This is a genomic window from Nakamurella sp. UYEF19 (assembly GCF_040546275.1).
Lineage (GTDB): Bacteria > Actinomycetota > Actinomycetes > Mycobacteriales > Nakamurellaceae > Nakamurella.
This window is the reverse complement of record NZ_JBEPNO010000027.1, coordinates 1-56,324: the sequence shown is the minus strand read 5'-3', so window position 1 is coordinate 56,324 and position 56,324 is coordinate 1. Positions and strand designations below refer to the sequence as shown.

Genomic DNA, 56,324 nt, shown 5'->3' with positions numbered 1-56,324 from the left:
CGCAGACCGAGGCTCCGCAGGGGTCGCGCAAGGTCCGTCATGGGCGGGAGCGACTGTTCCAGTGGCTCTTCCTGGCTCCGGCCGTGCTCTACATGTTGTTGTTCTTCGGATACCCCGTCGTCAAGAACGTGACGATGAGCTTCCAGAACTACACGTCGAGCACGTTCTTCTCCGGGCTCGCGCCGTGGGTCGGCTTCAGCAACTACTCGGCGGTGGTGGGCATGCCCATCTTCACCAGGGCCCTGGTGAACACCGCACTGTTCACCATCGGCTCGATCGTCGGCCAGTTCGTCATCGGACTGGCGCTGGCAGTGTTCTTCCGCAACAGGTTCCGATTGTCGGGCATCCTGCGGTCGTTGCTCCTGCTGCCTTGGCTGCTGCCGCTAATCGTGTCCAGCGCCATCTGGAAGTGGATCCTGGACACCGACAGCGGTGCGCTGAACCAGTTCCTCAAGAGCGTCGGCCTGATCAGCACCGGTGTGCCGTGGCTGACGAGCACCTCCGTGGCGTTGATCGCCGTCATCGTGGTCAACGTCTGGATCGGGATTCCGTTCAACGTGACGATCCTCTACGGCGGTCTGCAGGACATCCCGGAGGATCTCTACGAGGCCGGCTCCCTGGACGGGGCCACCGGCTGGAAGGCGTTCCGCAACATCACCTGGCCACTGCTCCGGCCGGTGGTCAGCGTGGTGCTGGTGCTCGGGGTTGTCTATACCATCAAGGTTCTCGACATCATCCTCGGTCTCACCAACGGCGGGCCGGCCAACGCCACCCAGACGATCGCGACGCAGTCGTACCTGTTGTCGTTCGGGCAGTTCGAGTTCGGCCAGGGCGCCGCGCTCGGCAACATCCTGATCGTCATCTCGCTGGTGTTCGCCGTGCTGTACCTGCGTGCCACCCGGCGCGCGGTGGACGAGTAGGAGGAGGCCTGCGCATGACGACAACCCTGATCCCGCCGGTGACCTCGGTCCCCCACGTGCACTCCACCAAGGCCCGCCGGTCCTGGATCAACACCGTGCTGGGCATCGTCTTCCTGGCCATCATGCTGTTTCCGGTCTACTGGATGGTGAACGCCTCGCTCCAGCCGGGCGGTGGCGCGCTCGGGACGAGCTGGTTCCCGACGCACCCGGACTTCTCCGGCTACCGCACCGCCATCGAGGAGCAGGGCACCAACCTGCTGACCAGCCTGATCATCGCCGTCGGCAGCGTGATCTTCTCCCTGATCATCGCAACTCCGGCAGCGTATGCGTTGGCGCAGTTCAAGATCCGCGGCACCAACCTGGTGCTGTTCGGCATCCTGATCAGCCAGATGATCCCCGGCATCGTGGTCGCCAACGCGCTCTACAGCGCCTACAACGACCTCGGCATTCTGAACACCTACGGCGGCCTGATCCTGGCCGACTCCAGCGCCGGCATCCCGTTCGCGATCCTGATCATGCGCGCCTACATGACGACCATCCCGAAACCAATCATCGAGGCGGCCAGGGTGGACGGCGCCGGGCACTTCCGGGCGTTCTTCTACGTGGTGATCCCGATCAGCCGGAACGCATTGATCACCGGGGCGCTGTTCACCTTCCTGTTCACCTGGAGCGACTTCCTCTTCGCGCTGACGCTGACCACCGGCAACGACGTGCAGCCGGTGACGCTCGGCATCTTCCAGTACATCGGAGCGCACGTGCAGGACTGGAGTTCGGTGATGGCCACGGCAGTGCTGGCCTCGTTGCCCGCTCTCGTCCTGCTGGTGCTGGCCCAGAAGTTCATCGCTGCCGGCGCGACCGGTGGCGCAGTCAAATAAGTTGCAGTCCAATCGATTTCATCCAAGGAGATCATCACCATGTCAGCACTTCGAGTTCTCGTCTGGGGAGAGAACCGCCACGAGCAGGTCGAACCCCCTGTGGCCCAGCGTTATCCGACCGGCATGCACGGCGCCATCGCCGACGGGATCCGGGAGAACCTCGTCGACGGGGCCCGGGTCCGGACGGCCGTCTTCGACGATCCGCAGCACGGCCTGACGGAGGAGGTACTGGCCGACACCGATGTGCTGACCTGGTGGGGCCACGCGGCGCACAGCGAGGTCGACGACGAGGTGGTGGACCGGGTGCACCGACATGTGTTGGCGGGCATGGGTCTGGTCGTCCTGCACTCCGGCCACTGGTCGAAGATCTTCGGCAGGCTGATGGGCACCAGTTGCACGCTGCGCTGGCGCAGTGAGCACGACCGCGAGCTCGTCTGGACCGTCGACCCGACCCACCCGATCGCGCAGGGTGTCCCGAACCCGATCATCATCGAGGAGCAGGAGATGTACGGGGAGTTCTTCGATATCCCCGTACCCGACGAGCTCGTATTCATCAGCGGTTTCACCGGCGGCGAGGTCTTCCGCAGCGGCTGCACGTGGAAGCGCGGCTTCGGGAAGATCTTCTACTTCTCGCCCGGTGACCAGGACTTCCCGGTCTACTTCCACCCGGATGTCCGCCGGGTGATCAGCAACGGCGTGCAGTGGGCCCACACCGTGCGGCCCGAACGATCCGACCCGACGCTGCTGCGCTACGACATCAACGACTTCTACAGCGGCCACGACTACCGGGGCGCGATCCAGGTCGACGCCTGACCCGCCCCCCTCCGGCGGGCTGCCGCCCAGGGCTTGCGTCCTGCACAGTGCTCGCTATAGCGAGCACTGTGCAGGACGCAACGCGGAACTACCCCCCCGCAGACACCCATCCCGACACCAGAAAGATGCTGACACCATGAGCTTTCGGACCATCCCCGATGACGGCCACCCGCTGCGGGTGGTGCTGGTCGGCGTCGGCGGCATGGGGCAGGCCTGGCTCCGGGCCATCGGCGACTGCCCGGAGGTGCAGCTGGTGGGTCTCGTCGACCTGAACACCGACGCGGCGGCGGCCGTCGCGACCGGGCTGTCCACACCGGTCGCCGTCGGCAGCGATGCCCTCGAGGTGGCGGCGCGCACCGGCGGGCAGGCCGTCATCGACGTCACGGTGCCAGCAGCGCACCACCCCGTCACCACCGCGGCGCTCTTCGCCGGGCTACCCGTGCTCGGCGAGAAGCCGGTGGCTTCGACGGTGGCGCAGGGACTGTCGCTCGCAGCGGCGGCCGAGGTGACGGGAGAATTGTTCATGGTGAGCCAATCCCGGCGTTACAACGAGCAGCTCTGGACGTTCAAGGAGCAGATCAATGCGCTCGGCGGTGCCGGCGTGCTGACCACCGAATTCTTCAAGGCCCCGCACTTCGGCGGGTTCCGGGACGAGATGGACCACCCGTTGCTGCTCGACATGGCCGTCCACCAACTGGATTCCGCGCGCTTCCTGCTGGACGGACACCCGGTGTCGGTCTACTGCGAGGAGTACAACCCGCCGTGGAGCTGGTACCGGGGTGACGCCGGCTGCACCGCGATCTTCCAGATGTCCACCGGGGCCAGGTATGTGTTCACCGGAACCTGGTGCAGCCCGGGTCTGGAAACCTCGTGGAACGGTTCGTGGCGGGCGAGCGCCGAGCACGGCAGCGCCCGGTGGAACGGGGACGACGCACCAGAGGTCGAGAACACCGGGGGGGAGGCACTGCACCCCGAGACCGAGACTTCCACCGAGCTTCTCGGCGATGGCATCGCCGGCTCGCTGCGGGAGTTCGTCTCCTGCCTGCGTACCGGTGCGACGCCGATGGGCGAAGTTCACGACAACGTCCTGAGCCTGGCCATGGTGGAGGCGGCGATCGATTCCCACGAGTCGTCTCGGCGGGTCCTGCTGGAGCACAGTCTGGACGCAGCGCTGGAGGCGGCTGTCCGCAGCGAGCAAAGCGAGGAGGTCGCCATGGTGCTCAAGTCGTGGCAGGCAGCCGGCGGGTACCCGGTCCGATGAGGTTCAGCGACGGGTACTGGCTGACTCGCCAGGGTTTCACCGTCCGGCGGCCGGTGGACATCGCCGAGATCCACGCCGATCGCGGCTCGCTCACCGTCCTGGCCGGCACCACGCCCAGGACCGGGCGGGGGTGGGATCTGAATCTGACCACCGCGACCGTGACCCTGTCCAGCCCGATGGACAGCATCATCCGGGTCCGCATCGACCACCATCGTGGACAGGTCGACCGTGGTCCGCATTTCGACCTGCCCGGTGCGTCACCGACGCAGCCGATCATCGAGATCACCGATACCGCAGCCAGTCTGCGCTCGGGCGACCTGACCGCCACGGTGTCCCGTACCTCGGGCATGCAGATCGACTTCGCCTCGGGGGACCGGGTACTCACCAGCAGTCTGGCGCGCGGCATCGGGCTGGCCGTCGACGACGAGGGTGCTGCCCATGTCTTCCAACAACTTTCGCTGGGTGTCGGTGATCTGGTCTACGGTCTCGGCGAACGGTTCGGCCCCGTCGTCAAGAACGGTCAGAGCGTCGACATCTGGAACGACGACGGCGGGACGGCGAGCCAGCAGGCCTACAAGAATGTTCCTTTCTTCCTGACCAACGCCGGATACGGTGTGCTGGTCAACCACCCGGAGCGGGTCTCGTTCGAGGTCGGCTCGGAAGCCGTGACCAGGACGCAGTTCTCGGTGAAGGGTGAATGCCTCGAATACTTCGTCATCCTCGGGCCGAGCCCCAAGGAGATCCTTGCGCGCTACACGGCGCTGACCGGCCGGCCACCCGCGGTACCGACGTGGTCGCTCGGGCTGTGGCTGTCCACCTCCTTCACCACCAGCTACGACGAGCAGACGGTGACCGGATTCATCGACGAGATGGCGGAGCGCGAGATCCCCCTGTCGGTCTTCCATTTCGACTGCTACTGGATGCGGGGTTTCCGGCTCTGCGATCTCGAATGGGACCCGAAGACCTTTCCCGAGCCGGAGGCGATGCTGGCGCGGCTCAAGTCGCGGGGACTGCGGATCTGCGTCTGGATCAACCCGTACATCGCGCAGCAGTCGGCTCTGTTCGAGGAGGGCCGGCAGGCCGGCTATCTGGTGAAGCGGGCGGACGGCAGCGTCTGGCAGTGGGACATGTGGCAGGCCGGCATGGCGCTGGTGGACTTCACCAATCCGGCTGCGGCCGCCTGGTACACCGGACATCTCGGACGCCTGCTCGACCAGGGGGTCGACGCGTTCAAGACCGACTTCGGCGAGCGGATCCCGACGGACGTCGTCTGGTATGACGGGTCGGATCCGTTGCGGATGCACAACTATTACACGCAAATCTACAACCGGGCCGTCTTCGACCTGCTGCGGGAGCGGCGCGGCGAGGGCGAGGCCGTCGTGTTCGCGCGGTCCGCCACGGTCGGCGGACAGCAATTCCCGGTGCACTGGGGGGGCGACTCCGAATCCACCTACGCCTCGATGGCCGAGACCCTCCGCGGTGGACTCTCGCTGGCCTACAGCGGGTTCGGCTACTGGTCGCACGACATCGGCGGCTTCGAGGGCACTCCGGACCCGGCGGTCTTCACCCGCTGGCTGGCCTTCGGACTGCTGTCGAGCCACAGTCGGCTGCACGGCAGCGGATCGGTCCGGGTGCCGTGGGCCTTCGGTGACGAGGCGGTCGAGGTGGCCCGGAAGTTCACCCGGCTCAAGCTTTCATTGCTGCCGTACCTGAGCCGCGTCGCGGGTGAGACGACCGCGAACGGCTACCCGATGATGCGGCCGATGCTGCTGGAGTTTCCGGACGACCGGGCGGTGGCCCACCTTGACACGCAGTACATGCTCGGCGACTCGCTCCTGGTCGCCCCGGTGTTCTCCGGTGCCGGGGATGTCGAGTACTACCTGCCCGAGGGAACCTGGACGCGGCTGCTGACCGGCGAGAAGGTGGTCGGCGGTCGATGGCTCTGCGAGAGGCACGCCCTTGATTCACTTCCGCTGCTCGTCCGGCCCGGCACGGTCCTACCGATCGGGTCGCGCAGCGATACCACGGAGTACGACCCGGCCCACGGTGTCTCCCTGCACCTGTTCGAGTTGCCGGACGGGTTCGCCTCCGAGGCCGTCGTCGGATCGGCCCGGTTCTCCCTGCAGCGCTCCGGTAGCCGCGTGACTGCGCGGCGGCTGGCGGGCCATCAGCCGTGGTCCGTCGTCATCGACGGGGCGGTGCACCCGGTGACCGGAGATCTCTGGTCATCGGAGTAGTCACTGGGAACGGAATCGACGTAGTTCGCTTCTAGATGGCCGCGTCATCCCCGACAGCGAGCACCCTGTGCACCGGTGGTCTGATCAAGCACGTGCAGGGGATCGCCGGCACCGTGGCGTGGTTCCGGGAGCGAGTCGTCGGCCGAGTGGCGTGTGGACAACCCCGTCGCTGAACGAGGTTCGTCAGGCATCCTGCTGGTGTGCTCAGCAGGAAGGGGGGACCATGGAAGCCATGGTGGCACCAGTGGTTCCAGGTCGCTGGCCCGATCATGTCGACGGCGAGTGGACCGTCGACGACCTGGAGACGTTGCCCGACAACGGGTTGCGGTACGAGATCATCGACGGGATCCTGCAGGTGAGCCCGTCCCCCGTGACGGTGCACCAGCGCGTCGTGCTCCGGTTGGCGATCGCCTTCAATACAGTCTGCCCGCCGGCCATGGAGGTGTTCATCGCGCCGCTGGACTGGCAGCCGGACCGCCGGACCTCGCTCGAGCCGGACGTGCTGGTGGTGCCCAAGGATGCGATCGGGCCGAAGAACATCACCGGCACGCCGGCGCTGGTGGTCGAGGTGCTGTCGCCGAGCACGGCGCGCATCGACCGGATGTTGAAGTTCTCCCGTTATGCAGAGGGTGGCATCGGTCAGTACTGGATCGTCGACCCGTCGGTGCCGTCGATCCAGGTCTATTCGCTGGTCGGTGACACCTACGAGTTGATCGCCGAAGGTGTTGGTGAGGAACAGGTTTCGGTGTCAACGCCACTGCTGGTGACCCTGACGGCGAACTCGCTGACGTCCGACTGACAGCAGGGTCAGTCGGTGCCGAGGTCCATGCTGGAACGCTCGTTCGCGTCATCGACGGCGCCGTCGGGTGGGGTCAGCAGATTCGCGATCGCCGCCGACTCGCCGGCTTCGAGCTTGCCGACGAGCGTCTGCTCGGCATCCAGCTGACCGAGCGAGGCGTACAGCTCGAGTTTCGCGCGGGAGTCGGCGATGTCCAGGTTGCGCATCGTCAGCTGGCCGATGCGGTCGGTCGGGCCGAACGCGGCGTCCTCGGTGCGCTCCATCGAGAGCTTTTCCGGGTGGTAGCTGAAGTTCGGGCCGGAGGTGCTCAGTATCGAGTAGTCGTTCCCACGGCGGAGTCTCAGCGTCACCTCGCCGGTGACCGCATTACCGACCCAGCGCTGCAACGACTCTCGAAGCATCAGCGACTGCGGATCCAGCCAGCGGCCTTCGTAGAGCAACCGGCCGAGACGGCGGCCGTCGTTGTGATAGCTCGCCAGGGTGTCCTCGTTGTGAATGCCGTTGATCAGCCGTTCGTAGGCGATGAACAGCAGCGCCATCCCGGGGGCCTCGTAGATACCCCGCGACTTCGCCTCGATGATGCGGTTCTCGATCTGGTCGGACATGCCGAGCCCGTGACGACCGCCGATGGTGTTGGACTCGTGCACCAGCGCCACCGCGTCGGGGAAGGCGACACCGTTGATCGCGACGGGCCGGCCCTGCCGGAAGGCAATGGTGACGTCCTCCGCGTCGATCCGGACGGACTGGTCCCAGTGCGCGACACCCATGATGGGCTCGACGATCTCGATCGAGGTGTCCAGGAATTCGAGCTTCTTGGCCTCGTGGGTTGCGCCCCAGATGTTGGCGTCGGTGGAGTACGCCTTCTCGACGCTGTCGCGGTAGGGCAGGCCCTGGGCGAGCAACCACTCGCTCATCTCCTTGCGGCCGCCGAGCTCGTTGACGAACGCCTCGTCCAGCCACGGCTTGTAGATCCGCAGGCGGGGATTGGCCAGCAGGCCGTAGCGGTAGAACCGCTCGATGTCGTTTCCCTTGTAGGTCGAGCCGTCGCCCCAGATGTCGACGCCGTCCTCGTGCATCGCGCGGACCAGCAGCGTCCCGGTGACCGCGCGCCCCAGCGGGGTGGTGTTGAAGTAGGTCGACCCGCCGGTCCGGATGTGGAAGGCGCCGCAGGCGAGCGCGACCAGCCCCTCCTCGACCAGCGCTGCCCGGCAGTCCACCACGCGGGAGATCTCCGCGCCGTACTCCTGCGCGCGGACCGGCACGCTCGTCAGGTCGGGTTCGTCGTACTGACCGATGTCCGCCGTGTACGTGCACGGGATGGCGCCCTTCGAGCGCATCCAGGCCACGGCGACAGAGGTATCGAGGCCACCGGAGAAGGCGATGCCGACGCGCTCGCCGACCGGCAGTGAAGTGAGGACTTTGGACACGCGTTGACCCTATCGTCCCGGCGAGCTGGCCCCGGCGGGGCGACGTGCGGGAAGCCGGGTCGTGATCACCGATAGGCTCGTCCTCCCGGCGCTCGACACCCCCACCGCCCACCCATGACAGGACCCGCCAGATGACCAGCACGCGCGACTTCCCCGACGGCTTCCTGTGGGGCTCGGCCACCGCGTCCTACCAGATCGAGGGCGCAGCCCGGGAAGGCGGCCGCGGTCCGTCGATCTGGGACACGTACAGCCATACCCCGGGGCGGGTGATGAATGGCGACACCGGCGATGTCGCCGACGATCACTACCACCGCTGGGCGGAGGACGTCGGGCACATCAAGAACCTCGGTCTGCACGCCTACCGGTTCTCCATCTCCTGGCCACGGGTGCAGCCCGGCGGCTCGGGGGAGTTCAACGCCGAGGGTATCGCGTTCTACTCGAATCTGGTCGACGCGCTGATCGAGGCCGGCGTCCAGCCGGTGGCGACGCTCTACCACTGGGACCTGCCGCAGGAGCTCGAGGACGAGGGCGGCTGGGCGAACCGCCGGACCGCGATCAAATTCGCTGCCTACGCCGAGCAGATGGCCCGCGAACTGGGCAACCGCATCTCGGTGTGGACCACGCTGAACGAGCCATGGTGTGCGGCCTATCTGGGTTACGCGTCAGGCGTGCACGCCCCGGGCCGGACCGACGGGGCCGCTGCTCTGGCCGCCGTCCACCACCTCAACCTGGCCCACGGGCTCGCCGGACGCGCGATCCGCTCCGTGCTCGGCGAGGACGCGAAGCTGTCGGTCACCCTGAACCTGCACGTCACACGGCCGGACGACCCGACATCTGCGGACGACCTCGATGCCGTCCGGCGCATCGACAACCTGGGGAACGAGGCCTTCCTGCAGCCGATGCTGGAGGGCAAGTACCCGGCGTCGCTGCTGGCCGACACGGCCGGCATCACCGACTGGGCATTCGTGCAGGACGGCGATCTCCAGCTGATCAACGTGCCGCTCAGCGTGCTCGGCGTCAACTACTACTCCTCCAGTCGCGCGCGGAAGTACAGCGGTGTCGGCGAACGTCAGCAGGCCGACGGGCACGGGAACGCGGCCGCCAGTCCGTGGGTCGGGGCCGATGACGTCGAGTTCCTACCGCAGCCCGGTCCGTACACGGCGATGGGGTGGAACATCGATCCCGACGCGTTCACCGAACTACTGGTGAAGGTCGGCGGCCGCTATCCCGACATGCCCCTGATGATCACCGAGAACGGTGCCGCCTTCTACGACGAGGTCGCCTCCGACGGGCACATCCACGACGCCGACCGGGTCGACTACCTCTACCGGCACCTGGACGCCGTCGGTGCTGCGATCGACAAGGGCGTCGACGTGCGGGGCTACTTCGTGTGGTCGCTGCTGGACAACTTCGAGTGGTCGTTCGGCTACGACCGACGCTTCGGCATCGTCCGCGTCGACTTCGACACGCTCGAGCGGACCTGGAAGGACTCCGCCCACTGGTACGCGGCGCTGATCAGCGCCAACGCCCTCCCCGACCGCGCCGTCACCTACCGCTAGGGCCCGTCGCGCTTATCAACTTCGACGGCGCTCACGAACCTGGCCGATTTGGGACCGGAGGGACGCGAATCGACCCGATCATGAGCGCGGTGGAAGTTGATAAGCGCGGTGCCCGACCTTGTCCGGGCGGAACAGCGACGCGGGGGTCAGGCGGCGGAGGCGTTGTTGGTGAACGAGCTGGCGGCGCTGGAGAGGATCTGCGGCCAGACGCCGAGAACGGCGGTCGGGCCGGTCACGCCGGTGACCTCCCAGCCGGGACGGGCACCGACCAGGGAGCGGATCTCGGAGACGCTGGTCGTGCCCTCGTTCTGACCGTGCCAGAGGTGGACGGGAACGCCGTCGGTCGTCAGGTCGCGGCTCCAGCCGCCAGGCTCGGCCGGCCGGGTGACGGTGCCCCACGCCTTCTGCGTCTGTTCGGCGTCGGTGGCCAACGCGGCACGGAAGTCGGTCTCCTGCCACCGGTCGCCCAGAGCGGCAGCGGCGGCGGCCGTCATCCTGGGAAGTGCCTTGGCCCAGGTGGATTCGCGCGTCAGGTCGGCGGCGGGGGCGGTGGCCGCCAGCCAGGACCCGAGCAATCCACCGACCGGGCGTTGGGCCCGATCGGCGAACGGGCGCAGGATGCTGCGGCGGGCCGGGGCCGGCTCGGACAGGCGGGCGGAGACACCGCTGACCGAGGCCACCAGACGCGGGTACCTGGTGGCGAACGCGAAGACGTCGTCGACGCCCTGCCCGATCCCGATGACGGCGACCCGGCCGACGGCGAGAGTGTCGACCAGGCGGCGGAGATCTTCGGCCGGATCCTCCCGACCGCCGAGTCCGATCGGGTCGGATGCGCCGGTGCCGGGCCGGTCAAGGGCCAGCAGACGGACGGCCGACGGCAGGGCCGAATCGTGCAGCAGCCAGGCCGGAGCCAGCCGCGACGAGCCGGCGTCGGGAATGAGGATGCAGGGCACACCACGGGCGCTGCCGTACTCCGACCAGGCCAGCGCGCGTCCGTCGGGGACCCGGATGGCGCCGTGGGCTGGGTGCTCCACGTCCGCGAGGAGGGTCTCTTCGTCGTCGAACATGTCGAGGTAACTTCTGGCCGCGGGAAGCACGCTGTGGCCCCATCTGTGGTTTTGCCGGATACGCACATACATGTGAGTCCAGGAGTGGCTCCGCATCACGCTGATCCGCGCACAGAATCTGTTGTCGCACGTCAGAGGATCAACGCTGAACAACAGGTACTGCGCCCCGACGGCTCTCTTGCCTCACCTCTGTTATACGGAGCCGGCGACCACGATGTTGTGTCCGACACCGAAGTGTGATGTGACGCTTTGGTGACGGAACGGCAGCAGCTTGGTGAACGACGCCCGAGCAGCTGCGGATGGCCCGGCCGCAGAGCGTTATCGCTCTTCGGTGGGAAGATCCTCTGGCCGACCGAGCGGTCGAATCACCCGTTCCGCTGATCCCGCCAGGTCAACCAGGCGTCCAACTGGGTCAGGTCGTAGTCAGGACCCGAGATGCCGACGGTGAACAGGGTGAACCCCAGATCGGCCAACGCCTCGGCGTCGCCGTCCTCCGGGCTACCGGGCAGGGCCGTCGAACGCTCGATCAGGCCGGCGTCACGACCGACGGTCTCGCAGTGGCCGTCCAGGATGGCCGACTTCCGGGTCAGGGCCTCGAGGTCGCCGAAGACGTGCCAGATGTTCGCGTACTCCGCCACGTAGCGGAGCGTCTTCTTCTCGCCGCCGCCACCGATCAGCACCGGGATGTCCCTGGTCGGCGCCGGGTTCAGCTCGCCGAACCGCGACTTGATCCGCGGCAGGTACTCGCCGAGCAGGTCGAGACGCTTGCCGGCCGTCGTGAAGTCGTAGCCGTAGTTGTCGTAGTCCTTCTCGAACCAGCCGCTGCCGATTCCCAGGATCAGCCGCCCGCCGGAGATGTGATCGACGGTCCGCGACATGTCGGCCAGCAGATCCGGGTTGCGGTAGCCGCCGCAGGTGACCAGCGCACCGATCTCCACGCGCTCGGTCTGCTCGGCCCAGGCGGCCAGCATCGTCCAGCACTCGAAGTGCTTGCCGTCGGGGTCGCCGGATAGGGGATAGAAGTGGTCCCAGTTGAAGATGACGTCGACGCCCTTGTCCTCGGCGCGGAGGACGGCATCGCGGATCTGGGCGTAGTCGGCGTGCTGGGGCTGCAGTTGGACGCCGATCCTGATGGGGTGTGAGCTCATGGAAACCATCCTGCCCCCGCCGGGTGACCACCGGGTCGACGGGGGGCGCTCTTCCAGGCGTCGGGCCGGGTCCGGTCAGCGGGCGAAGGTGTACCAGAGCAGGTAGATGTTCAGACAGACGATCAGTCCGACGATGACGGTGGCCACCACCGTCGTGGCCCGGCGGTTGACGAAGTTGCCCATCACATCGCGGCGCCTCGTGAGCAGGACCAGCGGGATCAGCGCGAACGGGATGCCGAACGACAGGAAGACCTGGGAGATCACCAGGCTGTCGGTGGTCGGCAGACCGAGGGCCAGTACGACAAGGGCCGGCAGCATGGTCAGCCCGCGCCGCAGGAACAGCGGAATCCGCTTGCGGATGAACCCCTGCATCACTACCTGTCCGGCGTAGGTGCCGACGCTCGAGGAGGACAGTCCGGACGCCAGCAGGGCGACGGCGAACGCCAGGGCGGCCGCGCCGCCGACGTACTGACCGAGCCCGGCGTGGGCCGCCTCGATGGAGTCGACGTCCGTCCGGCCGGTGGAGTGGAACAGCTTGGCCGCGATCAGCAGCATGCTCAGGTTGATCACGCCGGCCAGGCCGAGCCCGACGTAGACGTCGAGGCGGGCGAACTTCAGCAGCGTCCGGCGCTCGCCGTCATCGGTGGTCGGCACCCGGTTCTTGGTCAGTGCGGAGTGCAGGTAGACCACGTGCGGCATGACGGTCGCGCCGATGATCCCGGCCGCCAGCACCACGCTGTCCGGGCCTTCGAACTTCGGGACGAGGCCCGAGATCGCCTCGGGAACCGCCCCGCGGACCACGATGAGGTCGTAGATGAATCCGATGAAGACCAGCGCCAGCAGGGCCAGGATGGCCAGTTCGAACCGCCGGAAACCGCGTTGTTCCAGGGCGAGGATGGCGAACGCCACCACTGCCGTGATCAGACCGGCGGGCAGCAGCGGGATGCCGAAGAGCAGATTGAGCCCGACCGCCGCACCGACGAATTCGGCGAGGTCGGTGGCCATCGCGACCAGTTCAGCCTGCACCCAGAGGCCGCGGGTGACCGGACGCCGGAAGTGCTCACGGCAGAGTTCCGGCAGGTCCTTGCCGGTGACGACGCCAACCTTCGCGGAGAGGTACTGCACGAGCATGGCCATCGCGTTGGCCAGCACGATCACCCACACCAGGAGGTAGCCGTACTTCGCGCCGGCACTGAAGTTGGTGGCGAAGTTGCCGGGGTCGATGTACGCGACGGCGGCCACGAACGCCGGACCGAACAGCGCGATCCGGCCGCGGAAGCGGCCTTTGGACTGCAACTGGCCGAGTGCGCTGAGGCCGGCCCCGTCGACCGGTGTGAACGAGGATTTCGTCGTGCTCAACAGGCGCTCCCATGAGGTGGCTCGACCACAAAGTTCGGACGTACGAAACACAGTGTTGCAGAAGTGAAACATAGTTCTACGTCTCGTTCGAAGCCGGGGCCGTCTCAAATTGGTACGTCAGCGATCAAGTTGACTAATCTTCAGAACATGGAGGAGGCCGCGACGCGATCGCAGATCGTGGAGGACTACCTCAAGGCGATCTTCTCGTTGGGCGAGCGAAGCGAACCCGATTTCGAGGCCGTCACCACCTCGGCCGTCGCGGAGCGGCTGGGACTTTCGGCGTCATCGGTGTCGGGGATGCTGCGCCGGCTGGCCACCCAGGGCCTCGTCGATCACCGCCCGTACGCCGGCGTGAGCCTCACCGCGGTGGGGCTCGCCGCCGCCCTGGCGGTGGTCCGGCGGCACCGGCTGGTCGAGATGTTTCTGGTGGCGCAGCTCGGCTACAGCTGGGACGAGGTGCACGAGGAGGCGGAACTGCTCGAGCACACCATGACCGAACGTCTGGTGGAGCGCATCGACGTCGCGCTCGGTCGACCCCGGTTCGACCCGCACGGCGATCCGATCCCGGGGCCGGACGGAACGCTGCCGACCGTCGATGCCCATCGCCTGTCGACGCTGGAGTCCGGTGGCGGCGGGCAGCTGGCGCGCGTCGACGACCAGGACCCGGCGGTGCTGCGCCATCTCACCGACGTGGGCATCAGCCTCGGTCAGCACATCGAGGTGCTCGACCGGCTCCCGTTCGAGGGCCCGTACGTCATCCGGACCGACGACGGGCGCACCCACCAACTCGGGCCGGCCCTGGCCAGTGCCCTCTGGATTGCCTGACGGAAGCGCGTGGCCGTCAGATCGATTTCGCCGCCGCGCGGCCCGCCGTCCGGCCGCTGAACAGGCACCCGCCCAGGAACGTGCCCTCCAGGGCGCGGTAGCCGTGGACGCCGCCCCCACCGAACCCGGCCGCCTCGCCGGACGCGTACAGACCGGGGATCGGACCGGCGCCGTCGTTGCCGAGAACTGCGGACGACAGATCGGTCTCGAGGCCACCGAGCGACTTGCGGGTCAGGATGTGCAGCCGCACCGCGACCAGCGGACCCGCTGCCGGATCGAGGATCTCGTGCGGTTCGACGGTGCGCATGCGGCGGTCGCCGAAGTAGCGACGCGCCCCTGCGGTCGCCACCACCTGCGGGTCCTTGCCGAGGCCGGTGCGAACCTGGCCGTCCCGCAGTGCAATGGTGCGGTGCAGCTCGTCGGCGTCGATCAGCTCGTTCCCGGTGAGGGCGTTCATCTTTCCGACGAGGTCGGGCACGGTGTCTGCGGTCAGGAAGTCGACGCCGCGGTCCAGGAAGGCCTGGACGGACGGCCCGATCTTGCCGCCGGCGCGTTCGCGCAGCAGCTTCTTCACCGACCGGCCCGTCAGATCGCCGTTCTGCTCGGAGCCGGACAGGCCGATCTCGGGACCGATGGTGCGCATGCTCGTCAGGAACCAGGAGTACGGGTGGCCGGTCGAGGTGATGTGCCGGACGGTGCCGAGGGCGTCGAAGCCGGGGAACAGCGGAGTGGGCAGCCGGTGCCCGTTGGCGTCCAGCCACAGCGGGCTCGGACCGGAGAGGATGCGGATGCCGTGCAGCGGCCAGACGGGCGAGTGGTTGATGATGCCCTCGGGGTAGTGCCACATCCGGTCGCCGTTGATCAACCGGCCGCCGGCCTTCTCGGCTACCCCGAGCATCAGGCCGTCGGTGGAGGCCGGCACGCCGGCGATCATGTCGGTCGGCGGGGCGCCGAAACCGGTGGGCCAGTTCTCCCGGACCAGATCGTGGTTGCCGCCGATGCCGCCGGACGTCACGATCACGGCCCCGGCCGACAGCATGAATTCGCCGGCCACCCGACGCGAGGACTCCTCGCCGCGGCCCACCGGCGAAGGAACCAGGATCTCGCCGGCCACGCCGGTGACCCGGCGGCCGAAGGTGGTCAACTGGGTGACCCGGTGGCGGAACAACAGCGTGATGCGCCCGGTGCGGACGTGCTCCACCACCCGCCGGACGAACGGGACGAGCACGCCGGGCCCCGTCCCCCAGGTGATGTGGAATCGCGGCACGGAATTGCCGTGACCGCCCACCTGGTAGCCGCCGCGCTCGGCCCACTGGACGATCGGGAACAGGGTGATGCCCTGCGCCTTGAGCCAGGACCGCTTCTCCCCGGCGGCGAAGTCCACGTAGGCCTTCGCCCACTCGCGGGGCCAGTGGTCCTCGGGACGGTCGAAACCGGCCGAGCCCATCCAGTCCGACAGGGCGAGTTCGGCGGAGTCCCTGATGCCGAGGTGGCGTTGTTCGGGGCTGTCCACCAGGAACAGTCCGCCGAACGACCACCAGGCCTGCCCGCCGATCGAGGCGGCCGGCTCCTGGTCCAGGATGGTCACCCGCCGGCCGGCATCGGCGGCCTCGGCGGCTGCGACCAGCCCGGACAACCCCGCCCCGATGACGAGTACGTCGGTATCAGCCATGGCACAACCTCCACGTCACGGTGTCAGGGCCGGTGTTCTGGTTCGCAAAGCTAAACACGACCGGGCCCCTTCGTTACTCCTTCTGCACTGCTATCCAGCACTGTGCCACCGCCCATCCGGCCGGCGCCACACCTGGTCGGACCTACGGTCGGGTGGACGGCGGGGTGATCGGGTGAAAATCAGGACGAACGGGCCTCTCCTCGCTACTCTTGGACGAAATAGGCTGATGGGAAGGGGTGGGGGCAGAGGTGCAACGGCAGAACAACGTTTTCTCGCTCCCGCTGCGCAGCGCTCCCGGAAGCTTCCGGATGACCTTCTGGTCGATGTGGTCGGTGCAGATCGCCGGCATCGTCGCGCTGGCCTTCCTCGACCGTGCCCCTGGTATCGGGCAACTGCTGACGACGCCGGGATTCCTCGCTCTGGCCGGCCTCGTCGTCTTCGCGGACCTCTACCCGATGGTGCCCTGGCTGGCCGATGTCCGGGAGCACCGGACCTTCATCTGGTCGGCCGGTCTCTCGCTGGCGGCGATCCTGGCCTACGGTCCGTGGGCCGCGCTCCTGTTCCCGGTCAGCGGGGCGTTGTCGAACATGCGCAAGCCGGGCAGCCGATGGTGGCGGACCGGTCTGAACTCGTCGATGTTCGGTCTGCAGGGCCTGTTGGCGGCGGCGGTCTTCGTCCTCCTGCGGGGGGAACTGCAGGGCACCGGACCGTCCGTCGGGTCCGAAGCTGCTCTGCTTCCGTGGCAGACGCTGGTGCTGGGCGTCGTCATCGCCGTGGTGATGCTGGTGGCCAACGGCGTCATGCTGGTGAACGCCTCGGTCCGGCTCGGGTTGGCCTCGGCCCGATCCGAGACCGGTCGGTACTCCAGACGCGTGATGGTCTTCGCCACCAGCCTGCTGTTCTCCCCGCTGTATGCCGAGATCGCCCTCGTCGCGCCGGCGATGCTGCCGATGCTGGCCGCCGGGATCCTCGGGGTGCACCAGGTCGAGGGCTCGATGAACCGCACCATCCGCAAGGCGCGGACCGACCCGCTGACCGGCCTGGCCAACCGCTCCGCCCTCCTGTCCAGCCTGACGAGCATGCTCGCCTCGCCCCAGCGCGCCGACGTCACCGTCCTGGTGCTGGACCTGGACGGTTTCAAGGCGGTGAACGACACCTACGGTCATCCGGTCGGCGACGAGGTGCTGATCACGGTCGCCCGGCGACTGGGCGCGGCGCTGCGGCCGCCGGCCTTGGTGGCCCGCTACGGCGGCGACGAGTTCGTGGTGGTGCTGGGGCCGGGATACGTGGGCCGGAGTGTCCGTCAGTTGGTCGAGGATCTGGTGGCGGCGGTCAGCGGCCCGGTGACGGTCGGTCTGGAGGAGGTGTCGATCTCGGCGTCGATCGGCGTGGCCACCTCGACCGCGACGACCACCAGCCCGATGGAACTCATCGGGCGTGCCGATCGTGCGATGTACCGGACGAAGTCCGCCGGCCCCCGTCAGATGTCGGGGATCCAGCCGATGTGGTCGATCAGCGGGTTCGAGATCCTGGCGGGCACAGCCGCTTCCAACCTGGCCGCCCCGCGGCCGGACGACGTGCTCGACGTGGCCGGCGAGCGCTGAGCTCGTGCCGGCTGAGTTCGTGCCGGCTGAGCGGCTGCCGGCTGAGCGGCTGCCAGCCGGGACAGGTTGCAGGACAGGCGGTTACAGCCGTCCCGCATCGATGATCCGTCGCAGGAACCGTTGCGTCCGCGGGTCGACGGGGTCGGCCAGCACCTGCTCCGGCGGTCCGGCCTCGGCCACGCCGCCATCGGCCAGGAAGACCACCTGGTCGGCGACCTGACGGGCGAACCCCATCTCGTGCGTCGCCACCAGCATCGTCATGCCCTCGGCCTTGAGCTCGGTGAGCAGCCCGAGCACCTCGCCGACCAGCTCCGGATCAAGAGCGCTCGTGACCTCGTCGAACAGCATCAGCACCGGCCTGTTCACCAGGGCCCGGGCGATCGCCGCCCGCTGCTGCTGGCCGCCGGACAGGTTGTCCGGCCGGGCCCTGGCCTTGTCGGCCAGACCGACCCGCTCGAGCATCTCCATCGCGCTCGCCTCCGCCTGCGGGCGCGGGATCTGATGCACCACGCGGGACGCCAGCGTGACGTTGTCCAGCACGTTCATGTGGGGGAAGAGGTTGAACGACTGGAAGACGATGCCCACCTGCGTCCGGATCCGGTCCGCCCTGACCCGAGGATCGGTGATGTCCACGCCGTCCAACCGGATGACGCCGTCGTCGACCGTCTCGAGCAGGTTGAGGCAGCGGAGCAAGGTGGACTTGCCGGAACCCGAGGCGCCGATCAGCACCACGCAGCGGTGCTGCGGCACCGTCAGCGAGAGATCGCTCAGGATGACTTGCTCGCCGTAGCACTTGCGCAGATGTTCGATCTCCAGCAGATCGGTGGCCGGCGGCCCAAGGTCCGGCCGGCGCCAGCCAGGCTCACCCGCGACAGGTTTGCGCAGGTCCGTCATACCGTGGCCCCTGCCGTCGTCCAGCCCTGCTTCCGGGCGATCCAGTCGGTGAACCTCGTCATCGGGATGGTCAGTGCGAGGAACAGCAGACCGGCGATGACGTACGGCGTGTAGTTGTAGGTCGTCTGCGCTTCGATCTGGGCCTGCAGCACTGCGTCGTAGTACGGGGTGCCCAGGGCCGCGATCAGGGCAGTGTCCTTCTGCAGCGAGACGAGGTCGTTCAGTAGCGGCGGCATCACCCGGCGGAACGCCTGGGGCACCACCACGTGCCGCATGGTCTTGCCGTGCGACAGGCCGAGCGACCGGGCCGCCGCCCGCTGCGACGGGTGCACCGATTCGATCCCGGCCCGCATCACCTCGGCGTTGTAGGCGGTGTACGTGAGGATCAGGCCGACAGCGCCCCAGACCAGGGAGTTGCTGGGCAGCCAGCTGATCCGCAGTGCCGGAACGCCGAACCCGAGCAGGTAGAGCACCAGCAGCAGCGGTAGGCCGCGGAAGACGTCCGTGTAGATGGTGGCCGCCGCGCGGATCGGGAAGAAGACAGGTCCGCGCAGTGAGCGGGCGAGCGCGAGAAGCATGGCGAGGATCAGGATGATGACCTCGCAGACCACCATCAGGCGGACGTTGAGCCACAGCCCCTTCAGGATGCCGACGAAGACCTCGCGGCCATATTTCACGTCCAGGAACGAGGCCCGGAACCGCGGCCAGCCCTGGGTGTGCACGATCGCCCACCCGACCACGAGCACCAGGACGACGGTCGAACTGCCGGCGATCAGCGTCGACCGGCGGTTGCGCGACCGGCGGTAGGCCAGGCGTTGCAGCTGGATCTCGGACGGGGTCCAGCGGTCGCCGGAGGCAGTCGTCGTGGAGGTCGGTGTGTTCACCTTTGCCTGCGGTCTTCGGTGATGGTCGGTTCGGCAGTTCGCCGAATGGTGGGGGGCCGGCTACTTGAGGACGGGGGCGCCGGCGTTCGCGAGCCAGGTGGTCTGCAACTTCGCCAGAGTGCTATCGGCGCGGAGCGCATCGACGGCCTTGCTCGCGCAGGAGGTCAACGACGAGCCCTTGTCCAGCAGCAGCCCGAACTGGTCCGGGGTGCCGCTGCCGGCGGGCAGTTGCCCGACGATCACGCCGTTGTCCAGCTGGGCGGATGCCATGTAGAACGCCGTCGGGGTGTCCACCACGATGCCGTCCACCTGGCCATTCTTCAGCTGGGCCACGGCGGTGTCGTTGGTCTGGAAGATCGTCGCCTTGGTGCTCGGGGCGATCAGGGTGTTCAGCGCCGTCAGGCTGGTGGTGCCGATCTGCGCTCCGAGCTTGGCGCCCTTGAGGTCGGCGATGCTCTTGGCCGATGCGATGGCGGAACCCTTGGTCGTCACGACGGCCTGGGTGACGTCGTAGTAGCCGGTCGAGAAGTCGACGGCCTTGGCGCGGTCCGCGGTGATGGTGAACTCGTTGATGTCGAAGTCGAAGTCCTTCGGGGCCGGCGAGACGGCCGCGTTGAACGACTCCTTCGTCCAGATGACGTCGGCCTTGGCGTAGCCCAGCTTGGTCGCCACCGCGTAGGCGACGGCGGACTCGAAGCCCTTGCCGTTGGCCGGGGTGTTGCCGGAGAACCATGGCTCGTACGCGGGGTTGTCCGTCGCGACGGTGAGCTTGCCGCCGGTCTTGGTCTTCAACGCATCAGGCGTGCACCCGGTCAGGTCGGTCGATGCGGGGGCGGAGCCTGATGCCGAGGAGGTAGCCGACGTCGCTGCGCCGGAGGCGGGGGCGCTGGATGACACGGCGGCCGACGAGCCGGTGCTCGCCACCGGAGCGGCCGACGACGGGCTGGTCGAGCTCGCGGCCGCCGTGGTACTGGACGAGCCACAGGCCGACGCCGTCAGGGCGATCACCGCGGCAAGAGCGAAGACGATGGCCAGGGGGCGACGCTTGAACATGAATACTCCGGGCAGCTCGAGGGGACTGATCGGGGGAAGTCTACGGACCCGCACCGACATGCTTGAAAATTGAAGGACGGGGTAACCACGCGGATCACGTCCGAACCCCTCTCCGGCTGTGCCACCATCGCTGCATGGCCGAAATCGGTGACGTCCCTGGTACTCCAGCTGTGACGACTGCCAACCCAGCTGTCACGATCGAGCACCTGGCCGCCGGCTGCAGATTCCGGTTGTGCGTCGAAGGAGAAGAGGCTGTGGTGCTCGACTACGTCGACCGACCGGGCATCTGGGACATCGTGCACACCTATTCCGACCCGAGGTTTCGCGGCACCGGGGTGGCATCGACGCTGGTCCAGCGTGTTTTCGACGATGCGCGGGCGGCTGGGCGCAAGATCGTCCCCAGCTGCCCCTACATCCCGGTGTGGCTCTCCCGGCACCCGCAGGAGTCCGATCTGGTCGGTGCCGGCGGATGACGGGGCTGACACCTGCGCCGGGAGATCGACCCGACCAGTCCTTCCCGGATGATTCACCGGCGGAGGCGTCCCGCGACGCGCTCCTCGCAACGAACGCCGCACTCAGCCAGGCCCTGGACGCCGCCCTGCGGGAACTCGAGGAGGCCGAGCACGGGCTCAGCGCGCAGGAGGCCGCCGAGGACGCCGCTGCCGCTGCGGGGGACCCGATTGCCAAGCAGGCCGTCATCCAGCGACGTCGACGGGCCGGCCTCGGTGCGACGCTGTCGACGCTGACCAACCGGGTGATGGCCGAACGGACGACCCGCGCCGTCCAGGCGGCCGAGGCTGCGGCCGAGGCCAGCCGCCGGGCGGCCGACGAGATGGTCGCGAACGAGCGCCGCAAGCCGGATGCCGCGCCGCTGCACCCGTTCCGCGTCGGCTTCTTCGCCGGGCTCGGGTTGCTGCTGGCCTACGTCACCTATCTGTCCCTGGACACGTTGCGCGGGACGCTGATCGTCATCGCGGTGGCGCTGCTGCTGGCCATCGGGCTCGACCCGGCGGTCGGCGCGCTGGTCCGCCGTGGGATGCGACGCGGATGGGCGGTGGCCATCGTGTTCCTCGGGCTGGTCGCCGCGCTCGGGGGTGCCATCTATGCGATCGTCCCGCCGATCGTGACGGAGTTGTCCACCTTCGTGCAGTCGGTTCCCACCCTGATCAACAACCTCCAGCACAACGACACGATCAACAGCCTGAACGAGAAGTTCGGGTTTCTGAATGCGATCAAGAACTCCAACTTCATCCAGACCATCGGGACCGGTGCGGCGGGCAGTATCCTCACGGCGAGCGTGACGGTGGCCTCGGTTGCTGCCGACCTGTTCGTCGTCCTGGTGCTCACGCTCTTCTTCCTGGCCGGCTTCCCCAAGATCAAGTCGGCGGCCTATCGATTGGCCCCGGCCACCAAGCGGGTCCGCGTCTCGGATCTGGGCGACAAGATCCTCAAGCAGATGGGCGGCTACCTGGGCGGCGCCACCATCGTCGCGCTGCAGGCCGGGCTGGTGGCCGGAGTCTTCGCGGCGATCGTCGGCCTGCCCTACCCCTGGGCGATCGCGCTCGGGGCTGCGGTGCTCGACTTCGTCCCGGTGATCGGACCGATCACCGTCGGCATCTCGATGACGTTGCTCGGGTTCACCCAGTCCCTGACGATCGGCATCGTCGCGGCCGCCTTCTACCTCACCCAGCACCTGTTCGAGGCGTACTGGCTCTACCCGCGGGTGATGCGCCGGCAGGTCGACATCTCCACCGGCGCTGTCGTGGTGGCGCTGCTGGTGGGTGGTGGGCTCCTCGGGGTGACCGGCGCCGTCCTCGCCGTCCCCGTCGCCGCCGCGGTGCAGCTCATCGTCCGCGAGGTCGTCATGCCGATGCAGGAACGCCACTAGCTCTCTGCTCGCGACCCCCGGCCGCCGAGTTGCGCCCTGCCCGCCCGAGTTGCGCCCTGCCCGCCCGAGTTGCGCCCTGCCCGCCCGAGTTGCGCCCTGCCCGCCCGAGTTGCGCCCTGCCCGCCCGAGTTGCGGGGAGCATAAGTCCGACAAATCGGACACGAAGCGGACTTTTGATCCCCGCTCGATCGGAAATGGGGCCCCGCGGGCGCTGAATTGATCAGCGGCCGGGACCTCAGCCGTCCGCAGAACGTGCGAGGCGGCGCTGCACGCGGGCCTCGATGCCGTCCAGCACGCTCTGCAGGCCGAAGGCGAACTCGTCGTTCGCGAAGTCGTCCTCGTCGTCGCTCAGGGCTCCGGACTGCAAGGCCTCGTGGAGGTGCGGCAGGTCGTTCTCCGGGATGAGCGCGAGCAGTCGCTCGGCCCAGAGTGCGCCGCCGTCGCCCGAGCCGGCTCCGGACCCTGCCTCGCCGGAGCCAACCTTGCCGGTGCCCGGCTCGGCGGCGCCGGCGCTGAGCTGCAGGGACAGCTGCATCTGGCCTCGGACGTAGACGTCAACGAGCAGGAGTGCGGAGAGCTTCTCCTGCACGGACAGTGGAGTGTCGACCATGGCCGCCAGGCCGATCTCCATCCAACCGATCTGATTGGGTCCGAGGGGTGGTTCGGTGAAACGGATGTCCAGGATCCAGGGGTGAGCGGTGATGATCGCCCGGTTGGCGGCCGCCCAGGCGGCAAGTTGCGCTCGCCAGTCAGGGGCGGCGTCGAGTGTTCCCGGCGGGCCGTAGGCGCGGTCCATGATCAGTGCCGTCACCTCGGACTTCGCCTGCACGTAGCGGTACAGCGCCATCGTGGTGAACCCGACCTCGGCGGCCAGTCGGCGCATCGAGACGGCTGAAAGTCCTTCGTTATCAGCGATTCTCACGCCGGCATCGGCAATCGTCGTGAGGTCGGCACCGCGTTTCGGCCCGGGTCGCCCGGCCTCCTCGCCGTGCCAGAGCAGCCTGAGGTAGAGCGGGATCCCGGCGTCGCCGGCCGCCTCCGTCATGCCCTCACCTGCCCTCTCCCGTCCGGCAATGCTGTGCAGTCGGGCGACCGGTTGCTGCCCGGCATCGCGACCGGGTCACGGTAACCCGGAGGGACCGCGAAGTTAACTGTTTACAACGTACTCGGATCGCCCTAGAGTCTGCGTACAGCGTCCACAGTGTGTGGCGTACACAGATCGGAGGCAACATGGTCACGCAGGCATCAGGACCGGTGTCCGGGCCGGTTGAACAACGAGCGGGCCGGAAGGAATGGATCGGGTTCGCGGTACTGGCGCTACCGCTGCTACTGGTCTCGATGGACGTCTCGGTGCTGTACTTCGCCGTCCCGTTCCTCAGTCGGGATCTGGCCCCGACGGCCACCCAGCAACTCTGGATCTTCGACGTCTACGGCTTCGTCCTGGCCGGACTGCTGTTGACGATGGGTTCGCTCGGCGACCGGATCGGTCGGCGCAGACTTCTCCTGATCGGCGCGATCGGCTTCAGCCTGGCGTCACTGGGCGCCGCCTATTCCCAGAGCGCGCCGATGTTGATCGCGGCCAGGGCCGTGCTGGGGATCGCCGGCGCGACCCTGATGCCCAGCACGCTCGGCCTGATCCGCAACATGTTCCACGACGCCGGGCAACGCTCGAAGGCGATCGCCCTCTGGACCGGGGTGATGACGGGCGGTATCGCGCTCGGTCCGGTGCTGTCCGGCCTTCTGCTGGAACACTTCTGGTGGGGCTCGGTCTTCCTGATCAACCTACCGGCGATGCTTCTCCTGCTGATTCTGGGACCGATGCTGTTGCCGGAGCACCGATCCGCCCATCCCGGACGGTTCGACCTCCCCAGCGCTGCGCTCTCGTTGCTGACCGTCCTGCCGGCGATCTACGGGATCAAGGAATGGGCCGCGCAGGGTTTCTCCTGGAAGTGGTTGGGGTGCATCGTCTTCGGCCTGGCGGTCGGCGCCCTGTTTCTGGTGCGTCAGCGACGTACCCCGGATCCGATGCTCGATCTCGGCCTGTTCCGGGGCCGGCAGTTCGGCGGCTCCATCCTGGTGAACACCGTCGCGATGTTCGCGCTGGTTGGCAACGCCGTCTTCATGACGCAGTTCCTGCAGTCCGTTCTCGGCTTGACGCCGCTCGTCGCCGCGCTGTGGAGCCTCGCGCCGTCGGTGCTGGTGGGTGCCGCCGCTCCCGTGGGAGCGGTGCTGGGGCAGCGGTTCGACCGCGCCTCCGTCATGGCAGGCGGATTCCTGGTGGCGGCCGGCGGGTTCGGACTGATCACCGCGGTGACACCGCATTCGCCGCTGATGCTGCTCCTGCTCGGGGCCGGGTTGCTGGCCGGCGGTCTGGTGGTGGTGATGACACTGGTCACCGAGATAGCCATGGGCGCAATGGATCCGGCGAGAGCTGGGTCGGCCTCGGCTGTCCTGGAGACGGGCAGCGAATTCGGTGGAGCCCTGGGGATCGCCGTGCTGGGCAGCATCGGGGCGGCGATCTACCGTGCCCACCTGGCGCTACCGGGCGGACTGTCTGCCAGGGCCATCGGCCAGGCGCACGAAACCCTTGCCGACGCCGGTGTTGTCGCATCGAGCCTGGACCGGAGTGCAGGCGAAGCAGTCCTTCTCGGCGCACGAGAGGCCTTCACCGCAGGCATGCACGGCGTGTCGGTGGTGGGTGCAGCAGTACTCGTCGGAGCAGCCGTGTGTTGTGTCGCGCTGTTGCGACACGCGGCGGTGGATACCCGTGCTCCATCGGAGGTCTGAAGCGCTGGATCGGGAGTCTGATACGCGACCGTCTGATACGCGACCGTTTGACGCGCGCGTGTCAGACGGGCGGTCGGCCGGCGGCGAGTCGGTCGGCCCGATCGCCGATCTCGCGGAGGGCGCGTTCGACGAGCTCGACCCGGCCGTGCTTCCGGCCGAAGCGCGCCGCATGCAGCGGGCCGATCGACTGCCAGCGGACGATCCGCTCCGCCAGCGTGCCGATCGGCCCGCCCGCCCGTCGGTAGGCGGCAAGCAGATCGTCGCCGAACTCCGGTCCCAGCACGGCCCGCGTACCGATGAAATCTACTGCCGGATCACCGATCTCGGAGTCGGTCCAGTCGATGATGCCGGTCAGCGCACCGTTCTCGTCGATCATCGTGTGTTCCGGGTGCAGGTCGCCGTGGCAGAGCGTGGTGGTGAAGTCCCACAGCCGGTCGTCCTGGATCCAGGCCCGCCAGTACTCGCGCAGGATCGCCGGGACATCGCCCGGATCCGTGCCTACGGACTCGAGCAGGTCCGCCGTGCGCGCCCGCAGGTCGGCGGCGAAGGGTCCACCGTGGACCTTCGCGAACTCGCGCCCGTCCATGGCGTGCAGCGCGGCCAGGGCAGCGCCGAGACCGTCGGTGTAGCCGCTCGGCGGCGGGAGGGTCAGTGCGAAGGTGACCTCGCCGCTGTCATCCGGTTCCTGCGCCGCCGGCCGGCCAGGCAACTCCGGATAGCCGACCACGAACTGCCGACCAGATGCGGTCGGCACGAACCGGTGGATCTGCCAGTCCGGGATGTCCACCGGCAGTCGGCCCACGAGCAGAGCCAGCAGATCCTGCTCACGCTCGATATCGGGCAGCAGTTCGGGACGCCGCGGAAACCGGAAGATCCATCGGCGGCCGTCCTGGGCGCAGGCGCGTAGTACCAAGGAGTCCCAACCGGTGCCGACCAACTCGATCGGCTCGAGCAGCAGGTGGGGAACCGCGCTCCGGGCGAGGGTCAGCCACCCGTCGACGTGCTCGTCCATCACGTCCTCCGACCGGGAGTAGAAAAGAGTGGAACCCGCCGGGAGCAGGTCCTCGCATCAGCGGCAGACAGTGCAGACCAGGAGCCACACGTGTCCAGTTGGAAGACCGACGGTATCGGCAATCTCGCCGGACGGCGGATGGTGGTCACCGGGGCCAACACCGGGCTCGGGTACCAGAGCGCGCTGACCTTCGCCCGCTCCGGCGCCGAGGTGGTGCTGGCTGTGCGGAATGTCGACAAGGGCGAGCAGGCGGCTGCCCGGATCGTCGCGGAGACGCCGGAGGCACAACTCCGGGTCGAGAAGGTCGATCTCGCCGACCTGGCCTCCGTCGAGGAGTTCGGGAGCGCCGAGGCCAAGCGGGGCCCGATCGACGTGCTCGTCAACAATGCCGGCGTGATGCTGGTCCCGGAGCGCGGGCGGACCGCTGACGGGTTCGAGATGCACATGGGGATCAACCATCTCGGTCATGTCGCACTGACCGCGCAGCTGCTGCCCGCACTGGCTGCCGCGCCGGCCGGACGGGTCGTGTCCCTGTCCTCGATGGCGCACCGATCGGCGTCGCGGCTGGACCGCAGCCTGAACCAGCAGGGGAACTACTCGCCGATGGGCGCGTACGGCCAGTCCAAGCTGGCCATTCTGCTGTTCGGCCTCGAACTGGACCGCCGACTGCGGGCCGCGGGGTCGACGGTGTCGTCCGTGATGGCGCACCCAGGGTGGTCCGCCACCGAGCTCGTCGAACGAGACGACAAGCCCGGCCCGATCGTCTGGTTCTCCCGCAAGGCAACGCAGGTGCTGGGCTCGAGCCCGCAGGCGGGTGCGAGATCGCAGATCAGCGCGGCGCTCGACCCGGCGATCGCCGGCGGCTCGTACATCGGTCCGGCGTTCTCGCTGCGTGGCCGACCGCATCTGGCGTCTATGACGTCCGTCGCGGCCGACCCGATTGCCGCCAGTTGGCTGTGGGACATCTCGAATGGCCTGACCGGGGCCGAGTTCGATCTGCTCGAAGAGGTCTGACCGGGCCGCACTAGGCTGGGTTGCCATGAGCGATCCAGAGGTCTCCGCCGCGACCGCCCAGCCCGACCCCGCCCACTTCGGCGGATCTCGATCCAAGACCGTGACCTGGTACGACCCGATGATCCTGGCCGCAGCGGCTCCGGGGATGACCGGTCTTGAATTTCTCACCTCGCTGCTCGAGGGGCGCTATCCACCGCCGCCGATCGCGAGCCTGGTCGGGATGCGGCCAGTGTCCGTACGGCCCGGGGATGTGGTCTTCCAGTGCCTGCCGGACGAGTCGGTCTACAACCCGATCGGCGTCGTGCACGGCGGGCTGGTCTGCACCCTGCTGGACACCGTCGCAGCCTGCGCGGTGCATTCGACGCTGCCGGCCGGCGTGGGCTACACCTCGATCGAGATCAAGGTCAGCTACCTGCGCCCGGTACGGGCCGGGATCGAGCTGACCGCCCACGGCTGGGTCACCAAGCCCGGCCGGCGGGTGGCGTTCGCCGAGGGTGACGTGCGGGATCCGTCAGGCGCGGTACTGGCCACCGCCTCGACCACCTGCCTGGTGATGGGCTGAGGGGCATTGCTCACCGAACTCCGAGGGCTGGGTGTGCCGGCTTTCGATTGCTGACAGGCCGATGACCCACCCGGCGGACCGAGCTCGTCCGCCGGGTAGGCCGTTGTCGACGGGTAGGCCGTTGTCGACGGGTAGGCCGTTGTCGATCGTGGTCCCGGGACGTCCGGTAGCGGCTAGTAGTCCTTGTTGGCAGAGCGTGTCCGCGGACGACGCAGCAGGACGATGACGGCCGCCGCCACGACCAGGGCCGCAACGACCAGCGCGATCCACAGGCCGGTCGAGAGCCCGCCCGAGCTCGCGACCGGCGCGGCCGCCGATGCCTCGGTGGCCGGAGCGGGCGCTACGCCTGACGACTCCCCCGTCGAAGGGGAATCGGCAGCCGGAGACGGTGCTCCCACCGAAGGGGACCCGACCGCGGATCCGGACGGAACCCCTTCGTCGCCGGCGAGGGTGAACCTGACCTCGCCGGTCACCGGATGACCGTCGGCCGAGACGATCCGGTAGGCGGCCGTATAGGCGCCGGCCGGCCCCGCTCCCACCGTGCCGGTGACCACGTTTCCGCTGATGGCGGGCGTGCCGGTGGCGTACTGCTTCCCGTCGGGCCCGATCAGGGACACCACCGGATCGAAGTTCTGCACCGGCTGGTCGAAGGTGAAGGTGATCACCGTCGGAGCGACTGCAACGGTCGAACCGTCAGCGGGATCGCTGGACACCAGGACGTCGTGGGCCGAGGCGGATCCGGCCAGTCCGAGCCACAGGCCCACCGCGATCAGGGTCGTGGCAGCCACCCGGGCCAGCAGGGACGCGACTGTTCTCACGGTGTGACCCTATTCCTGCTGCGGAGGGCCACCGCCCCGACGAGCAGGCCGAGCGCGCCGACGACGATGCCCGCGACACCCAGGGTTCGGGCCGCGGAGTCGTCCGTGCTGATCGCAGCGGCGCTGACCGTTGCGACCCGTGTCGGGGCCGACCCGGAGCTCGGTGCGCCGGCAGCGGCGGACGTGGCCGCATGGTGGTCGTCGGCGGCTTCGCCCGAGACGGTCAACGTCGGAGCCGGACGTTCTGGCTCCTGTCCGGACGCGGGGGTCGGCTCGTCCCACTTGACGACGCTGCCGTCGCTGTAGGTCTGGACGGCGACGAAGGACAACGAGGCGACCTTCGGGATGGGGCCGACGGAGACATCGAACTCGGCGAACTGACCGAGCGCGATCCGCCCGGATGCGTCGGCGGTCCAGGTGATGCTGCTGACCGCCTGGGTGATGCTGGCGTTGTCGTCGTCGGAGATCGGAGTGCTGAGCTTGGTCGTGGTCGCGACCGCCGTCCAGCCCTGTTCCTTCTTGACCGAGACGGAGGCGAGCGGGTGGTCGAGCGGGAAGTTGACCGTCACCTTGACGGTGTCGGCCTTGGCCGACTCGTTCGGGACCCGGAAGGTCAGCTTGGGGTAGCTGCCGGCGGTCGCGGTGTTCGGGTTGACCGAGACGTGGGCGGAGGCCACACCGGCCCCGATCGTCAGGCCGAGGGCGGCCAGTGCGGTGACGGCCAGGATGCGGCCGCGCAGTTTCGAAGACATGGGTGGATTGGTCCTTCTGATGGCAGGGTGCGGCGCCCGGCGTACCTGTCGTGGTCGGACCGGTGGTCGACGGACGGGCGCGGCAGGGGAGCCGAAAGGGGGTGAGCACCCGGCGTGGATCTTCGCCGGGATGGAGTGTTCACCAGCCGGGTGGGCCCCGTCGCGGACTGGTCGAGAGCAGGGGTCCTGCCGGAGGGCCTAGAAGGTGGGTGGGCCCCGTCGCGGACTGGTCGAGAGCATGGGTCCTGCCGGAGGGCCTAGAAGGCGGGTGGGCCCCGTCGCGGACTGGTCGAGAGCAGGGGTCCTGCCGGAGGGCCTAGAAGGCGGGTGGGCCCCGTCGCGGACTGGTCGAGAGCAGGGGTCCTGCCGGGAAAGAACGAGCGGCCGGGAAGGACGCCGTCCAGCGCGGCGGACGGTCGACCGTCAGGATCGGTCGCAGGAGGAGAACGGCCCTGGTCAGGGCATGGAAGAGCGCGAAGATGGCGGAGTCGCCCCGGGCGAGCACGGTGGCGGACAGTGCAGCAGCGACCGCGTGGAAGGCCAGCATGCGCAGAGGATCGATGGTGGGCATCGGGCTGCCGGACATGGCGTGCACGTCGATGCTGAACAACAGGTGGAAGGCCAGCTGGCAGAGCGCCAGCACGCCGAAGATGGCCGGCCACGTCCGCTGCCGGAAGGTGAGACCAGTGCCGACCGATCCGATGACGAGGGCTCCGACGATCAGGATCGCCGGGTCCGGCGCGGTGCCGCCGCCGACGAGGTGCCCGAGCGCGGCGATCCAGGTCGCGACCAGCGCAAAGAACGACGACCGCAGCAGTCGCCAGCGCAAAGATTTCGGGCCGGACACGGGCTCAGGTTACAGGGGCGGCAGTGGCCCGAACCCTGCCGAAAGGGGCGCCAGGGTCGAGCCGATCGTCACACCGGGGTGCCGACCAGGTAGGTCATCAGGTCGGACTCGATCTGGTTCAGCTCCTTGCCGACGGCCGACAGCGTGCCGCGACGGCGGGCGGCCGGCATGGACGCGGCGGTCTGGACGGCCGTGTTGAGGTCCGCGAGCCGGGCCTTGGCCACATCGGAGAACCGGACGACCTGCAGATCGGCGGTCCGTCGACGCCGAAGATCGTCGATGGCGGTGCGCAGACTGGCGATCCGAGCCCCGGCAGGCCCGGTGGGGCCGCGGTAGGCGGCGACCTCGTCGGCGGTGACGCCCAGCTTCAGCGCGCGGCGATCGTCCAGGAAGCCCCGTGTCGAGGTGGCGGCCTTCAGGGCCAGCGGGCTGATCGACGGACCGGCGATCTTCGCGACGGCGAGGGCCCGCTTGGCGGTCTTGGGGTTGGTGAGGGTGCCGATGAAGCCGGCGGGCTCCTTCTTCGCGAGCTTGTCGGCCTTCTTGCCGGCCCGATCCGCTTTCGCGGAGACCTTGCCCGCCTTGCTAGAGACCTTCTTGGAGGCCTTTTGGGCCTTCTTCGCGGCTTTCTTCTCAGCACGGGCGGCCCTCTTGTAGCTGCTGCTCTTCCTACCGAACATCACGCGTCTCCCGTCGTCGCACCGGCCGCGGCCGCCGTGTGAGCCGACGGTGTGGTTGTGCCCAGCGTAGAGCCGGTGGTGCACGGAACCCAGCCGGGCCTCCTACGCTGGAGTCGATGACTGTCACCGGATCGGACGCCGCCGGGTCTCCCGCCACCCCGGCGCGGCATCTCTCGCCGGTCAGACTGGGCCCGGCCGCCGCTGGGCGCTGCCGGCGTCGGGTGCACCTGGACGCCGACCCGTCGGCCGTCCGGTCGGAGCAGGCGGCGGTCGACGACGGACTGCGCCTGCGCCTGGCCGACGGAGCAACCCACCGTTCGCAGGTTCTCGCGGTGCTGGGCGAGGTACTGCAGGCGGTCGACGGCGCGTCGTGGGACCGGACATCACCGGTGCGCCCCCCAGCGGTTCTCGAGCCTTTCCTGCGGAGCGAGATGCGTTTCGGTGCACCGGATCTGTTGGTCCGGGTGGGTGACGGCTACCGCCCGGTGATCATCCGCTCGCACCGCACCACCGACCCCGGCAGCGGCGCCATGACCTCCGACCTGGACCGGCCACTGGACGCTGCTGTCGACGGCCGCCGCAAGGCCCGTTCCCAGGCGGCCGACACGCTGGCGCTGGCCCATCACCACAGACTGCTCGCCGATCTGGGGCTGGCCGGTGCATCGGCCGTCGGGGGAGTGATCGGCCGCGGCGGTGGCGACGGCACCACCATCCTGTGGCACACGCTGGACGCGGCGCCTGCCTCGGCGACGGGCCGGTCCGTCCTTGACGACTACGACCGCCGGTTCGCCGATCGGCTCGCGGTGGCCACCGCCGCCGCCACCGGTGAACCGGCGCTCGCGCAGCCGTCGCGCATCGGTGAGTGCCGGCGCTGTTCGTGGTGGCCGGTGTGCTCGGCCGAACTGCTGGCCACCAGGGACATCTCGCTGATCGTCGCGGGTGGGGACGTCGATGCGATGCATGCGGCCGGCGTCCGGACGGTCGACGAACTGGCCGTCCTCGACCGGGAGGTGGCTGCCGCACTCCCGCTGACGGGCCTCGCCCCGTCGACCGCGCGGGTACGCGCCAGGGCCTGGTTGTCCGGTCGTCAGCTGGTGCGGCGGACCGGACGGGTCGGCGTCACCCGCGCCGATCTGGAACTGGACGTCGACATGGAGTCGTTCCTGGAGGACGGCGCCTACCTCTGGGGGACGTATCTCACCGGGCCGGGGGTGGAATCGCTCGGACTGACAGCGGGGTACCGGGCGTTCGTCACCTGGCGTGCCCTCCCGGATGCAGACGAGGGCCGGGCGTTCGCCGAGTTCTGGCGCTACCTGACCGATCTGCGCACCGCCGCAGCCTCCAACGGGCTGACCTTCGCGGCCTACTGCTATTCGCGGTCGGCCGAGGAACGCTGGCTCCGGTCCACCCCTGTTCGTTATCCGGATGTCTCGGGAATGCCCGAGGTGAAGGAGATCTCGGAGTTCTGTGCGTCCTCGCAATGGGTGGACATCTACCAGGAGATCCGCGATCAATTCATCGTTCCGGGCTCGATGAAGCTCAAATCCCTCGCCCCGATCGCTGGCTTCTCCTGGCGCGATCCGGAACCCGGTGGCGAGAACTCGATGGCCTGGTACCGAGAAGCTGTCGGGTCCGTTTCCGCGACCGTCGTGCCGGAAGGACTCCAGATCGAGCACGGCGGTCCGATCGACCCGGTGGACCGCGCGATGGCCGACCGGATCCTGCGCTACAACGAGGACGACGTGCTGGCCACGCTGGCCCTGCGTCGCTGGATGACAGACCGATCCGGTGAGGTACCCACCGCCGCCGAGCTCGATGCGGACGAGGGGGATGAGGTTGATAGCCCGGCCGCGGTCACGTCCGACGCCGGCCAGGAGCAGGATTGAGCCATGGAATACACCAAACTCGGATCGACCGGCCTCGACGTCTCGCGGATCTGCCTCGGCTGCATGAGCTACGGCGAATCGGGCCGCGGCAACCACGAATGGACCATGGGCGAAGAAGAGAGCCGCCCCTTCATCAGGGCCGCGGTCGAGGCCGGCATCAACTTCTTCGACACCGCGAACGTGTACTCGGCCGGGTCCAGCGAGGAGATCGTCGGGCGCGCACTGCACGACTACGGCGACCGGGACGCGCTCGTCATCGCGACCAAGGTGCACGGCGTCATGGCCCCCGGACCCAACGGCGGCGGGCTGTCCCGCAAGGCGATCATGTCGTCGATCGACGCGAGCCTGCGCCGGCTGGGCACCGACTACGTCGACCTCTACCAGATCCACCGCTGGGACCCGCTGACGCCGATCGAGGAGACCATCGAGGCCCTGCACGACGTGGTCAAGGCCGGGAAGGCGCTCTACCTCGGGGCGTCGTCGATGTTCGCGTGGCAGTTCAGCAAGGCGCTCTACACGGCCGATGCCAACGGCTGGGTGCGGTTCTCGACCATGCAGGACCACTACAACCTGCTCAACCGCGAGGAGGAGCGGGAGATGTACCCGCTCTGCGTCGACCAGGGCATCGGGGTCATCCCGTGGAGCCCGCTGGCGCGCGGCAAGCTGACCAGGGACTGGGACACCACGACCTCCCGCTCGGAGACCGACAACTTCGGCAAGACCCTCTACGACACCGCCGCCTCGGACCGGATCGTCGTCGACCGGGTGGCCGAGATCGCCGCGGAGCGCGGGCTGTCCCGGGCACAGATCGCGCTGGCCTGGGTGCTGGCCAACCCCGTCATCTCGGCGCCGATCGTCGGTGCGACCAAGATGCAGCACCTCGAGGACGCCATCGCCGCTGTCGACGTCACCCTGTCCGACGACGAGATCCGCCGCCTCGAGGAGCCGTACACCCCGCACCCCGTCATGGGCTTCTGACCCCGCTCGCCGCCGCACCCCCGCCGCGCTTATCAACTTCGCCGCCGCACCCCCGCCGCGCTTATCAACTTCGTCGGCGCTCATGATCGGGTCGATTTCCACCCCACCCGCCCCAGAACCTGCACGTTCATGAGCGCGGTCGAGGGCGGTCGGGACCAACGCATGGTTTGCCGGCGGCGCCTGGGCGCGGAACTTCACTGGCTGCGCCTCGCCGCGTTGGCCTGGCGCCGCGAGATGGACACCCGGTTGCGCCCGCTCGGTCCGACCCACACCCAGTTCGACGTGCTCGCGTCGACCAGTTGGCTCGGCCGCACCGACGGTGCCCCCACCCAGCAGGAGGTGGCCGACTTCGCCGTTGTCGATCGGATGATGACGAGCAAGATCGTCCGGACGCTGTTGGCCCGTGGCCTGATCGCCCGCACGCCGCACGCCGCACGCCGCACGCCGCACGCCGGACGCCGGTGACGGCCGCGCCTACCGCCTCTCGGTCACCGTGCCGGGCCGCGATGCGGTCAAGGCTTCGATCGCGATCGCAAGAGCTGTCGACGCGGAGATGTTCGCCGGCCTGCCCGACCCGGCCGCCCTCCGCGCCAGTCTGACCCAGGTCGTGCGCCGCCCCTGAACCTGTCCACCCGTTCGGCCGGTTCTGCGGTCCTGTCGGGCAGCCGAGCGGAGATCATAATTCCGACATTTCGGGCGGCAGTTGGACTTTTGCTCCCCGCAACTGCGGCTGGGCAACTTCGGCTGGGCAACTTCGGCTGGGCAACTTCGGCTGGGCAACTCCTGGTGGGCAACTCCGGCGGGGCGGCCGCGGCTGGGCGGCTCCGGCGGACCAGCGCTCAGCGCGCAACCATCGTGGCCTGGACGTAGTGGTGGAGCATGGCGCGGGCGCGGCGCGGACTCAGGCGTGACTCGGGTAGATAGGCCTGCACGACCAGGCCGTCGAGCAGGGCGATGAGTTCGACCGCTTCGTCGGCCGGGTTGGTGACCAGCAGCGACCCGTCCCGCCGGCCGCGGTCCAGTAGTTCCTCGGTGAGTTCGTGCAGGTCGCGGTAGACCTGCGACTGCCAGGTCGAGTACTGCGGGAAGTGCGCGGCCAGCGCCCAGAAGTCCAGCCACAACTTCCAGTGCTCGTGCGCCCGCTGGTCGGAGGCCATCAGCCCGTCAATCAGCACGGTCAACCCGGCGAGGCCGTTGGGGCCGGCCGCGGCCCTGGCCCAGATCTGCGCGGAGTACGTCTCCATCTCGTTCTCGAGCACCCCGGCCAGCACCTCTTCCATGCTGGCGAAGTGATAGGTCACCGTCCCGACGGCCACCCCCCCCGCTGCGGCCACATCGCGAACCGTGGTGGCGTGCAATCCGCGTTCGGCGATGACTCCCCGTGCGGCGTCCAGCAGCATCTTGCGACGGACTGCGGGCGGCTGCCGTCTTGTCGCGGCGGTGGGGTTCTTCCGAAGGGCGTGTTCCCCGTCGGACGGACCGGATTGGGGCTTCACGATTCCTCCTGTCCGGTGACCGAGCGCACGCTGGCCCCGGACGCATCTTTGTCGTAGTCTAATCGTACAGTCGCCCGATTAGCGCACTAGTGGGGACCGTCAGCCGGTACTTTCCTCGAGAGGCAATCCCGATGTTCCTGCTCCGCAAGCCGATCCTGGCCCTCTCGGCCAGCACCGGCGTCCGTGACCTCACCACCCGACTGCCGATCACCCGCTCGGTGGTCAAGAGGTTCGTCGCCGGCGAGGCCACCCGGGACGCCGTCGCGGCAGTCAAGGACCTCCGCGCCGCGGGCCTCCAGGTGACGATGGACCACCTGGGCGAGAACACCACCGACACCGCCCAGGCCGATGCCACCGTGTCCGCCTACCTCGAGCTGATCGACGCGCTCGCCAAGGCCGGCGTCGCCGAGGGTGCGGAGATGTCGGTCAAGCTGTCCGCCGTCGGGCAGGCCCTGACCAGCACCGATGGCGAGGAGTACGCGCTCCGCAGCGCCCGGAAGATCGCGGACGCCGCCTACGGCGCGGGGGCAAGGGTCAACCTGGACATGGAGGATCACACCACCGTCGACTCCACGCTGCGGGTACTGAAGGCGCTGCGCGAGGACCACCTCGACGTCGGCGTCGCGATCCAGGCGATGCTCAAACGGACCCCGAATGACCTGCTCGCCCTGACCGGCCCCGGATCCCGCGTCCGGCTGGTCAAGGGCGCCTACGACGAGCCGTCGACGGTCGCCTTCCAGGGGCCGGAGGACGTCGACCGTGCCTACGTCCGCGCATTGAAGATCCTGATGCAGGGCGAGGGCTACCCGATGGTCGGCTCGCACGACCCGCGCATGATCGAGATCGCCACCAAGCTCGCCGCAGACAACGGCCGGACGGCCGACAGCTACGAGCACCAGATGCTGTTCGGCATCCGTCCGGACGAACAGCGCAAGCTGCGGGCCGCCGGCCGCACCGTCCGGATCTACGTTCCTTATGGATCCGACTGGTACGGCTACTTCACCCGCCGGCTCGCCGAGCGCCCGGCCAACCTGCTGTTCTTCGTCCGCGCCCTGCTGACCCGCTCCTGACCCGCTTGCGTCGTGCTTGCGTCGCGCTTGCGTCCTGCAAAGTGATCGCTATAGCAAGCACTTTGCAGGACGCAAGCCCTGCCCCGCCCGTTAACCCCGCAGTTCTGCACCGCCACTCGTCTGAGGAGACAGATAGAACATGGACGCCGTCACCCACCCGCCGCTGCCGATCAACGAGACCGTGCTCGACTACGCCCCCGGCAGCGCAGAGCGGGAGCGGCTGACGGCGGCACTGAAGTCGTTCAGCGGCCCGCTCGAGCTGGGTGTCGTCATCGGCGGCAAGACCCGCAAGCCCGCTGGCGAGGACTTCGAGGTCGTCGCGCCGTTCGACCACCAGCGGGTGCTGGCCACCTCGGCCAACTCCACCCAGGTCGACGCGGCCGATGCCATCAAGGCCGCAGCCGACGCGGCGCCAGGTTGGCGGGCGCTGTCGTTCGACGACCGCGCGGCAATCATCCTGCGCGCAGCAGATCTGCTGACCGGCCCGTGGCGTGCCCGCATCAACGCCGCCACCATGCTGGGCCAGGCCAAGACCGCCTACCAGGCGGAGATCGACTCGGCCTGCGAGCTCGCCGACTTCTGGCGCTTCAACGTCCATTTCGCCCGCCAGATCCTGGCCGAGCAGCCGATGGCCAACTCCAAGGGCATCTGGAACCGCACCGACCACCGCCCGCTCGAGGGCTTCGTCTACGCGATTACGCCGTTCAACTTCACTGCGATCGCCGGCAACCTACCGACCGCTGTCGCATTGATGGGTAACGTCGTCATCTGGAAACCCTCTACCACGCAACAACTTGCGGCCTCTCTGACGATGGATCTCCTGACGGAGGCGGGTCTTCCGGCCGGCGTCATCAACATGCTGCCGGGCTACGGTCCGGAGATCTCCGATGTGCTACTGGCAGATCGCAATCTGGCCGGCGTCCACTTCACCGGCTCCACCAGGGTTTTCCAGGATCTGTGGAAGGGCATCGGCAGGAACATAGCGAACTACCGCAGCTACCCGCGCCTGGTCGGCGAGACGGGCGGCAAGGACTTCATCGTCGCCCACTCCTCGGCCGACGTCGACGTGTTGCGCACCGCCATGGTCCGTGGGGCATTCGAGTACAGCGGCCAGAAGTGTTCGGCTGCCTCACGTTCGTACGTGCCGGCCTCGCTCTGGCCCAAGCTCAAGGACCAGCTGATCGCCGAGACCGATGCGCTCACCATCGGTTCCGTCGAGGACTACTCGAACTTCACCTCGGCTGTCATCGACGACCGCTCGTTCGGGCGGCTCAAGGCGGCCCTGGACCGTGCGCACGCTATCGACTCGATCGACGTGATCGCGGGCGGTACCTATGACGACAGCGTCGGCTACTTCGTCCGGCCGACGCTCTTGCTCGGCAGCGACCCGGCCGACGAGATCTTCTGCAACGAATACTTCGGACCGATCCTGTCGGTCCATGTCTACGAGGATGCCGATTTTGCGAACGTGCTGAAGCGGGTCGATTCGGCCTCGCCGTACGCACTGACCGGATCGATCATTGCCCGCGACCGGGTCGCGGTCGCTCAGGCCACTGACGCCCTGCGCTTTACGGCAGGCAATTTCTACATCAATGACAAGCCCACCGGAGCCGTCGTCGGGCAGCAGCCGTTCGGCGGAGCCCGCGCGTCCGGCACCAACGACAAGGCCGGCTCCGCGGCCAACCTGATGCGCTGGACGTCGCCGAGATCAATCAAAGAAACCTTCCAGGCCGCCACCGCGGTCCCGTACCCGCACCAGGCCTGACGGTCGCAGAAACAGTGACCTTCCAGGCCGCCACCGCGGTCCCGTACCCGGCCTGACAGTCGCAGGGGCGGCTGCGACAGGGGTGATGATCGTCTCTAAGATCCGGCTCCTGCACTCATCCGCCCACCCGCGCGGGTGAGTCGCCGATAGGATGAGCGGAACATCCTGACCTGCGGTGACGGGTCGGCCGTGCAGACGGCCGCCGTCACCGGTTCGTTGCCCGGCCGCTTTCCTCAGCTGTTGCACAGGCTGGGAAGGCATTTTGGCCAGGAGACGATGCCGACGAAAGAGTTGACCAGATGGCGACCGCTGTGGTGACCACCGGGCCGAAAGCACCCCCGAAGAAGCGCTGGTCACCCACCGGCAAGCAGTTGGCAGGGGCGCTCGTCTCCCTGCCCGACCGGTTGATGACCTGGTTCCTCATGGTCTCCGTCGTCGTCTCGGTCACCCTGCTCGTCGACCAGTTCCGGCCCCTCCTCGTCTTCCCGGCGGCCGTCGTCGCCTTGATCGTGACCTGGCGGATGGTGCCGCAGTCGCCGCAGGTCAACCGGGCCGCCGTGGCCGGGGCCGGCACCGCACTCCTGATGACGATGGTCTGGTACGTCGTCCAGCGCGGCTACACGGCCGAGATGATCGGGCTGGACCGCGATCCGGCGCAGTACACGCTGTCGGCGCTGTACCTGGTCAACCACACGAATCCCGACGTCATCCTCGATCCGGCGCTGCCCGGATTCGCCGCCCAGGTGCCCGGCGTCCTGACGGACTTCCTGATGGGCAACTCCGGGGCCGTCAACCACATCCAGGGCAACGACCTGCTACCGGGTCTGCTGGCCGTGTTCGGTTGGGTGCACGGCACCGCCGGCGTCATGACGGGCAACGTCGCGATCGGCGCGCTCGCGCTGCTGTCGGTCTACGCGCTGTCGCGTCGCATCCTCGGCCCGCTCTGGGGGCTGGCCCCGATGCTGCTGCTGGCCGTGACGATGCCGCTCGCCGCCTTCTCCCGCATGCCGTACACCGAGCCCACAGCGCTGATCTTTGTCTGCGGGATGATGGTCGCCCTGTGGGTCGCGATCGACCGCCGCAGCACCCGTCTGTTCGCCCTGGCCGGTGCCTTCGCCGGCGCCACCATGATCGCCCGCATCGACGGCGGCCTGACGATGGTCGCCGGGCTCGCCGCCCTCGGTCTGCTGGCCATCGCTCCGGTGTCGGCTCTCCGCCGCCGCGAGGGCCGGATGGCGATGCTCGTCTTCGCCTGGGGCGCGCTGCCGACCGCGGCCCTCGGGTGGCTCGACCTCTACGTGCACAGCCCGAAGTACCTGAAGGGGCTGGCCGGCGAGCTGTACCCGGTGCTCGCCGCGATGCCCGTCATCCTGATCATCGGCATCGGCCTGAGCCTGCTGCGGAAGTTCACGCTGCCGGCGGCGGTCTGGGTGTCGGGTCATCGCAAACTGGTGACCATCATCTCCGGGGTGGTGGTCGCCCTGGCCTGCCTCGCGATGGTGACCCGTCCGCTGTGGCTGATGCAGCACTTCGTCAAGAACCGCGACGGGGGCGACTACGTCGGCGCGGTCGCGGCCCGGCAGAAGTCCGAGGGACTTGCCATCGACGGCACCCGCAGCTACGACGAGATGACGGTCTCCTGGCTGGCCTGGTATCTCAGCTGGACGATGGTGGTCGCTGCGCTGATCGGCGCGGTGGTGATCGCCGTGCAGTTCTGTCGCAAACGGGACCCGAAGCTGCTCGTCGTGTGGACGATCCCGGTGCTCGTCGGCCTCGTCTACCTGAACAAGATCGCGATCACGCCAGACCAGATCTGGGCACTCCGGCGGTTGCTGCCGGTCGTCATCCCGGCGACTGCGATCGGCGCGGTCTTCGCGTTCCGGGCGGTGATCATGAAGCTCCCACGGTTCCGCTGGCTCGGGGTGGTCGTCATGGTCGCGCTGCTGATCCAGCCGGCGACCACCTGGGGGAAGATGTTCGACTCCCGGGAGGGCATCGGCGAGTACGACCTCGTCAACCAGATCTGCAACCTGGCCGGTGACGGGCTGATCGTGCAGGCGGGCCCGTACCCGATCATGGGCTCGGCATTGCCTGCGCTGCAGGAACTCTGCTCCGACAAGGTGGTGTCGATCCAGCAGCCGAGCCTGTCCTCGATGGCCCAGATCAAAGCCGCCTGGACCGGCAGCGGGCCGATCACCGTGGTGGCGTTCTTCCCCGACGCGGTGACCTGGAGCAAGCCCATCGATTCCACCAAACCGCTGGCGAAGGTGATCTTCTCGCGGTGGGAGAGCGTCATCTCCCGGCGGCCCAGCAACCTGAATCTGCAGCAGGTATCGGTCTGGATGGGCACGTTGCAGCCTGACGGCGAGGTTGCCCCCTTGAACACCGCGCCGTTCCCCGCCCTGCTGCCCAACTCCTGATGCGCGCTCTCGCCGACCGGCGCGAGACCGGCCCAGCACTCGGACCCGGCGCGTCAGGCGGAGAACTGCACGTGCTGGTGGTTGCAGGCGTCGGCGAAGAACTGGATCCCGGGGCGGGGCCGCGCGGATGACTGACCGGCGCAGTTGCGCTGGCCGATCCCCGAACCGGTGGGCAGGATCGTCGAGATGTAGTTGACGAAGAGCCGGTCCATCTCGAGGTTGTTCGGCCCGGAGATGCCGCCGAAGCTGGTGCTGGCTCCGGTGGTCAGACTGGTGGCGGTGGCCAGATCGGTGGCTCGGCCCTTCGGGTGCTGGGCGCCGTCGCAGCCGTGACCGGTGATGATGTTGTTGATCTTGATCTTGTAGTTCGCGGTCAGCTGGACCAGGAACCGGACCAGCCGGATGTCGACGCGGACTGTCCGCCCGCACGAGTCGCCGTTGGTGATGGTCTGGTTCCGGCTGGTGGCGAGCAGGTCGCTGTAGGCACCCGGCAGACCGGTCACCTTCCCGCCCCACATCCCGATCAGCTGCGCGGCGAGCTGCGCCGCGGTCTGCACCTTGGGCGTGTTGGTCTGCCAGACCAGCGCCCCCTTCGCGGTCCGCAGCTCGAGGTTGCCGGTCGACTGGACGGCCAGACGGGCACCGGCACCGGCGCCGCCGGTGTGCCAGAGCGGCCGTCGGTCGGCGCCGTAGACGACCAGGTTGCCGTCGCCCTGCACCTGGACGAAGCCGCCCGGATGACCGTAGGTCCGTGAGTTCCAGATCGCCGCCCCGCCGCGACGCAGCACCAGATTGCCGTCCGACTGCATGGTGAGGGCCTCGCCGCCGCGGCCCGTCAGGAACTGCCTGCCGTACATCGCGTTGCCGGCGTCCAGTTCGGCCGCCTTGGTGTTCAGGTTCCAGAGCACGCGTCCGCCGGGCACCCGAACGGTCAGATTCCCGTCGTTGCCAACCAGGAGCATGTTCGACCGTCCGCTGGTGCGCGTCGACCAGAGTTGCCGCCGGGCCGGACTGAAGACGCCGACGTTGCCGTTCGCGTCCATCTGCAGGTAGTTGCCCCGACCGGCCGTTTTCGAGTACCACATGACGTGGCCGCCGGCCACCAGCACCAGGTTTCCGTCGAGCTGCATCCGCAGGCTGACGAACCTGTTCGGCGAGGTCAGCCGGCCACCGGGGTCCACTTTCTGACCGGCGAACAGGACGATCGGGGACTGGGCGGCAGCGCGCACAGCCGTCACCCCGGAGGTCGAGGCAGAGGCCGACACACCGCCGACCGTCATCAGCAGGGCAGCCAGGACGGCGACGACCTTCCGGCTCCAGCGATTTCTCGGTGTCCCGCGATGTCGAGCCATGTGGTCCCCTCCAGGTCAGCCGCGACACAGACACTGGATCCATCGGCAGCGGATCCACAGCGTGTCGCGGCGAAAGTCGAAGGCTACGCGAGGAAGATGACCTCGCTCGCCGTCCGGACCGCGCACAGGCCGTCAGCGACCTACTACTCAGCGACACTCGAGTGGCATCTGAGCGGTCCCCGAGTGGCTTCTCAGTGGTACGCCGAGCAGCTCTTCAGCGGTACCGAGTGGCTCCTCAGCGGTACCCGAGTGGCACCGGCGGGGTGAAGATGGCGTCGATCTCGTCCAGCTCCACCTGGTCAGGAGCCCACCGCACCGCAGCCGCGGCATTGGCCGTGATCTGGGCGGCGGAAGTGGCGCCGGCGATTACCGAGGCCACCGCCGGGCGGGACAGCAACCATCCGAAGGCGACCTCGACCATGGTCAAATCCCTTGCAGCGGCGAAAGTCTCGAGCCTCTCGAGGGACTCCCACGGCGCCGACTGCAGCAGGGCCGGCTTGAGGTCCGTGAGTCGGGTGCCCGCCGGCGGCGCCTGACGACGGCTGAACTTCCCGGTCAGCAACCCGTTGGCCAGCGGGAAGAACGGCAGCACCCCGACCCCGAAGTGGTCGGCCGCCGGGATCAGCTCCGCCTCGATGTCGCGGTGCAGCAGCGAGTACTCGTTCTGGGCGGAGATGAACGGGATCGTGCCGGCTTCGCGGGCCAGCCAGGCGGCGTCGGCCAGTTGCCAGCCGGTGAAGTTCGAGTGGCCGATGTAGCGCACCTTTCCTGCCCTGACCAGGTCGTCCAGCGCGGACAGCGTTTCGGCGACCGGCGTCAGCGGATCCGGTTCGTGCAGCTGGTACAGGTCGATCCAGTCGGTCCGCAGTCGGCGCAAGGAGCCCTCGACCGCCTGACGGACGTACCGGCGCGACCCCCGGGCGCCGTCGTCACGGCCATTCGCGCCTTTCGCGTTCATCCCGAACTTCGTGGCCAGTACCACCTGGTCGCGCCGGTCGCCGAGGACCTCGCCGAGCATCTCCTCGCTCAGACCCGGCCGGGCGCCGTAGATGTCGGCGACGTCGAAGAGGGTGACGCCGGCCTCCAGCGCGGCATCGACGACAGCTCGGCTGCCGCTGACGTCGGCGGTGGCGGTGCCGGCCCGACCGAGGTTGTTGCAGCCGAGGCCGGTGGTGGAAACAGCGAGACCCGAGGTGCCAAGGCGTCGTGAGAAGGGGATCGACATGGGCTCTAGCGTACGATCCATTTTTGCTGTCAACCCCGTTCGGCATGGCTCCGGCGGGCTGACCAACCCCACGGACCACCGGAGAAAAGAAGGAGCATCCATGGCGGACGGCCGCATCGCAGTGATCGGCAGCGGCTACGTCGGGCTCACCTCGGGCGCCTGTCTGGCCAGTCTCGGTCACGATGTGGTCTGCGGGGACAGCGACGCCACCAAGGTCGCGGCGCTGAGTCGCGGGGAGGTGCCGATCCTGGAGCCGGGGCTCGACGAGATGGTCGCAAAGGGCATCGCCTCCGGCAGACTCACGTTCGTCCATGGCGCAACGGCGGCGGCGAAGGGTTCCAGGTACATCTTCCTGTGCCTCCCGACCCCTGACGGCGGTGACGGCCGCGCCGATCTGCGCATCGTCCACAACGTGGTCGCCGAGATCGGCCCGGTGCTGGATCCCGGAGCCATCCTGGTCACCAAGTCCACCGTGCCGGTCGGCACCGCCCACGACATCACCGCGACCGTCGCCCGGCCTGACATCGCCGTCGTGTCGAATCCGGAATTCCTGCAGGAGGGCACTGCGGTCCGCAACTTCATGAACCCGGACCGCATCGTGGTCGGTTCCACCGACCGCGTCGCCGCCGAGGCGGTCGCCGAGCTGTACGCGGCCTTCGGGGCGCCCTCGGTGGTCACCTCTCCCGAGTCGTCGGAGCTCATCAAGTACGCCTCCAACGCCTTCCTGGCGATGAAGCTCTCCTTCATCAATTCCATCGGCGCGCTGGCCGAGACGGTCGGCGCCGACGTGGCCGAGATCGCCAATGGCATGGGGTTCGACGAGCGGATCGGGCCGAAGTTCCTGCGCACCGGCCCGGGCTGGGGTGGGTCCTGTTTCCCCAAGGACACCAGGGCACTAGCCACCATCGCGGCCGATCACCACGTCCAGTTCCCGCTGCTGGAAGCGACGACGGTCTCCAACGACCAGGCGCAGGACCGGGTGGCCGACAAGGTGCGGGCCGCGGCCGGTGGCTCGCTCGACGGTGTCGTCGTCGCGTTGTGGGGCCTGACGTTCAAGGCCGGCACCGACGATCTCCGTGACTCACCCGCTCTCGCGGTGGCCGGCCGGCTCGCCGCCGAGGGTGCGGTACTCCGCGGCTACGACCCGGCGATCTCCGTCGATGTGAAGGCCGGCAAGGACCGACCGGACGTGACGGTCGTGCCCGACGCCTATTCTGCCGTGGCCGGAGCAGAGGTGCTGGTCGTGCTCACCGAATGGCCGATCTTCTCCGAGCTCGATCTGGTCAAGACGGCCGAGGGCATGACGGGCCGGACCATCGTGGACGGCCGCGGGATGATCGATCCGGCCGCGGCGGCCGCTGCCGGGTTCCGACTGGTGCCGCTGGGTCGCCCGGCCCACTGAGACACGCCGACTGCCGCGGGCAGGACCTCAGGGGCAGACGATGGTGATCGCGGTGGGAAGCACGCCACCGACCACCGGGACGCTTGGAACCGAGATCGACAGGCAGCTTGCCGCAGTCGTTTCCGGATCGGTCGTCGGCACGTCGGGCGTGGTGGTGCCCATGGTCGACGTCTGGGGTTCGGTGGTCGCAGGCTCCGTCATCACCGTTGCCGGTGCACTCGTCGGGCGGATGGTCGTGGTTCGGCTGGTTGTACCGGGCCCACCCACCGGAGCGCCAGGGGATGACGAGGAGCTGCCCGAACCGCCCGAACCGCCCGAACCGCCCGGCTGACCCGAACCGCCCGGCTGATTGGATCCGCCGCCGGTGTTGCCACCGCCGCCCGGCGACCCCACGGGCGGCGCCGTGGTGGCGGTCGTCCTCGTCGTGCGCCCGGCGCTGGTCGGACCGGACGGTGCGAGCGGGCCGACCGGGTCGGCGTGCCCGGTGGGGACGGAGCCGACCCTGGACGACGGTGTGGTGAGCAGGACCCAACCGGTCAACTTCGACGTCCCGACGACCACCGTCGCGGTGTCGTCGTTTCCCGGGGCGGTCCCCGTCGAGCCGTTGCTCGGCGCACCGGTGGACGGCGAACGGGTCGAGGCTGAGGTGCCCGTCGAGACCGTGGAACCGGCTGAACTCTTGGAGGTCCCGGCGATGTCGAGCCGCGTGCTGGAGGCCGTCTGCTCCGGGGATCCCGTGGTGACAGCACCGGAGATCGTCGAGACGGTGGGAGAAGTCTGCGTGGTGTTGACCAGATTGACCACGGGCAGCTGCTGGACGGACCCGTCGGCGCCGGTGACGAGCGCGACCAGACGCCCCCCGACCGTGCTCGTGGGAGCGGTGACCGTGACCTGGGTGACCTCGCCGTCCGCTCCGGTGATCTGCACCAACGCGACCTGCGACGCAGGACCGACATCAGCGGTGGCCGGACTGGTGCCCAGGCGTCCGCCGACGGTGATCGCGACGATCGCGACCACGGCGGCGGCGACGCCACCGGCCAGCAGCAGCGCCTTGCGCTGAGTGCGACGCCGTGGCAGGGCGGACGGGGTCGACTGCGATGCCACCTGGGACGAGTCCGATTCTGACGCGTCCCGGTGTGACGACTCGGCCAGGATCGCCTCGCGAGCGACCTTCATGGGGTAGTCGGGCCCACCCGCTCCGGCTTCGGCTGCCGCGGGGGCAGCTGCCGTGGCGGGGGCACCGGCTGCACCAACGACGGGGGTATTCAGTGTCGTCACGACGGGTGCGGTGACTCTCGCGGACTGCGCCGCCAGACTCATCCCGCGGGTGACGATGGTCGAATTCAGGCCACGGGGAAGGGCGCCATCGGCCTCTGAGACCTTTGCACGCCACCGGGCGCGCTGGGCCGCCCTGGCCGGTGATACCGGGATCGGGTGTGACCTGGAGGTCGGCTCGGCGGGGTCGGGAGCCTCGTCAGCGGCGGGGAGTTCGGCGGCGACGGGAAGTTCGGCCGCGGCGGGAGCATCGTCAACAGCGGGCAGTTCGGTCGCGGCACTCGCGTCAGCCGTGGTGGTGGCCGTGACACCCATTGCTTCGTCCAGCAGACGCTGCAATTCCGCAGACCGGCCGGAGTGCCGGTCGCGCTCGTCGTTCGTCGTCATTCCAACCTCCTGTCGGACATTCCGGCGGCCATGCGGTCCCCCCGATCAGGGTGCACCAGGTGGTTCGATAGCAAACCGACGGTGATGGGCCCTCAGCCTTCAATCGGGCAAAAATCACCCGTTCGGACGGGTTCAGGGCGAATGGCCCATCCATCTCAACACGGAACGCCACAGCATACCCAGCGCAGCGGGCAGAACGCGACAGGACAAAGGCTGCCCAGGAACCATGAGCGCCTGGCTGTCGCCGCCTCGAGACCGGTGGATACCTTGCCGCCGATCGATCCGGTGGGCAGCAATGCCTACGGTCGACCGATGCCCAGCTGCCAGTCGTCGAGGTACTCCGCGGCGAATCCGGCCTGCGAGTAGGCGAGGTAGAAGTTCCACATCCGGATGAAGGTGTCGTCGAAGCCGAGCTCGGCGATCTTCGGAAGCTCCGCGTTGAAGCGGTGACGCCACTGCTCGAGGGTCGGGACGTAGGACAGCCCGAGCCGGCGACTCTCCTGCACCCGGAGGGACGTGCCGGCGGCCAGCACCTCGTCGATGGCCGTCAGCGACGGGAGGATGCCACCCGGGAACACATACTTGTGCACCCAGGTGTAGCCGTTGCGGGTCTCCAGCAGTCGATCGTGCGCGATGGTGATCGCCTGCAGTCCGAGGCGTCCGCCCGGGACCAGCATCCGGTCGATCGACCCGAAGTAGTCGGGCCAGTACTTCTCGCCGACCGCCTCGATCATCTCGACGCTGACCACCGCGTCGTACTTCCCGACGTGGGTCGCGGCATGCGCACGGTAGTCCTCGAGTCGCACCTCGATGAGGTGTGCGAGGCCGGCCGCCTTGATGCGCTGGTCGGCGAGAGCCTTCTGCTCCTCGGACAGGGTGAGGGTGGTGACCCGCACCCCGCGCTCGGACGCCGCGCGGATGGCCAGCGCACCCCAGCCGGAGCCGATCTCCAGGATGTGGGTGTCCGGCCGGACCCGGGCCAGATCCAGGATCCCGTCGATCTTCCGCAGCTGGGCCTTCTCCAGGTCGGTGGCGTGATCGTCACCGAACTCGTACCAGGCAGACGAATACGTCATCGTCTCGTCGAGGAACGTCCTGAACAGATCATTGGACAGGTCGTAGTGCCGGTGGATGTTCTCCTTCGACCCGGTGAGGGTGTTCTCTTCCTCCTTCGGCGGCCTGGTCTGCCAGGCCCTGCGCAACTTCTGCGCGGAACCGGGGATCAGGACGGACATCCGCTTCGCCATGACGGTCAGCACGGCGGCCAGTTCGTCGGTCGCGGCGTTGAGCTCGGCGGCGTCGAACTTGGCGGCCGGACGGGACGAACCCCAACCGCCGGTGGTGATGTCGCCGGTCATCCACGCCTCGCCGAAACCGATCAGGCCCTCCGTGCCGAGGCGACGGAAGAATGACGCCGGGTTGACGACCTGCAGCACGGGCCCGCCGGCGCCCCAGGTGCGACCGTCCGGGAACTGCAGCGTGATCGGCAGCTTCTTGACGGCGGCCTTGGTCAGCCGCTTGGCGATGGCTCCGTGGATCGGTGAGTTGGACACGTCGAACAGCCCCGGCCAGACGCCGGCCGACGGCTGCGGTGTCACCCTGGTACGGGTCTTGGCGGGTGCGAGCAACGACATGGGAAGGACTCCTTCTTCCGCGGCGCACCGGGGGGCGCTCGTGGGGTCAACCAATGGTTCCGGCAACAGATTCTGCCAAGTAATTCGGAGACCCCCCGCTGCCGGGTGGGTCGTTGCAGGCACCAGTCCTGGATGCCGCCGTGATCCCCGTCGCTCGTCATGCCGGCCGGCCCGCAGATCGCGGTACGCCGGCCTGTACATCGCGGTACGCCGGCCTGCACATCGCGGTACATCGAGAGGAGCTGAACGCCGATCCCGGGGTGGTCATCCAGGTGGCGATCAACTGCCGGCCGGTCTCGCGCAGCAGGTAGCCGGAGGTGGTTGCGACCGCAGCCGTCTCGGCCGGCAGGGCATCGGCGAAGGCGAGACCACCTGTTGCGGCGACGATGTCGCCCACACTCCCGCGCATGAGGCAGTTGTGAGCGCCGACAGAGGCCAGCATCACCCACTTCTGCCACATCGCCGGCAGGATGCGGTCGACCGGTTTCGCAGTGAAGCCGGCTCCCTGCAGAGCCCGGTCGATGGCGTTGAAATCGTCGTCATCGCGACTGTTCTTCCAGCGTCACGGAAACCACGCACACGCCGCCGAGAACCCGCTCCCGGCCGAACCTCTCGACCAGACGATCGACATGCTGCAGGCCGTTCAGCATCGGCAGGACCAAGGTGTGGTCACCGACTGCCGCGGTGATGTCCGGCATCTGCTGTTCGTCAGGCACGCTGGTCATCGTGCTCCCTGTTCGAACCCGTGCTGCCGCCATGCCTCGTAGACGGCGATCGAGGCCGCATTGGAGAGATTGAGCGAGCGGCGGCCGGCCAGCATCGGGATCCGTAGCTGCGCGGTGATGCGCGAGTCCTCGAGGACCTCGTCCGGCAGCCCGGTGGGTTCCGGTCCGAACATCAACACGTCCGTGTCCCGGTACTCGACGTCCGAGTAGATCTGGGTCGCTTTGGTCGTAAAGGCGAAAACCCTTGCACCAGGCCAGCTGTCGAACGCCGTGTCGAGGTCGGGGTGCACCGTCACCGAGGCCAGGTCGTGGTAGTCGAGACCGGCCCGCCGCAGCTTGGCGTCGGACAGGTCGAACCCGAGCGGCTCGATCAGGTGCAGGTGCGCGCCGGTCGCCGCCGCCGTCCGGATCGCGTTGCCGGTGTTCCCGGGGATGCAGGGTGCGTAGAAAGCCAGATGGAACATGGTGGCCGATGATGCCAGGCGGATAGGGTCGGATCTCCAGTGGGCGCTGGTGGGCATGGATGACAGCGGGGAGAACCGGCGCAGTGAGGGTGGTCATCTTCGGAGCGACCGGCATGGTGGGGCAGTCCGTACTGCGCCAGTGCCTGCTCGACGACCGGATCTCGGCGATCCTGCTGGTCGGCCGATCCCACGCGGACGTGGCCGACCCGAAGGTGACGCAGGTCGTGCACCAGGACTTCCTGGACTTCAGCTCGCTCTCCACCGAGCTGACCGGATTCGACGCGTGCTTCTTCTGCCTCGGTGTCTCGGCCAACGGGATGACGGAGCCCGCCTACCGCCGGGTGACCTACTTCATCACGATGGCCGCCGGCCGCGAGTTGGCCGAACTCAACCCCGACATGCGCTTCCTCTACATCTCCGGAGCGGGCACCGACAGCACCGAGCACGGCCGGCTGATGTGGGCCAGGATCAAGGGAGAGACGGAGAACGCGGTGCTCGCGCTGCCGTTCCACGGGTATGCGCTGCGGCCCGGGTACATCCAGCCGATGCATGGCGTCCGGACCAAGAATCGCCTGTACCGCAACCTGTACCGGTTGACCGGGTGGGTCTACCCGGTGCTCACCAGGGTGGCGCCGAAGTACGTCATCGCCAGTGACCAACTCGCCTCGGCGATGATCAACATCGCCGCCGACGGGTCGCCGCTCCGGATACTGGAGAGCGTCGACCTGGTCCGGGCCGCCGGCTGACCGCGGTCGGCTCGGCGCACAGGTCCGGTGGCTGGGGCCCGTGCTCGCGTAGCTCCCTGACAGCAGGTAACGCGTTCGGCGCGCGCCGGGTGAGTTCCGGGATCGAGCGGAGAGCGTAATGCCGCCCCGAGTCCGAGTTGCCGGAATTATGCTCCCCGCAACTCGGGGTTCGGGGGAGTGTCGGGCGCGCGGCCCCGATGCGGCACGTGCTGGTCCGGAGCACGCCCGTCAGCTGCCTATCGTTGACGGGTGACCGACCCAGTTCCCGCCCCTGACGCACGCGGCGCGGCTGCGACCGACCCCGGCCCGGGTAACCACGCGCCCGGCCCCGACCCGCGCCGGACCAACCACGCGCCCAGCGCCGACCCGGCCCTAGACGTCGGCCGGGGCGCCGACCCAGCCACCCCCATCGATCCGGCGGAGCTGGCACTGGCCCTGCGGGTCATCGCGCAGACAGAAACGCTGCCCCCCGAGCACCCCGACGCGGTGGCCGTCCGGCGGGCGACGGCGCGGATCTTCAAGGGCGTCAAGAACGCGCGCCGGGCCGAACGGCGGGACGCCATCTCGGCGCTGGACAAGGCGGTGGTGGCCGCGACCGCCACCGGTTCACCGGGGCGCATCGACGACGAGACCGAGGGCGTCCCGCTGGTCTCGGCCACCGCCGGCGCGCTGGCCGGCGTCTTCGTCCGGCCGCGTCCCTGCTACATCTGCAAGAAGGACTACACGCACGTCGACGCGTTCTACCACCAGCTCTGCCCGGACTGCGCGGCCGAGAACCGGTCCCACCGCGCTGCCCGGACCGACCTGACCGGCCGCCGCGCCCTGCTCACCGGCGGCCGCGCCAAGATCGGCATGTACATCGCGCTGCGGCTGCTGCGTGACGGCGCGCACACCACGATCACCACCCGCTTCCCCAACGACGCAGTCCGCCGCTTCGCCGGGATGGCCGACAGCGCCGACTGGCTGCACCGCCTCCGCGTGGTCGGCATCGACCTGCGAGACCCCGCCCAGGTGGTGGCCCTCGCCGACTCGGTGGCCGCAGCCGGGCCGCTGGACATCCTGATCAACAACGCCGCTCAGACCGTCCGGCGCAGTCCCGGCGCATATGCGCCGTTGGCCGCCGCCGAATCCGAGCCGCTGCCGGACGGCCCGCTGCCCGACCTCCTGACGTTCGACCACATCTCCGACGCGCATCCGTTGGCGCTGGCCGGCAGCCTGTCCTCGCATCCGCTGCCGCACCTGCCCGAGGGGCTCCGCGGCGGTGAGCTGTCCCGGCTCGCCCTGGTGGCCAGGTCCGCCTCGTCGGAACTCGTCGAGCTCGGCCGGGCCATCGACGCCGGCGGGTTGGTGCCAGACCTGCACACCGTCAACAGCTGGACCCAACGGGTTGACGAGGTCGATGCGCTGGAGATGCTCGAGGTGCAGCTGTGCAACATGACAGCGCCGTTCCTGCTGGTCAGCCGGTTGCGGGGGGCGATGGCGGCCAGCTCGGCGCGGCGGAAGTACATCGTCAACGTCTCCGCGATGGAGGGCGTCTTCAGTCGCGGGTACAAAGGCGCCGGGCACCCGCACACCAACATGGCCAAGGCCGCCCTGAACATGCTGACGCGCACCAGCGCGGGCGAAATGCTCAGCGACGGCATCCTGATGACGGCCGTCGACACCGGCTGGATCACCGACGAGCGGCCGCACTACACGAAGGTGCGGCTGGCGGAGGAGGGCTTCCACGCCCCGCTCGACCTGGTCGACGGCGCCGCCCGCGTCTACGACCCGATCGTCCAGGGCGAGGCCGGGACCGACCTCTACGGATGCTTCCTCAAGGACTACCGCCCCGCCGATTGGTAACCGCGGCTCCCAGGTCACACCGTCTGCGGCGTTGTCGTCCTCGCCGTTCTCGACCCCGGCCGCACACCCCTCGGCGGCATCGGCTGCGTTCTTCGCCTTGCATCCGGTGCACCTGGAAGCCGCGAGACCCATTACACGGCGTCGGGAATGTCCGGACGTTCGTCGTCGCGGAGTAGGCCCGCGATCCAGATGTCGTGCTGGGTGCCGCGCTGGTGTCCCCGTCCGCGCAGGGTGCCCTCGAAGCGGAACCCGCAGCGCTCGGCGACCCGACGTGAGCCGTCGTTCCCGACGTAGGCCTGCCACTCCACCCGGTTGAAATCCAGCTCGTCGAAGGCCCAGTCGCAGATCAGGCGGGTCGCAGCGGTCGCTACGCCGCGACCCCGCGCGGTCGGAGCCACCCAGTAGCCAACCTCGACCACACCGTCCTCCGGCAGTCCGACGAACCCGATCGACCCGACCAGATCGGTCTCGGAGCGGTTCTGGATCGCGAAGGACGCCAGCCCGTGCACCCAGCGCAGCGCGCAGGCATCGAGGAACATTTCGGCGTGTTCGGGCAGGTAGGGGCTGGGCAGAGTGGTCCAGCGCTGGATCTCCGGGTCCTGGCAGGCCTCGAGCAGATCGTCCAGGTCCTCGGGCAGCCAGGTTCGCAGGACGACGCCACGACCGCGTAGCACCGTCGACTCGTCCAATTCGAGTTCCCGCACCGAGACGACAATGCCAGGTCCATCCGAGCCGGTCGATCCCTCCGTCCCCGCGCAGGGTCGGGGAGCGTCTCCGCCGGGTCAGGCGGCGTCTTGGCAAGGTCAGCCGGGTCCTGGCGGCGTCTTGGCAAGGTCAGCCGGGTCCTGGCGGCGTCTTGGCAAGGTCAGCCGGGTCCTGGCAGCGTCTTGGCAAGGTCAGCCGGGTCCTGGCAGCGTCCGCGGGCCATGCCCAGTAGGGGCAGACCTTGCCAGGTCGGCAAACCTGTGGTCGCCGGGGGCGGGCGACCAAGCGGCGGCCGTCGCAGCTGGTTGCTGATGGGCCCGAGCCGTGATGTCGGTGACCCCTGGCACACTGACCCTCATGCCCGAGCTACCCGAGGTCAGCGCACTCGCCGGGTTCGTCGCGGAGCATGCCGGCGGCCAGCACATCGTCGGCGTCACGGTCGCGTCGCTTAACGTGCTGACCACGTACGACCCACCGGCCTCCGCTCTCGTCGGCCGGGTGCTGGTGGCGGGCGGGAGGTATGGCAAGTTCCTCGATCTGGTCACCGTCCCCGACGGCGAGCCCGACGGTCAGCCGCTGCATCTGACGGTGCACCTGGCCCGCGCCGGCTGGTTGCGCTGGTCGGACAAGATCTCAGCGGTGCCGCCGAAGATGGGCGGGCCGATCGCATTGAGGGTCCGGTTCGAAGGTGGTGGCGGGTTCGACGTCACCGAGGCCGGCACCAAGAAGTCGGTGGCCGCGGCGATCGTCACGGATCCGAGTCAGGTACCGGGCATCGCCCGGCTGGGCCCGGATGCGATGGGTGACGACGGCACCGGCCTGACGCTCGATGCCCTGAAATCGGCACTCGCCGGTCGCACCGGGCGGATCAAGAACGTGCTCACGGACCAGACCGTGCTGGCCGGCATCGGCAACGCCTACTCGGACGAGATCCTGCACACTGCAAAGATTTCGCCGTTTGCGACGGCCGGCAAACTCGACGGTGCGGTGCTGGAGTCCCTGCACTCAGCGATCGTCTCGGTGCTCTCCGGAGCCATCGCCCGGACCGTCGGGGCCGGCGCTGCGCGACTGAAGGGGGAGAAGCGGACAGGTCTGCGCGTCCACGCCCGGACCGGACTGCCGTGCCCGGTCTGCGGCGGGACGGTGGCCGAGGTGTCGTTCGCCGATCGGTCGTTCCAGTACTGCCCGACGTGCCAGACCGGCGGCAAACTACTCGCCGACCGACGCATGTCGAGGTTGATCAAGTAACTCACTCCCGGTCGGTCCGGTCGGCGGCAGTGCAAGGATGGAGGACGTGAGCGCCCAGGAGATCACCATCAGCGAACTGCCCGCCGAGCGAGTGCTGCTCGACGTCCGGGAGAACGACGAATGGGAGGCGGGCCACGCGCCCGACGCCGTCCACGTCCCGATGACCGAGTTGGCCGAGCGGCTGGCCGACGTACCCGAGGCCGAGCCGCTGTATGTGATCTGTCGTTCCGGCGGTCGTTCCGAGCGAGTCACCCAATACCTGAATGCCAACGGCTGGGAGGCTGTGAACGTCGCGGGCGGCATGTCGGTCTGGGCCGGTCTCGGTCTGCCGCTGGTCTCCGAGTCCGGCGTCGCCCCCGAAGTGATCTGAGCGGGTCGGTCAGTGGTGCGCACGTGAGCACGCCGCCCTGGACACCCGGCTGGCCGCCGACTCCGGCGCCATCCCCGGCTGGTCAGTTCCGGCCCAGGCAGGTCCCGCCGGCCCAGTTCCCGCCGGGCCAGTTCCCGCCGGCCCAGTTTCCCGACGGCCAGCAGGGGCTGCGGTGCGTGCGGTGCGCGCGGACTCAACCCCCTCTGCCTCGCGGTGTGCGTACCTGCGTGTACTGCTCGGCCGCCCTGCCGGTCCAGCGGTGGCGGGCGCAGGTGCCGCCGGGCGTGTCGGTCACCGCTCCGCCGCGGCCGGGGCGTCGCCGGACCTACTACGGTCCGCCGTCCTATCGCGGGCAGCACCCGCGGTGGGGGTTTCCACCCGTCGTCTGGCGAGGTGTCACCGCCTCCGAGCCGCCTGACACCACTCCGCCGCTGACGCTCCTGCGGATGGGGGCGGTGGTTGCGGCATTGACCGCGCTGGCGGCGGTCGCCGCGGCCGGCGGCGAGATCTGGCGGTACACCCTGCTCCTGCGCGGCCGGACCGAGTTCCTGTCCGGTCCGGTGGTGTCCGCCTCCGATCGGCTGGTCACGACGGCGTCGGCGGCCGCCGCAGTTCTCGCCGTCATCACTGCGGCCGTTGTCGTGCCGGTGCTCGTCCGCCTGCACGGCGTTGCTGCGCGTCGAGTCGGTCTGGTTCCCGCCCGCACGGCCCCGTCGGTACTGGCCAGACTGGTGGTCCCCGGCTGGAACGTGCTCGGCCTCGGTGTGGTGCTGGCCGAGATCGACGGCCCACTGACCGATCCGGTGGCGGGTGCCTTACCGCCCGCGGTGGTCCGGCCGAAGATGTCCAAGCTTTCGACGGCCCTCTGGGTGATGTGGATCGTCGACTCCGTCCTGGTGTTGGTCACGCTGGCCAAGGCTTTCGGCCGCAGCGATCAATCGATGGCCGACACCGTCGAGCTGCACGTCGTCGTCGATCTGGTGGGCGTGGTGGTCGCAGTGCTGCTGGCCCTCGTGCTGGCCCGTTTCCGCCGCCTGCTGCGTCCGCCGGGCGGCCGCTATCCCGGCTGGCGCGTGCGCCCACCTGCTCCCACTCGGGCGAATACCCCCAGTCACACCACGGCGCTCGACGCGGCTGTGCCCGAAGCAGGCCCGTCGGCTCCGGCGGAAGCTGGCCCGCCCGCTTCGGCGGAAGCTGGCCCGTCGGCTCCGGCGGAAGCTGGCCCGCCGGCTCCGGCGGAAGCTGGCCCGTCGGCTCCGGCGGAAGCTGGCCCGTCGGCTCCGGCGGAACCGGAGCCGGCTCAGCTCGCGATGTTGAACGTGGCCCCGGTGAGGGCGGAGGCCGGACCGGTCGCCAGCCAGGCCACGGTCTCGGCCAAGGCCTCCGGGGACCAGCCCGACGCTGCGGCCGCTCCGGAGCCGACCACCATCACCCCGACTCCGTAGGGAGCCAGTTCCAGCGCAAGGGCCGAGCCCAGCGCGGCGACGGCCTGTTCGGTGGCAATGGTGACGGAGCCCCGACCGCCGGTGAATGGCCGTCCCCGCGCGGCAAGCAGGATGATCCGACCGCCTTGTCCCCGCGCGATGAAAGCTGCTGCTGCAGCGTGTGCGGTCGTGGCTGCACCCAACACGTCGACCGTCAGGGTCCCGGTCCAGGCATCGGCCCACTCGGACAGGGTGCTGTCGATGATCGACGCATGACGGATGGTGTCGCCGGCCGACGCCGCGTTGATCACGACGTCGAGACCGTCGAAACTGGCATCGACGAATCGGACGAGCTCGCCGACCGCATCGGCATCTGCGAGGTCTGCGGACACGCTGAGATGTCCTTCACCGTCGAGGGTTTCGATGAGCTCGTCGGTCTCGGCGGCACGGCTTGCGTGGTGCACCGCCACCCTGGCTCCCTGGGCGGCCAGCGCCCGGACGACCGCGCTTCCGACCGTCCCGCTGCCACCCAGCACCAGCACCCGGCGCGTGTGCGCGTAACCGGAGGTGGGACGCGATTCCGTCGGAGCGGCCGACCGGTCGTCAGCTGCCCCGCCGCCCGGCGTGGTCGACGAGCCGCCCGGTGTGGTCGACGAGCCGCCCGGTGTGGTCGACGCGCCGTCGGGCTGGACGGACAGCAGGTCGGGCTTGCTGGGCCAGGGGATCTGCGGTGGCCGGACGTGCGCGGCTTCGTGGACCTGGGTATGGACAGCGGCCGGAGCGTGGTCGTCGGCGGAGTCGGTTGCGCGGCGCCGATGACGGACCGGCGCCGCTGACGGCTCCGGAGGCACCGGCGGCTCCGGAGGCTCCGGAGGCACCGGCGGTTCAGTGGCAACCGGGGCGTCGTCCCCGGCGTCGGTCGGGACCTCATCGCCGACCGCGGCGTCAACCGCCCCGTGCACCGCGTCGGCCTCGACGGGTTCCGGCACAGCGCCAGCCGGTACGTCAGCCGACATCGAGTCGCCAGGGGCCGGCTCAGCCCCTACCGGTTCAGGCCCTACCGGTTCAGGCCCTACCGGTTCAGGCCCTACCGGTTCAGGCCCTACCGGTTCAGGCCCTACCGGTTCAGGCCCTACCGGTTCAGGCCCTA

The 56,324-nt window shown here is 68.8% G+C and carries 50 protein-coding genes and 1 pseudogene (1 of these 51 running past the window's edge); 27 read left to right on the top strand and 24 right to left on the bottom strand.

Features of this window, described 5'->3' with window-relative positions; genetic code table 11:
* The 6 genes from ABIB25_RS24885 to ABIB25_RS24860 form a co-directional block, all read left to right on the top strand.
* Positions 1-920, top strand: partial view of a carbohydrate ABC transporter permease gene (locus tag ABIB25_RS24885; protein WP_502919900.1) — the 3' portion only. Its footprint begins 7 nt before the window's first position; only the last 920 of its 927 coding nucleotides appear in the window; its start codon lies off the left edge, out of view; the stop codon is at positions 918-920.
* 14 nt (positions 921-934) lie between these two features.
* Positions 935-1,795 carry a carbohydrate ABC transporter permease gene (locus tag ABIB25_RS24880; RefSeq protein ID WP_502919899.1) on the top strand — a complete coding sequence of 287 codons (861 nt, stop codon included), beginning with the start codon at positions 935-937 and terminating at the stop codon, positions 1,793-1,795.
* A gap of 39 nt (positions 1,796-1,834) precedes the next feature.
* Entirely contained in the window at positions 1,835-2,608 is a 774-nt protein-coding gene (locus tag ABIB25_RS24875; RefSeq protein WP_354531221.1) for a ThuA domain-containing protein, read from the top strand.
* Positions 2,609-2,744: 136 nt separating this feature from the next.
* Entirely contained in the window at positions 2,745-3,869 is a 1,125-nt protein-coding gene (locus tag ABIB25_RS24870) for a Gfo/Idh/MocA family protein (protein WP_354531220.1), read from the top strand.
* Complete coding sequence (gene yicI, locus ABIB25_RS24865) at positions 3,866-6,106, top strand: alpha-xylosidase (protein ID WP_354531219.1); 2,241 nt, start codon at positions 3,866-3,868, stop codon at positions 6,104-6,106. The genes ABIB25_RS24870 and yicI overlap by 4 nt, the downstream gene beginning before the upstream one ends.
* A 232-nt stretch (positions 6,107-6,338) precedes the next feature.
* The gene (locus ABIB25_RS24860) at positions 6,339-6,905 is read left to right on the top strand and encodes a Uma2 family endonuclease (RefSeq protein WP_354531218.1); all 567 of its coding nucleotides are present in this window, start codon (positions 6,339-6,341) and stop codon (positions 6,903-6,905) included.
* Between the two features lie 8 nt (positions 6,906-6,913).
* Here ABIB25_RS24860 and argG read toward each other — a convergent pair whose 3' ends face one another.
* Positions 6,914-8,332: an argininosuccinate synthase gene (gene argG / locus ABIB25_RS24855; protein ID WP_354531217.1), complete on the bottom strand. Its 1,419-nt coding sequence runs from the start codon at positions 8,330-8,332 to the stop codon at positions 6,914-6,916.
* 131 nt (positions 8,333-8,463) lie between these two features.
* Here argG and ABIB25_RS24850 point away from each other — a divergent pair, with 131 nt between their 5' ends.
* On the top strand, positions 8,464-9,891 hold the full coding sequence (locus ABIB25_RS24850; RefSeq protein ID WP_354531216.1) for a GH1 family beta-glucosidase: 1,428 nt from the start codon (positions 8,464-8,466) through the stop codon (positions 9,889-9,891).
* A 146-nt stretch (positions 9,892-10,037) separates the two neighbouring features.
* Here ABIB25_RS24850 and ABIB25_RS24845 read toward each other — a convergent pair whose 3' ends face one another.
* From ABIB25_RS24845 to ABIB25_RS24835, 3 genes are all read right to left on the bottom strand, one after another.
* Positions 10,038-10,958, bottom strand: coding sequence for an alpha/beta fold hydrolase (locus tag ABIB25_RS24845; RefSeq protein ID WP_354531215.1), 921 nt, complete (start codon positions 10,956-10,958; stop codon positions 10,038-10,040).
* A gap of 365 nt (positions 10,959-11,323) precedes the next feature.
* Positions 11,324-12,106, bottom strand: coding sequence for an LLM class F420-dependent oxidoreductase (locus tag ABIB25_RS24840; RefSeq protein WP_354531214.1), 783 nt, complete (start codon positions 12,104-12,106; stop codon positions 11,324-11,326).
* 75 nt (positions 12,107-12,181) lie between these two features.
* Positions 12,182-13,465, bottom strand: a complete 1,284-nt coding sequence (locus ABIB25_RS24835; protein ID WP_502919898.1) for an Nramp family divalent metal transporter — start codon at positions 13,463-13,465, stop codon at positions 12,182-12,184.
* A gap of 147 nt (positions 13,466-13,612) precedes the next feature.
* Here ABIB25_RS24835 and ABIB25_RS24830 point away from each other — a divergent pair, with 147 nt between their 5' ends.
* Positions 13,613-14,290, top strand: coding sequence for a metal-dependent transcriptional regulator (locus tag ABIB25_RS24830; protein ID WP_354531213.1), 678 nt, complete (start codon positions 13,613-13,615; stop codon positions 14,288-14,290).
* A 16-nt stretch (positions 14,291-14,306) separates the two neighbouring features.
* Here ABIB25_RS24830 and ABIB25_RS24825 read toward each other — a convergent pair whose 3' ends face one another.
* A complete protein-coding gene (locus ABIB25_RS24825; RefSeq protein WP_354531212.1) occupies positions 14,307-15,962 on the bottom strand; it encodes an FAD-binding dehydrogenase in 1,656 nt (551 codons plus the stop codon).
* A gap of 248 nt (positions 15,963-16,210) precedes the next feature.
* On the opposite strand from ABIB25_RS24825, the gene ABIB25_RS24820 reads away from it, so the two are divergent.
* Positions 16,211-17,566: a GGDEF domain-containing protein gene (locus ABIB25_RS24820; protein ID WP_354531211.1), complete on the top strand. Its 1,356-nt coding sequence runs from the start codon at positions 16,211-16,213 to the stop codon at positions 17,564-17,566.
* 81 nt (positions 17,567-17,647) lie between these two features.
* On the opposite strand, the gene ABIB25_RS24815 is transcribed toward ABIB25_RS24820, so the two are convergent.
* Genes ABIB25_RS24815 through ABIB25_RS24805 form a run of 3 tightly spaced genes read right to left on the bottom strand, consistent with a single transcriptional unit; the run spans position 17,648 to position 20,397 of the window.
* Positions 17,648-18,460, bottom strand: coding sequence for an amino acid ABC transporter ATP-binding protein (locus ABIB25_RS24815; RefSeq protein ID WP_502919897.1), 813 nt, complete (start codon positions 18,458-18,460; stop codon positions 17,648-17,650).
* Entirely contained in the window at positions 18,457-19,344 is an 888-nt protein-coding gene (locus ABIB25_RS24810; RefSeq protein ID WP_354531210.1) for an amino acid ABC transporter permease, read from the bottom strand. Before ABIB25_RS24810 ends, ABIB25_RS24815 begins: the two co-directional genes overlap by 4 nt.
* 60 nt (positions 19,345-19,404) lie before the next feature.
* Entirely contained in the window at positions 19,405-20,397 is a 993-nt protein-coding gene (locus ABIB25_RS24805; protein ID WP_354531209.1) for an ABC transporter substrate-binding protein, read from the bottom strand.
* Positions 20,398-20,531: 134 nt separating this feature from the next.
* Between ABIB25_RS24805 and ABIB25_RS24800 the strand changes: the two genes are divergently transcribed.
* Both ABIB25_RS24800 and ABIB25_RS24795 read left to right on the top strand, forming a co-directional pair.
* On the top strand, positions 20,532-20,870 hold the full coding sequence (locus ABIB25_RS24800; RefSeq protein ID WP_354531208.1) for a GNAT family N-acetyltransferase: 339 nt from the start codon (positions 20,532-20,534) through the stop codon (positions 20,868-20,870).
* Positions 20,867-22,285, top strand: a complete 1,419-nt coding sequence (locus tag ABIB25_RS24795) for an AI-2E family transporter (RefSeq protein WP_354531207.1) — start codon at positions 20,867-20,869, stop codon at positions 22,283-22,285. Before ABIB25_RS24800 ends, ABIB25_RS24795 begins: the two co-directional genes overlap by 4 nt.
* A 235-nt stretch (positions 22,286-22,520) precedes the next feature.
* Here ABIB25_RS24795 and ABIB25_RS24790 read toward each other — a convergent pair whose 3' ends face one another.
* A complete protein-coding gene (locus ABIB25_RS24790) occupies positions 22,521-23,330 on the bottom strand; it encodes a TetR/AcrR family transcriptional regulator (protein WP_354531206.1) in 810 nt (269 codons plus the stop codon).
* A gap of 185 nt (positions 23,331-23,515) precedes the next feature.
* Here ABIB25_RS24790 and ABIB25_RS24785 point away from each other — a divergent pair, with 185 nt between their 5' ends.
* Positions 23,516-25,072 (top strand): MFS transporter, encoded by a 1,557-nt coding sequence (locus tag ABIB25_RS24785; protein ID WP_354531205.1) that lies wholly within the window; start codon positions 23,516-23,518, stop codon positions 25,070-25,072.
* A 61-nt stretch (positions 25,073-25,133) separates the two neighbouring features.
* Here the strand turns inward: ABIB25_RS24785 and ABIB25_RS24780 are convergent, their stop codons facing one another.
* Positions 25,134-26,084, bottom strand: coding sequence for a phosphotransferase (locus ABIB25_RS24780; RefSeq protein WP_354531204.1), 951 nt, complete (start codon positions 26,082-26,084; stop codon positions 25,134-25,136).
* A gap of 90 nt (positions 26,085-26,174) precedes the next feature.
* Between ABIB25_RS24780 and ABIB25_RS24775 the strand changes: the two genes are divergently transcribed.
* Both ABIB25_RS24775 and ABIB25_RS24770 read left to right on the top strand, forming a co-directional pair.
* Positions 26,175-27,098: an oxidoreductase gene (locus ABIB25_RS24775; protein ID WP_354531203.1), complete on the top strand. Its 924-nt coding sequence runs from the start codon at positions 26,175-26,177 to the stop codon at positions 27,096-27,098.
* 25 nt (positions 27,099-27,123) lie between these two features.
* The gene (locus ABIB25_RS24770; protein ID WP_354531202.1) at positions 27,124-27,660 is read left to right on the top strand and encodes a PaaI family thioesterase; all 537 of its coding nucleotides are present in this window, start codon (positions 27,124-27,126) and stop codon (positions 27,658-27,660) included.
* 173 nt (positions 27,661-27,833) lie between these two features.
* Here ABIB25_RS24770 and ABIB25_RS24765 read toward each other — a convergent pair whose 3' ends face one another.
* The 4 genes from ABIB25_RS24765 to ABIB25_RS24750 form a co-directional block, all read right to left on the bottom strand.
* The gene (locus ABIB25_RS24765) at positions 27,834-28,478 is read right to left on the bottom strand and encodes a copper resistance CopC family protein (RefSeq protein ID WP_354531201.1); all 645 of its coding nucleotides are present in this window, start codon (positions 28,476-28,478) and stop codon (positions 27,834-27,836) included.
* On the bottom strand, positions 28,475-29,230 hold the full coding sequence (locus ABIB25_RS24760) for a YcnI family copper-binding membrane protein (protein WP_354531200.1): 756 nt from the start codon (positions 29,228-29,230) through the stop codon (positions 28,475-28,477). Before ABIB25_RS24760 ends, ABIB25_RS24765 begins: the two co-directional genes overlap by 4 nt.
* Positions 29,231-29,546: 316 nt before the next feature.
* A complete protein-coding gene (locus ABIB25_RS24755; protein ID WP_354531199.1) occupies positions 29,547-30,077 on the bottom strand; it encodes a hypothetical protein in 531 nt (176 codons plus the stop codon).
* A gap of 68 nt (positions 30,078-30,145) precedes the next feature.
* Positions 30,146-30,757: a DUF6474 family protein gene (locus ABIB25_RS24750; RefSeq protein ID WP_354531198.1), complete on the bottom strand. Its 612-nt coding sequence runs from the start codon at positions 30,755-30,757 to the stop codon at positions 30,146-30,148.
* A gap of 116 nt (positions 30,758-30,873) precedes the next feature.
* On the opposite strand from ABIB25_RS24750, the gene ABIB25_RS24745 reads away from it, so the two are divergent.
* The 4 genes from ABIB25_RS24745 to ABIB25_RS24730 all read left to right on the top strand — a co-directional run bounded on the left by ABIB25_RS24745 (position 30,874) and on the right by ABIB25_RS24730 (position 34,243).
* The gene (locus tag ABIB25_RS24745) at positions 30,874-32,643 is read left to right on the top strand and encodes a TM0106 family RecB-like putative nuclease (RefSeq protein WP_354531197.1); all 1,770 of its coding nucleotides are present in this window, start codon (positions 30,874-30,876) and stop codon (positions 32,641-32,643) included.
* A 3-nt stretch (positions 32,644-32,646) separates the two neighbouring features.
* Positions 32,647-33,621, top strand: coding sequence for an aldo/keto reductase (locus tag ABIB25_RS24740; protein WP_354531196.1), 975 nt, complete (start codon positions 32,647-32,649; stop codon positions 33,619-33,621).
* A 129-nt stretch (positions 33,622-33,750) separates the two neighbouring features.
* On the top strand, positions 33,751-34,086 hold the full coding sequence (locus tag ABIB25_RS24735; RefSeq protein WP_354531195.1) for a MarR family winged helix-turn-helix transcriptional regulator: 336 nt from the start codon (positions 33,751-33,753) through the stop codon (positions 34,084-34,086).
* Positions 34,087-34,114: 28 nt separating this feature from the next.
* Positions 34,115-34,243 (top strand): hypothetical protein, encoded by a 129-nt coding sequence (locus ABIB25_RS24730; RefSeq protein WP_354531194.1) that lies wholly within the window; start codon positions 34,115-34,117, stop codon positions 34,241-34,243.
* A gap of 217 nt (positions 34,244-34,460) precedes the next feature.
* Here the strand turns inward: ABIB25_RS24730 and ABIB25_RS24725 are convergent, their stop codons facing one another.
* Positions 34,461-35,117, bottom strand: a complete 657-nt coding sequence (locus ABIB25_RS24725; protein WP_354531193.1) for a TetR/AcrR family transcriptional regulator — start codon at positions 35,115-35,117, stop codon at positions 34,461-34,463.
* A gap of 137 nt (positions 35,118-35,254) precedes the next feature.
* Here ABIB25_RS24725 and ABIB25_RS24720 point away from each other — a divergent pair, with 137 nt between their 5' ends.
* The 3 genes from ABIB25_RS24720 to ABIB25_RS24710 all read left to right on the top strand — a co-directional run bounded on the left by ABIB25_RS24720 (position 35,255) and on the right by ABIB25_RS24710 (position 40,372).
* Complete coding sequence (locus ABIB25_RS24720) at positions 35,255-36,187, top strand: proline dehydrogenase family protein (protein WP_354531246.1); 933 nt, start codon at positions 35,255-35,257, stop codon at positions 36,185-36,187.
* Between the two features lie 139 nt (positions 36,188-36,326).
* The gene (gene pruA / locus ABIB25_RS24715) at positions 36,327-37,952 is read left to right on the top strand and encodes an L-glutamate gamma-semialdehyde dehydrogenase (RefSeq protein WP_354531192.1); all 1,626 of its coding nucleotides are present in this window, start codon (positions 36,327-36,329) and stop codon (positions 37,950-37,952) included.
* Between the two features lie 299 nt (positions 37,953-38,251).
* A complete protein-coding gene (locus ABIB25_RS24710) occupies positions 38,252-40,372 on the top strand; it encodes a glycosyltransferase family 39 protein (RefSeq protein ID WP_354531191.1) in 2,121 nt (706 codons plus the stop codon).
* A gap of 53 nt (positions 40,373-40,425) precedes the next feature.
* Here ABIB25_RS24710 and ABIB25_RS24705 read toward each other — a convergent pair whose 3' ends face one another.
* Complete coding sequence (locus ABIB25_RS24705) at positions 40,426-41,724, bottom strand: hypothetical protein (RefSeq protein WP_354531190.1); 1,299 nt, start codon at positions 41,722-41,724, stop codon at positions 40,426-40,428.
* A gap of 235 nt (positions 41,725-41,959) precedes the next feature.
* Positions 41,960-42,949: an aldo/keto reductase gene (locus ABIB25_RS24700; protein ID WP_354531189.1), complete on the bottom strand. Its 990-nt coding sequence runs from the start codon at positions 42,947-42,949 to the stop codon at positions 41,960-41,962.
* 100 nt (positions 42,950-43,049) lie between these two features.
* Here ABIB25_RS24700 and ABIB25_RS24695 point away from each other — a divergent pair, with 100 nt between their 5' ends.
* Entirely contained in the window at positions 43,050-44,351 is a 1,302-nt protein-coding gene (locus ABIB25_RS24695; protein WP_354531188.1) for a UDP-glucose dehydrogenase family protein, read from the top strand.
* A 27-nt stretch (positions 44,352-44,378) separates the two neighbouring features.
* Here the strand turns inward: ABIB25_RS24695 and ABIB25_RS24690 are convergent, their stop codons facing one another.
* From ABIB25_RS24690 to ABIB25_RS24670, 5 genes are all read right to left on the bottom strand, one after another.
* On the bottom strand, positions 44,379-46,013 hold the full coding sequence (locus tag ABIB25_RS24690) for a hypothetical protein (RefSeq protein ID WP_354531187.1): 1,635 nt from the start codon (positions 46,011-46,013) through the stop codon (positions 44,379-44,381).
* Between the two features lie 299 nt (positions 46,014-46,312).
* Positions 46,313-47,647 carry a class I SAM-dependent methyltransferase gene (locus tag ABIB25_RS24685; RefSeq protein WP_354531186.1) on the bottom strand — a complete coding sequence of 445 codons (1,335 nt, stop codon included), beginning with the start codon at positions 47,645-47,647 and terminating at the stop codon, positions 46,313-46,315.
* 157 nt (positions 47,648-47,804) lie between these two features.
* The gene (locus ABIB25_RS24680) at positions 47,805-48,107 is read right to left on the bottom strand and encodes a ketopantoate reductase C-terminal domain-containing protein (RefSeq protein ID WP_354531185.1); all 303 of its coding nucleotides are present in this window, start codon (positions 48,105-48,107) and stop codon (positions 47,805-47,807) included.
* 79 nt (positions 48,108-48,186) lie between these two features.
* Positions 48,187-48,372 (bottom strand): 2-dehydropantoate 2-reductase N-terminal domain-containing protein, encoded by a 186-nt coding sequence (locus tag ABIB25_RS24675; RefSeq protein ID WP_354531184.1) that lies wholly within the window; start codon positions 48,370-48,372, stop codon positions 48,187-48,189.
* Positions 48,369-48,836, bottom strand: coding sequence for a tRNA (cytidine(34)-2'-O)-methyltransferase (locus tag ABIB25_RS24670; RefSeq protein WP_354531183.1), 468 nt, complete (start codon positions 48,834-48,836; stop codon positions 48,369-48,371). The genes ABIB25_RS24675 and ABIB25_RS24670 overlap by 4 nt, the downstream gene beginning before the upstream one ends.
* A 59-nt stretch (positions 48,837-48,895) precedes the next feature.
* Here ABIB25_RS24670 and ABIB25_RS24665 point away from each other — a divergent pair, with 59 nt between their 5' ends.
* Positions 48,896-49,582 carry an NAD(P)H-binding protein gene (locus ABIB25_RS24665; RefSeq protein WP_354531182.1) on the top strand — a complete coding sequence of 229 codons (687 nt, stop codon included), beginning with the start codon at positions 48,896-48,898 and terminating at the stop codon, positions 49,580-49,582.
* 408 nt (positions 49,583-49,990) lie between these two features.
* Complete coding sequence (locus ABIB25_RS24660; RefSeq protein WP_354531245.1) at positions 49,991-51,427, top strand: SDR family NAD(P)-dependent oxidoreductase; 1,437 nt, start codon at positions 49,991-49,993, stop codon at positions 51,425-51,427.
* Between the two features lie 131 nt (positions 51,428-51,558).
* Here ABIB25_RS24660 and ABIB25_RS24655 read toward each other — a convergent pair whose 3' ends face one another.
* Complete coding sequence (locus tag ABIB25_RS24655; protein WP_354531181.1) at positions 51,559-52,131, bottom strand: GNAT family N-acetyltransferase; 573 nt, start codon at positions 52,129-52,131, stop codon at positions 51,559-51,561.
* A gap of 358 nt (positions 52,132-52,489) precedes the next feature.
* Between ABIB25_RS24655 and ABIB25_RS24650 the strand changes: the two genes are divergently transcribed.
* The 3 genes from ABIB25_RS24650 (at position 52,490) to ABIB25_RS24640 (ending at position 55,195) form a co-directional block, all read left to right on the top strand.
* Positions 52,490-53,380 (top strand): Fpg/Nei family DNA glycosylase, encoded by an 891-nt coding sequence (locus ABIB25_RS24650; RefSeq protein ID WP_354531180.1) that lies wholly within the window; start codon positions 52,490-52,492, stop codon positions 53,378-53,380.
* Between the two features lie 37 nt (positions 53,381-53,417).
* Positions 53,418-53,750, top strand: a complete 333-nt coding sequence (locus ABIB25_RS24645) for a rhodanese-like domain-containing protein (protein ID WP_354531179.1) — start codon at positions 53,418-53,420, stop codon at positions 53,748-53,750.
* Positions 53,751-53,965: 215 nt separating this feature from the next.
* Positions 53,966-55,195: a DUF4328 domain-containing protein gene (locus tag ABIB25_RS24640; protein ID WP_354531178.1), complete on the top strand. Its 1,230-nt coding sequence runs from the start codon at positions 53,966-53,968 to the stop codon at positions 55,193-55,195.
* A 20-nt stretch (positions 55,196-55,215) separates the two neighbouring features.
* On the opposite strand, the pseudogene ABIB25_RS24635 reads toward ABIB25_RS24640, so the two are convergent.
* Positions 55,216-56,190 (bottom strand): annotated as a pseudogene (locus ABIB25_RS24635) (SDR family NAD(P)-dependent oxidoreductase); the annotation flags it as partial.
* Between the last annotated feature and the right edge of the window lie 134 nt (positions 56,191-56,324).

What these genes read in the sequence shown, in the direction of transcription:
- ABIB25_RS24880 (WP_502919899.1), top strand. Translation starts at nt 935, where the DNA reads ATGACGACAACCCTGATCCCGCCGGTGACCTCGGTCCCCCACGTGCAC.
- ABIB25_RS24875 (WP_354531221.1), top strand. Translation starts at nt 1,835, where the DNA reads ATGTCAGCACTTCGAGTTCTCGTCTGGGGAGAGAACCGCCACGAGCAG.
- ABIB25_RS24870 (WP_354531220.1), top strand. Translation starts at nt 2,745, where the DNA reads ATGAGCTTTCGGACCATCCCCGATGACGGCCACCCGCTGCGGGTGGTG.
- yicI (WP_354531219.1), top strand. Translation starts at nt 3,866, where the DNA reads ATGAGGTTCAGCGACGGGTACTGGCTGACTCGCCAGGGTTTCACCGTC.
- ABIB25_RS24860 (WP_354531218.1), top strand. Translation starts at nt 6,339, where the DNA reads ATGGTGGCACCAGTGGTTCCAGGTCGCTGGCCCGATCATGTCGACGGC.
- ABIB25_RS24850 (WP_354531216.1), top strand. Translation starts at nt 8,464, where the DNA reads ATGACCAGCACGCGCGACTTCCCCGACGGCTTCCTGTGGGGCTCGGCC.
- ABIB25_RS24845 (WP_354531215.1), bottom strand. Translation starts at nt 10,958, where the DNA reads ATGTTCGACGACGAAGAGACCCTCCTCGCGGACGTGGAGCACCCAGCC.
- ABIB25_RS24840 (WP_354531214.1), bottom strand. Translation starts at nt 12,106, where the DNA reads ATGAGCTCACACCCCATCAGGATCGGCGTCCAACTGCAGCCCCAGCAC.
- ABIB25_RS24830 (WP_354531213.1), top strand. Translation starts at nt 13,613, where the DNA reads ATGGAGGAGGCCGCGACGCGATCGCAGATCGTGGAGGACTACCTCAAG.
- ABIB25_RS24825 (WP_354531212.1), bottom strand. Translation starts at nt 15,962, where the DNA reads ATGGCTGATACCGACGTACTCGTCATCGGGGCGGGGTTGTCCGGGCTG.
- ABIB25_RS24815 (WP_502919897.1), bottom strand. Translation starts at nt 18,460, where the DNA reads ATGACGGACCTGCGCAAACCTGTCGCGGGTGAGCCTGGCTGGCGCCGG.
- ABIB25_RS24805 (WP_354531209.1), bottom strand. Translation starts at nt 20,397, where the DNA reads ATGTTCAAGCGTCGCCCCCTGGCCATCGTCTTCGCTCTTGCCGCGGTG.
- ABIB25_RS24800 (WP_354531208.1), top strand. Translation starts at nt 20,532, where the DNA reads ATGGCCGAAATCGGTGACGTCCCTGGTACTCCAGCTGTGACGACTGCC.
- ABIB25_RS24795 (WP_354531207.1), top strand. Translation starts at nt 20,867, where the DNA reads ATGACGGGGCTGACACCTGCGCCGGGAGATCGACCCGACCAGTCCTTC.
- ABIB25_RS24790 (WP_354531206.1), bottom strand. Translation starts at nt 23,330, where the DNA reads ATGACGGAGGCGGCCGGCGACGCCGGGATCCCGCTCTACCTCAGGCTG.
- ABIB25_RS24785 (WP_354531205.1), top strand. Translation starts at nt 23,516, where the DNA reads ATGGTCACGCAGGCATCAGGACCGGTGTCCGGGCCGGTTGAACAACGA.
- ABIB25_RS24780 (WP_354531204.1), bottom strand. Translation starts at nt 26,084, where the DNA reads ATGGACGAGCACGTCGACGGGTGGCTGACCCTCGCCCGGAGCGCGGTT.
- ABIB25_RS24770 (WP_354531202.1), top strand. Translation starts at nt 27,124, where the DNA reads ATGAGCGATCCAGAGGTCTCCGCCGCGACCGCCCAGCCCGACCCCGCC.
- ABIB25_RS24760 (WP_354531200.1), bottom strand. Translation starts at nt 29,230, where the DNA reads ATGTCTTCGAAACTGCGCGGCCGCATCCTGGCCGTCACCGCACTGGCC.
- ABIB25_RS24750 (WP_354531198.1), bottom strand. Translation starts at nt 30,757, where the DNA reads ATGTTCGGTAGGAAGAGCAGCAGCTACAAGAGGGCCGCCCGTGCTGAG.
- ABIB25_RS24745 (WP_354531197.1), top strand. Translation starts at nt 30,874, where the DNA reads ATGACTGTCACCGGATCGGACGCCGCCGGGTCTCCCGCCACCCCGGCG.
- ABIB25_RS24740 (WP_354531196.1), top strand. Translation starts at nt 32,647, where the DNA reads ATGGAATACACCAAACTCGGATCGACCGGCCTCGACGTCTCGCGGATC.
- ABIB25_RS24735 (WP_354531195.1), top strand. Translation starts at nt 33,751, where the DNA reads ATGAGCGCGGTCGAGGGCGGTCGGGACCAACGCATGGTTTGCCGGCGG.
- pruA (WP_354531192.1), top strand. Translation starts at nt 36,327, where the DNA reads ATGGACGCCGTCACCCACCCGCCGCTGCCGATCAACGAGACCGTGCTC.
- ABIB25_RS24710 (WP_354531191.1), top strand. Translation starts at nt 38,252, where the DNA reads ATGGCGACCGCTGTGGTGACCACCGGGCCGAAAGCACCCCCGAAGAAG.
- ABIB25_RS24705 (WP_354531190.1), bottom strand. Translation starts at nt 41,724, where the DNA reads ATGGCTCGACATCGCGGGACACCGAGAAATCGCTGGAGCCGGAAGGTC.
- ABIB25_RS24700 (WP_354531189.1), bottom strand. Translation starts at nt 42,949, where the DNA reads ATGTCGATCCCCTTCTCACGACGCCTTGGCACCTCGGGTCTCGCTGTT.
- ABIB25_RS24695 (WP_354531188.1), top strand. Translation starts at nt 43,050, where the DNA reads ATGGCGGACGGCCGCATCGCAGTGATCGGCAGCGGCTACGTCGGGCTC.
- ABIB25_RS24690 (WP_354531187.1), bottom strand. Translation starts at nt 46,013, where the DNA reads ATGACGACGAACGACGAGCGCGACCGGCACTCCGGCCGGTCTGCGGAA.
- ABIB25_RS24685 (WP_354531186.1), bottom strand. Translation starts at nt 47,647, where the DNA reads ATGTCGTTGCTCGCACCCGCCAAGACCCGTACCAGGGTGACACCGCAG.
- ABIB25_RS24680 (WP_354531185.1), bottom strand. Translation starts at nt 48,107, where the DNA reads ATGTGGCAGAAGTGGGTGATGCTGGCCTCTGTCGGCGCTCACAACTGC.
- ABIB25_RS24675 (WP_354531184.1), bottom strand. Translation starts at nt 48,372, where the DNA reads ATGACCAGCGTGCCTGACGAACAGCAGATGCCGGACATCACCGCGGCA.
- ABIB25_RS24670 (WP_354531183.1), bottom strand. Translation starts at nt 48,836, where the DNA reads ATGTTCCATCTGGCTTTCTACGCACCCTGCATCCCCGGGAACACCGGC.
- ABIB25_RS24665 (WP_354531182.1), top strand. Translation starts at nt 48,896, where the DNA reads ATGACAGCGGGGAGAACCGGCGCAGTGAGGGTGGTCATCTTCGGAGCG.
- ABIB25_RS24650 (WP_354531180.1), top strand. Translation starts at nt 52,490, where the DNA reads ATGCCCGAGCTACCCGAGGTCAGCGCACTCGCCGGGTTCGTCGCGGAG.
- ABIB25_RS24645 (WP_354531179.1), top strand. Translation starts at nt 53,418, where the DNA reads ATGGAGGACGTGAGCGCCCAGGAGATCACCATCAGCGAACTGCCCGCC.